The following is a 57,671-nucleotide window of genomic DNA, read 5'->3' as shown; positions in this document are numbered from 1 at the left end:
AAGAGATAAGATAGGAAGAGATTTTGCATTAAAAAAAATTAAGAGTCAAGATTTTTTAGAAATGCAAAAAAAATCAGATGTGATTTTTGATAATAGCACATCCTTAGAAAATTTAGAAAAAAAAGTAGAAATAGCTTTAAAAAATTTGGAGAATATATGAAAGCTTTAAAAAATATTTTTAAAATAATAGGAATAATAATATTAGCGTTTGTGATGGTTGTTATAATTAGTTTTTCAATAGTAGCCTATCAAACATCAAGACAAAAAATTGCCTACCAAGAAGAAATAGAAAAATATTCACAAAAATATAATGTAGACCCACTTTTGATTGCATCAATTATAAAAGTAGAAAGTGATTTTGACACAGAAGCTCACTCAAGTCAAAATGCTATGGGACTTATGCAATTATTAGATTCATCTGCAAAACATAGTGCAGAAATAATTGGAGAAGAATATTATCCAGACAAATTAAAAGAAGTAGATTATAATTTAAATCTTGGCGTGGGGTATTTCAAATATTTGAATGAATATTATAATAATGTCGACTTGGCTCTTGCAGCTTATAATGGAGGAATAGGAAATATAGACAAACTAATTGCAGACAAAAAAATAGACAAACACGACCCAGATCCAACAAAAATTCCTACAAAAGAAACTAGACAATATGTAATAAAAATAAATTCAAATTATGATTTGATGAAGGTATTTTACGATGATGGACTTCCAAGCAAGGAAGAATTAAAAGATAGAAAATCATTATCTATAAAAAATTATAAGAAATTTGTTAAAAAAATATTATTTGATGTATTATAATCATTGAATAATATTTTTAAATAAATTATAATGCTAGTATACGGATTAAATGAAAGGAGAGATTATGGCTCTAGAAAATTTAACATTTGCTAATGGAGTAAAAATTCCAGAGTATAAGGAATTAAGTGAAAAAAAAGACTTAATTGTTGCAAAAATTCCAAAAACTGTAACAATTCCACTTACTCAACACATTGGAGCTCCAAGTAAATGTTTAGTTAAGAAAAACGATGAAGTGAAAATTGGACAGCTTATCGGCGAAGCTGTAGGAAATTTTTCTTGTAATATTCACTCATCAGTTAATGGTAAAGTTTCAAGTGTAATCGATATCCAAACAGCATCTGGTAAAAACAGCAAAGCTGTTGTTATTGACACAGAAGGCTATGACCAAGAAATTAACTACGAAAGAAAAGACGTTACAAACTTGACTAAAGAAAAAATAGTTGAGGCGATGAAAGAAAATGGTCTTGTAGGTATGGGAGGAGCATCATTCCCAGCACATATTAAATATTCACCAAACAAACCAATTGATACTGTTATTATAAATGGTGCTGAGTGTGAACCTTACGTTACTTGCGATGATTTTATTTTGAAAACAAAACCTGAAGTAATAGTAGATGCTTTGGAATTACTTGTTAAAGCAGTAGATGCAAAAAAAGGAATTATTGCAATCGAAGATAACAAACCAGAAGCAATCGAAAAGGTTAAAAAGGCACTTGCAAATAAAAATTCATCAAAACTTGAAGTGGCAACCATGGTTACCAAGTATCCACAAGGTGATGAAAAAAGAATAATAAATGCAGTATTACATAGAGAAGTACCATCAGGTGGTCTTCCAATGGATGTTGGAGTTATAGTGTCAAACGTTTCTTCAGCAAACGCAGTTTATGAAGCAGTTTATTACGGAAAACCACTAATAGAAAGATATATGACAGTAACAGGTCATGGAATAAAAAATCCTTCAAATTTCCTAGTAAGAATTGGAACAAGTTTTGATCATATGATAGAAGAAGCTGGCGGACTTACAGAAGATGCTGGAAAAGTTATAAATGGTGGACCAATGATGGGAATTGCCCAACCAAATATAAATCAACCAGTAGAAAAAGCTAGTAACTGTATCTTAGTTTTAAACGAAGAAGAATCAAAAGCACCAATTACAAATCCTTGTATAAGATGTGCTAAGTGTGTAAATGTTTGTCCAGTTGGACTTATGCCATTATTAATTCACAAATTTTCATTAAAAGAAAAATTTGATAAGGCACAAGATCTTCATATACTTGATTGTATAGAATGTGGATCATGTTCATATATTTGTCCATCAAAAAGACCTTTGGTTGAAGCTATTAGGTTTGGAAAAAGACAAATTCGTCAAGCAGGAAAGTAGAGGAGAAATAAATGGAAGCAAAAAAATTATTAGTATCATCCTCTCCTCATATGAGAAGCGAGAGAACTGTTACTAAAGAAATGTTAGATGTAATAATTGCTCTTATTCCAACAGGACTTGCAGGAATATATTTCTTTGGAATGAAAGCACTTGTTTTAATGATTGCATCAGTAGCAAGTTGTGTTATTGCAGAATTTATATCTAACAAAGTTATGAAAAGACAATCATCAATAAATGATTTATCAGCAATAGTTACAGGTTTACTTTTAGCCTATAATATCCCAGTTACCATGCCAGTTTGGCAAACAGTAATAGGCGCAGCTTTTGCTATAGTTATTTGTAAGCAATTTTTTGGTGGAATAGGACAAAATATTGTAAACCCAGCTTTGGGAGCAAGAGCATTTTTACTTGCATCTTGGTCAAAAAATATGTCAAATTATGTTGCACCAGGAAAAGTTTCAGCAGTATCAGCTGCAACGGTTTTATCAGGAGGAGAAAAACCAGCTTTATTAGATATGTTTATAGGAAATATGGGTGGATGTATTGGAGAAGTTTCAACTATCGCTATATTAATTGGAGCAGCATATCTTGTAATTAGAAAAGTTATTTCACTAAGAATACCTGCAGTATACATATTAACAACAGCAATCCTATTGATGGTATTTAATAAATCTGTTGATGGAATAATCGAACAATTATTATCAGGTGGTCTAATGCTTGGAGCATTTTTCATGGCAACAGACTATACAACAAGTCCTGTAACAAAAAAAGGAGAAATAATATTTGCTTTTGGTTGCGGACTTATCACTTCACTAATAAGAGTATTCGGTGGATACCCAGAAGGTGTTTCATATTCAATTTTATTAATGAACTTATTAGTTCCTCTTATTGATAGTAAGACAATGCCTAAGGTATTTGGTGTAGCTAGTAAAGGGGCAAAAGATGAATAAAGCATTAAAATTAGGAATTAAACTATTAATAATTACAGCTGTATCAGCTTTAGTATTGGCCTTTACAAATTCAGTTACAGAACCAATTATAAAAAAAGCTGAACAAGAAAAATTAAATGAATCATTAAAAATTGCCTATCCAGAAGGAAAAGACTTTGAAGAAGTTAAGGGAAAATTTCCTGAAGCTGTAAAAGGAGTTTATAAAGCTGATGGAGGCAAAGGATATGTGTTTGATGTAAATTCTAAAGGTGGATATGGTGGAGACATCGAATTTATCGTTGGGGTTGATAGTGAAAATAAATTAACAGGTTTCAGTCCTTTAAAACATTCAGAATCTGCAGGATTTGGTCTTCAAATGGAAGAAGATTGGTTTAAAGAAGGAGTTAAAGGCGTAAGTGTTGACAAGAAAGTCGGTGCATCAGAAGCCGGATCTGAAAACGAAATTGTAGGAATTTCAGGAGCTACATATTCAACTAATACTATCCTTAATGGTATAAATACTGCTCGTGAAGTATTGAAAGATCTTAAGTAGGAGGTAAAGATATGGAAAGACAAACTGGAAAACCTATAGATGTTCAAAAAGAAAAAGAAAAAAGAAAGAAAAAATCTGTAAATTTGGGAAAAGTTTTTAAAGACGGAATATTTTCAAATAACCCAGTATTTGTACAAATGGTAGGAATGTGTTCTGTACTTGCTATTTCATCTTCACTTTCTAATGCGATTGGAATGGGAGCTGCAGTAATTTTTGTACTTACACTTTCAAACTTGGTAATTTCTGTTTTGAGAAATTTTATTCCAGATGAAGTAAGAATTCCAGCTTTTATAGTTGTAATTGCAAGTTTCGTAACTATGGTTCAAATGATTATAAAAGCATACTTGCCAGCACTTGATCAATCACTTGGAATTTTTATTCCACTTATAGTTGTAAACTGTATAATTCTTGCAAGAGCTGAAGGATTTGCTTCACAACAAGGTCCTATAGCATCAATTATTGATGGTATTGGTCAAGGTTTAGGTTATACAATAGCAATTTCTATTCTTGCAGCTATTAGAGAATTATTTGGAAATGGTACATTACTAGATAATAGAATAATTCCTGAAGATTATACAATTGGATTTTTAATTCAACCAGCATCTTCATTTATTATCCTAGGAATCATGTTTGCAGTAGCAGCAGCTATTTCAAACAAGAAGAAAAATAATAAGTAGGAGGAATTATGTCAGAATTATTTTCAATAATTATTGCATCAATATTTGTAAATAATTATGTTTTGGGACAATTTTTAGGAATTTGTCCAACACTTGGTGTAACAAGTAAAGTTGAAACTGCAAAAGGAATGGGAGCTGCAGTAATTTTCGTAGTAACCTTATCTTCAATTATTACTTGGGTTATCCAATATTATATATTAGATCCATTAAAAATTGGATATTTACAAACAGTTGTATTTATTTTAGTAATCGCTTCATTAGTGCAAACAGTAGAGATGATTATGAAAAAATCAATGCCAAATCTTTATGAGGCTCTTGGTGTTTATCTACCATTAATTACAACTAACTGTATAGTACTTGGTGTGGCTATTAAAAATATAAATGAAAGCTATAATTTATTAGAAACAACAATAAACGCAGCAGCAGCTGCAGTAGGTTTCTTAATTGCTTTAGTAATACTTGCTTCTATAAGAGAAAAAATCGAAGATAACGACTTGCCAGAAGCTTTCAAGGGTGGACCTATTACTTTGATTACTCTAGGTCTAATGTCAATTGCCTTTATGGGCTTTGCAGGATTAGCATAGAGGAGAAATGTGATGAATAATATATTAATTCCAACACTTGTATTAGCCATATTAGGATTTGTACTAGCTGGCTTATTAGGTGTTATTAGTAAAAAATTTGAGGTTGAAACAGACCCAATTGTTGAAAGAGTAAGAGATGCACTTCCTGGAGCAAACTGTGGAGCTTGCGGTTATCCTGGTTGTGATGGTTGTGCAAATGCAATTGCAAAGGGAGAAGCTCCTGTTTCTGCTTGTGTAATTGGTGGACAATCTGTAACAGATGCAGTTGCAAGTGCTATGGGAGTTGAGTCAGCTGGAGCTGGGGACAAGCAAGTTGCAGTTGTAAAATGTAATGGAACTTGCGAAAATGCAAAAGATTTATACGAATATGCAGGTCTTGAAGATTGTAGAGCACAAATTGCTTTATTTGGTGGAAAAAAAGCTTGTAATTATGGTTGCCTTGGTTGTGGCTCATGTGTTAAAGCTTGTGAATTTGATGCTATACATATGGTGGATGGAGTAAGTGTTGTAGATAAGGAAAAATGTGTGGCTTGTGGAGCTTGTGTTAAAACTTGTCCAAAAAATATTATTGAGCTTGTTCCTTATTCACAAAAAGCAATTGTAAAATGTTCTTCTCATGATAAAGGAAAAGATGTTAGAGGAAATTGTAAAGTTGGATGTATTGGTTGTTCAATTTGTGCAAGAACTTATCCAGAAGGATTTACAATGGATAATTTCTTATCAAAAGAAACAATATCTGATAATTTAGATCTAAATCTTTTAAAAGAAGCTGCAGAAAAATGTCCTGCAAAATGTATTGATGTTGAATAAAAAATAAGATAAAGATTTGACCATCGAAATAAATCGGTGGTCTTTTTTTATTTGGATTTTTTAAATTGACATTAATCTGTTTTAAATGATAAACTCTTATAAGAGGTAGATATGAAATTAAAAAAAGAGATATTATTGTAATTTTATTACTTTTATTATTAAGCTTGAGTATGGCTTTTTTTGTGCAAAAAATTAAGTCGGGAGAAGATGGAAATTATTTGAGAGTTGAGCTTAATGGGAAAGAATATGGTAAATATCCACTTAATAAAGATAAAAAATTTAAAATTAAAATTGACGATGATGAATTTAATATTGTTGAGATAAAAAATGGGCAAGTTAGTATGAAGGAAGCTAATTGTAGAGATTTGCTTTGTACTCACATGCCTAGTATAAAAAAAGTTGGAGAAACTATAGTTTGCCTTCCTCATAGATTGATTTTAGAAATTGTTTCTGAAAAAGAGGATAGCAATGAGGAAGAAATTGATAAGGTGGTTGGATGAATAATAAAACTTTAAAAGTATATGTAAATTTATCGCTTTTTGTCGCTTTATCTCTTGCTATTTCTTTGATTGAATCTATGGTTCCAATGCCTGTTCCAATTCCTGGTGCTAGGCTTGGTTTTTCGAATATAATAATATTAGTTGCTATTTATATTTATGATTATAAAAAGGCTTTAGCTGTAAGTATATTGAAATCTTTTTTGTTGGTTTTGATTACTGGATCAGTAATGAGTTTTTTCTATTCTTTTGTTGGAGCTATTTTTTCTACAACTGCTATGTATTTTTCACTTAAAAAGGTAGATGATGATTTTTCACTCATTGGAGTAAGTGAAATTGGTGCTTTTTTTCATAATTTAGGTCAAATTATTGTTGCAATATTTTTTATGCAAAATATAAAGATGTTTTATTATTTTCCAGTTTTAGTTTTTATAGGAATTTTTACTGGATTTTTTGTTGGTTTGAGTTCTAATTTTATAATTGAGCATTTAAAGAAACTTGGTGTTATAAATGAATAAAAAAATCAAAGATTTGGACCTTAGTCAAAGACCAAGGGAAAAGTTGAAAAATGAAGGATATGCAAGTTTGAGTGATGAGGAGCTGTTAGCAATTCTTATCGAAACGGGCTCTAAGAAGAAAAATGCTATTGAACTTGCTAGAGAAATTTTAAATACTTTTTCTAGCGAGGAGCTTTTGTCTATAAGTATTGAGCAATTAAATGGAATTGATGGGATAAAACTTGCCAAGGCTAGTAAAATTATTGCCGCTATCCAGCTTGGTAAAAGACTTACTGAGAAAATTGTTAATAAGGAAATCACAAGTATTAATTCTTGTGAGGATGTTTTTAATTTAATGAAAAATAAATTTATAGACACAAAAAAAGAACATTTCTATGCTATATTATTAGATACAAAAAATGTGATTATTAGCAAGGAGTTGATTTCTACTGGGGATCTTAACTCTTCTATTGTTAATCCTAGGGAATGTTTTATTTCGGCTGTAAAAAAGAGTGCAAATTCTGTGATTTTTGTACATAACCACCCAAGTGGAAATCCAAATCCTTCTTGTAATGATAAAGAGATTACTCAAAGATTGGTTAAAGCAGGAGAAATTTTGGATATAAAAGTATTAGATCATATTATTATTGGCAATAATAAATATTTTAGTTTTAGACAAGAAAATATTATATAGGAGAATAAAATGAATTTTAGAATTATGGCAGAAGACCTAGCAATTGATTTGGGTACCAGCTGTATTAAAGTTTTTAAGAAAAATGAAGGGGTTGTAATTTCTGAACCATCTGTTTTAGTTCTTGACCACCAAAATAAGGAAATAAAAGCTATTGGTCAACAAGCTAAGGAAATGATTGGAAAAACTCCTGATGAAATTATAGTACAAAGACCTATTGAAAAGGGTGTTATATCTGATTTTAATTTAACTGAGGCAATGTTAAATTATTTTTTCCAAAAAATAAATCCTGGGTTTTCGGTTGTTCAACCAAGAGTTGTTGTTTGCGTTCCTAGTGGTATTACTGACATTGAACAAAGAGCTGTCGAAGATGCTTCTTTGCATGCTGGAAGTAGGGATGTAATAATGGTTGATGAATCACTTGCGGCTTGTTTTGGAGTTGGACTTACTCCAGAAGATCCAAGAGGTATTTTGACTTTAAATCTTGGGGCTGGAACAAGTGAGATTTGCGTAATAAGCCTTAATGGAATTGTTGCTAGTAAAACTTTAAAAATGGGCGGAGATGACATCGATAAAAATATCCAAAATTTTTTGAGAGAAAAGAAAAAAATCGAAGTAGGTATAAATACAGCAGAGCTTATTAAAAAGGAATTGCTATCACTTAGACTTAAAGATAAGGATATAGGAATGGAAGTTGAAGGTAGAGATGTAAAAGATGCTCAACCTAAAAGAATAAAAGTTACAAGTGAAGAAATAGCACCTTGCATAAGCGAATTTGCTGATAGTCTAATAGAGATGATTTATTTGGTAATGGAAAAAACACCGCCAGAATTATCCAGTGATATTAAAAATGATGGATTTTTAATGACTGGAGGTATGGCAAATGTTAGAGGTCTTCGTGAATATATTGAAAAAATAATAAATTTAAAGGCGAAAATATCTGACAAGCCAGAATTAGATGCTATAAAAGGTGCAGGCTTAATTATGGAAAATCCAGATAGATTTTTAAAATATCAAAGTAGGTAAGTATGGCTTATAGAAGAAAGAAAAAAACAATAAACATTTTTTTATAACGGTTATTTTGTTAGTATTGTTGATATTTACATCAAGCCTTACTGATGATTTGGTAGAGGCTGGTAATAATATAACAAATACCATATTCAAGCCCGTAAACAAAGCTTCTTATTCAATAACTTCAGAAATAATTAAAGCTATAGAAGATACTATTGGTTCAAAGCAAACAAGAGCCGAAGTTGAAAAATTAAAGATAGAAAATCAAAATCTTTTAAAAGAAAATGCTAACTTAATGGAAGTTATTAATAGAAAAGATTTTTTGAAAGCTGAAAATGATGCTATAAAAAATCAAAAATATGAATACGTCAAAGCTCAAGTTATTAATTCTGATGTAAAAAGTATGCAAGAATCATTTTTTATAGACAAGGGTAAAAAAGACGGGATAAAAGTTAATGATGTAATTTTGCAAGCTATAGGAAATAGCGAGTATTCATCTGCTGTTATAGGAAAAGTTGTAAAGGTAAATTCAACAACAAGCAAGGTTGAAACAATCAAAAATTCATCAAATGACGTTTCATTTATTAATTCTAGAAGTGGAGATTATGGGGTTATTGATGATTATAAAAACAAAAAATTAGTGGTTATATGCTAGAAGTTTCTAGTGATGTTAAAAATTCTGATACATTAATTACAAGTGGTATAGGGGGAGTTTATCCTAAGGGTTTATATTTGGGAGAAATTTCTAATGTAATTATGAGCAAGGATTCTCTAAGAAAAAATGTAACTATTGATTCGCCAGCAGATTTTACCCATTTGTATAGGGTTTTGGTTCTTAGAAAGTAAGGTGGATATATGAATAAATTTAAAACATTTTTAATAGCTTTTATTTCTTTTATCCTACAAGTTAGCGTCTTTTCTAAGGTGGATATATTTGGAGCAAATATCAATATTATAGTTGCATTTGTAATATGTTTATCCTTAACACTTGGGTCTAAGAGTGCTTCTTATACGGGGCTTGTTATTGGTTTGTTGGAAGATCTTATGTTTTCAAAAATAATTGGTGTAAGAGCTTTATCATATTTTTTGATAGGTCATGTAGTTGGAGATGAAAAGTTTAGATTTAGTAGCGATAAAAAAACAGGTTTGATTTTAACTTTTGTTTTTACTATATTAAACTTTTTATTTGTAAGTTTAATAACATATATTTTTAATGGGGATATAGTTGTTATTAAAAATTATTTATTTGTACCAATTTTGGTAGAAGCTTTATTGAATACTTTAATGTATTTAATCTATCATATAATAATAAAAAAACTAATGTATATTCCAACATATAGGATATAGGGGTGTAAGTTTTGAGAAAACAAAAAGAAAATAGAATAACTATTTTGCAAATAGTTTTTGGTCTAATGTTTCTTGCTATTTTTGTAAAATTATTTATCCTTATGATAAATCAAGGAGAACATTACAGAGATTTATCAGATAATAGAAAAGTTCAAGAAGTTGATGAAATTGCAAGTAGAGGAGATATTTTAGACAGAAATGGAAATGTTCTTGCTACAACAGTTCCATCTTTTGCTGTGCAATTATATAAAGATAAACTTACAAGCTTGGATGATGAAGATAGGATAAAGGCTGTAAATTCTTTGGTAAATATTTTGGAAGAAGCAGGTGTAAATTACCAAAATGATTTTGATATTAGACTAAATTCATTCCAATACAAAAGTGAGGATGATTATTTCAAAGAAGAAAAATCACCAGAAGATAAAATTGTTGATATAATAGTTGAAAAAAAATTAACAAGAGAAATAGTAGGATCTTTTAGCAACAAAGATGGGATAAAATATGAAACAATAAAAACTGCCCTTCTTGCCTTGAAAAAAAGAGGAATAGACATTCCTATATTAGTTAAGCAAAAAAATAATAAACTTAATTTAGTATATAAGGAAAATGCAAAAGAAAAATTAAAAGCATTAGGTCATAGCACAAAAGATGATCCTCTTGACGTTGTTGTTAGTGCAATTGGCGACGATAAGTCTGTTATAAAAAATATACTTGAAAATAATCAAGCAAGATTATTAACTTATAATATTTTAAAAGAAAAAAATTTAGAATCTAATGTGATTTTAAAAGATTATAGTTTGATGGCAGATGAAAAGCTCATACAAAAAAAAGCTAGTTTAAATGATGGCTATCCAGAAATAAAATTAGATACAAAAGCTAGTGATGATTTTTATGAAATTGTAAAAAAATCTTCAATCAAAGAATTTTTAAAATCAGCAAGCTTAAATGAAGAAGATGGCTCTTACCTAATTCCAGCAGATATTTTGATAGAAAAATTGGAAAACAAAGGTATATATGCAAACTTTACAACAGAAGTAAAAACCGAAACAAAAGATAAAAAAAATATATATTCTGTTGATATAAAATTTAAAAATTCTCAAGCTGGAGATCCAGCAGAAGAATTGGCAAATCTTGCTGATAAACATAAATTATTGAAGGGCGTAATCTTAGATAAAGATTTAAAATATTTGGCACAAAATGCTAATGCTATAAATAACGTCTATCCATCAATCGATATTTCAGAAGATAAGCCTAGCAAATGGGATTATACTTTTAATGTTGCCAAAAAAGATTTCTTTGAATATTATGCAAGCAGAGATAAAAATGAAAGTCGAGATAAGGTTGTAAAAAAACTAAATAAAGCAAAAAGCGCAAAAGAAGTTCTTGATTATATAAAATCAGTATCAGATATAAAAAATGACAATGACTATGAGGCTTGTGGAATTTTGACAATCGATAGCATTATTAATAGGCAAGGCTCATTTGGTTTTAGACCAATTAATTTAGTTTATAATTTAGATGATTCGACTGTTCTAAGAATTGAAGAAAATATTGACAAATCAAAGGGAATTAGTGTGGCAACAATTCCTATAAGATCTTATCCAAATAGAAATTTGGCAAGCCACGTTTTAGGCTACATGGGACCAATTGCAACCGATGAAGAAGTGGAAAAATATGTAAAAAAAGATTCATATTTAAGAGATGAAATTGTCGGCAAAACTGGAATCGAAGAATCATATCAAGATACTCTCAGAGGAAAAAATGGAAAAAGTATTGTAACGGTTGATTCATCAGGAAATAGAATTGAAACATTATCAAAAACTCCATCAGAACCAGGAAATGATGTTTATCTTTCTATAGATGCTAATTTGCAAGCGCAAGCAGAAAAATCTCTTTCAAAAGTTCTAGAATCAATTAGAACAGGTAAAACCTATGAATCTGAATATGGGAATTTTAATACTAGCGAAATTGCTCCTTATTCAACAAATGGAGCAGTTGTTGTAAGTAATGTAAAAACTGGAGAAGTTCTTGCAATGGCTTCATATCCAAGTTATGATCCTAATTTATTTTCTACTGGAATTTCTTCTTCTGATTGGGAAAGCTTACAAGTAGATGATGGTTCATCTGTGCTAGCAGCAAGACCTATGTTAAATGTGGCAAGTCAGACTGCTGTTATGCCTGGATCTACTTTTAAATTAGTAACTTCTTTGGCGGCTTTGGAAAAAGGATTAAATCCACAAATGACAAATTATTGTAATGGTTTTATGGATATAGGAAGTAGGAGATTTTCTTGTTTAATTTGGTCAACAACTGGTACAACTCATGGAGAAGAAAATTTATATGATGCAATTAGAGATTCATGTAACTATTACTTTTATTGTTTGGCTTTGGGAGAAAATCCATCTACTGGCAAAAGCCTTGGATTTAAGCTTGAACTAAGTGATGTAAAAAAAGCTGCTAGTACTTTGGGATTAGATGAAACTTCTGGAATAGAAATAAATATTCCACAGGAATCAAGTGGAAATATACCATCTGTCGAAAAGAAATTAGAAGTTACAAAATCATTAATGAAGAAGTACCTTGATAAAAATATAAAAAAATATTTGAAAAAAAATGTTAAAAAAACAAAATCTGATATTGAAAATGATAAAAATGAACTTGTAAAATTAGCGGATAATCCAAATTCTATAAATAGAAAAAAATTAATTGAAATGATTGATAAAATGGGTTATGAACCATTAGAAATTAAAAAAGATGATAGGGCAGGTCTTGCTGATACTTTAAAATTTACTTATCTAAATCAAGCGAAATGGGATATAACAGATATGTTAAATATAGTTATAGGACAAGGGCAAAATTCATACACGCCACTACAAATGAATAGAGTTATGTCTACAATATCAAATGGTGGTTATTTAAATAAATATACATTAATAAAAGAAGTAACAAACCATAATTCGAAAGATATTTTATATCAAAATCAAGTAAAGCATAAGAAAATTTCTATTAAAGATGATAAATATTTGGAAGATATAAAATATGGTACCTTGTTAGTTGCTCAAAATAATGCTATTTTAAATAGAATGCCTCTTGAAGTTGGAGTAAAAACAGGAACAGCAGAAGTTGAAGGTAAAAATCCAGATGGAAGTGGTTACGACCCTTATGCATGGATGATTGGATTTGCTCCATACGATGATCCAGAAATTGCAATATCAATAATTTTAACTCAAGGGGCAACATCATTTAATGTTTCACCAATTTTTAGAGACATAGTTTGCAAATATTTTGATATAAAAATAAATCCAGATAAGCAAAATCTTCTCAATAAAGTAAAAACCGAAGGTAATAATCAAGAAAATACACAAGGAGAATAAAATGGACATATATTTAATAAATTCAAAAAATCAAAATGAATTAAAATTTATAAAAGATTTTTCAAAAATTTTATCTAAGGATAAGTCTGTTTTGATTCTATCATTTGAAAGAAACAAGGATTGTAATATTGAAGATTTATTTGATATGGGAGGAATGATCACATACGATATATGTGATTATTTCCTTGACCTTGTAGGTCTTGAAAAAATTATTAGAAAAACTTGTGAAAATATAGATTTTGCCATAGCTCCTTTAATAAATTCAAAATATAAAATAAAAAAAGAAGATATATCAAGTCTTTTGGGAAAAATAAATTATTATGATGTTCTTATTGTAAATGGTTTAGATAAAGAGTTAATAGATGATAAAAAAATAATTCAAATTACTGATGAAAGTGAAATTAATGAAGACTTTGATTCTGATTACTTTTTTATCGAAACTTATGACAAATATTTTGATATTAGGGAATATAGAGATGAAATTTTTGCTAAATCTTCAAAATTTTTAGGGTTAAAATCAAAAGATACATCTTATGAAAATATTATTTTAAATCTTTTGGATGATAAAAATGAAAATATCGAAAAAATTGGATTTTTTGAAAAATTAAAGAAGAAATTAGCGAAATGAAATCATATATTTTTGTAGATTATAAAGAAAAAGCCTTTGGTAAAATTGTCGATAACAAGCTTATTGAATTAAAATTTTATTCTCCTTACTTGTTCAATATTTATAGGGCAAAAGTAGTAAATAAAATTGATTCTATTAATGCTTATTTTTTGTTGTATGATGATGGCAAAAAGGCTTTTTTAAAATCAAATAAAAAATTCAAAATTGGAGATAGTGTAATTTGCCAGATTATTAAAGAAGAATTTGACGATAAATTAGCAACTATGAGTGCAAATTTTAGAATCGAAAATGAAGATTATTATTTGTATAGGTTCAAAAATAAGGGATTTCCAAAATTAAAAAAAGATAGAAAGAAAAACCATGAAAATTATAATAAATTACTTGAACTTAAAGAAAAATTAATAAATGAAGAAAATTTCACGCCTTCTCCAAAACTCTTGAAAACTTACAATGAATTTGACTTATATTGTGAAAAAAATAAAGATTTGGAACTTGTTGAACTAGATATAAAAAATAATAAAATAATTTCAGATTCAATAAAAAGCATTAAGGAAAAAAAGATTTATAAAGATGATTTATCAATAATAATCAATGATCTTGAAACGCTTTGCTTTATTGATGTGAATTCATCAAAGAAAAAATCAACTATGGACAAGGATGATTTTTATTATAAGGTTAATGAAGATTTGGTAGATTTTATTTTTTACAATTTAAATCTTAGAAATATTGGCGGAATGGTAGTTATAGATTTTTTAAAATCTAGTAAAAATGATCAATTGATTGATAAAATAAACGAAAATATAAAAAAATATTTTGACACTTACGAAATATATGGATTTACAAATATGGGACTATTTGAATTGTCAATAAAAAGAAGAGGAGAAAGTCTTTATAAAAAATTAAAAGAAAAAGAGCTTATCTAATCAATAAGCTCTAATTTTTTTCTATCAAAATTATTTACAATATTTTCTTTGAATTTTTTGTTTAATCTTTTTATTCTATATTCAATTTTCATAGCCTTACTTTTATCAGAAACTTCTTTATAAAAAACTAGTTTACAAGGTCTTCTTGCTCTTGTATATTTTGCGCCAATTCCCTTGTTGTGTTTTTCCAATCTATTTTGTAAATTATTTGTCCAACCAGTGTAAAGACTTCCATCAGAACATCTTAAAATATAAACAAAAGCATTTTTCATTTGAACAAATCACCCAACACATCACTTATAATATCATAAGAAAATCCCCTAGAAGCAAGAAATCTATATACCTTATTTTTATCATTTACACTTTCTTTTTTGTTAAGACCTGCATCATAAGCTTTTTCATACTCTTCATCATAGGAAATTTCATCCAAATAAGTATCAATTAAACTATCATCAATAAATTTTGCCTTTAGTTTGTATCTAATTTTACCCTTAGACCAATTATTTATCCTTGATTTATCATTTATATAAGATTTCACATAAGCTTTATCATCAATTAAATTATATTCAGTCAAAAAATCAATAACCCTAGAAATCGAATCATTATTGAATTTTTTTCTTTCAATTTTTTTTTCAAATCGAAAGAAGTCTTTGCACCGTAAGATAATTGTTTTAAAGCTTCATTTTTACATCTATTAAAGTCATTTTCCCTTAAAATTTCCTTATACAAATCAAAATCAATAACCGCTCCAATAGATAAAGCTAAATCATTAAAAAAATCATAAGAAATATAAAAAAATTCATTTGAAATGGTAATTTTTACCAAATTATATTTATCAGAATATTCAATATTTTCAACAATCATAATGATTCAACAGCATTCATAATAATAGGAATAACCATAGACAAAACAATTACAACAGCAAAAATTTTTAAAATCATTTTGCTATTAGATTTTTTCTTCATAAAATCACCTCTAAATCTATCTTTCTTAACAGTATTTTACTATAAGAGATATTTTTTGTAAAACTTTAAAATAAAAATAAATTTGCATTAAATTTTTATTAGTGGTATTATATATAAGTCGAAAGAGAAAGGCCCTTGTAAAATGTAAAAATATTTTGAATATTTTACACTTTGCTTGACAAGTGATTTGATTGGATGTATACTTGTATAGTAAGTTATTTATTTGGTGGGTATGGTCCAGTTGGTTAAGACACCTGGTTGTGGCCCAGGAGATCGAGAGTTCGAATCTCTCTACTCACCCCATACGCGGGATTGGCGGAATTGGCAGACGCGCTAGACTTAGGATCTAGTGAGATTTTCTCGTGAAGGTTCAACTCCTTTATCCCGCACCAAGAAATATAGACGTTAGCAATAACGTCTTTTTTTGTGCTTATTTTTAAAATCTTTAAATTTATTTTAGGTAATTGGTGGATAATATTTTTAAATTTGGGTATTAATATTCATAGTAAACTATTTAATAAATTTTTATTAGCTATAACTTTATCAATATAAAAAAATAGTATATAATTTTACTAATAGGAGGAAAAGTTTTGCGAGATATAAAAAGAGTAGTTTTAAAATTAAGTGGAGAAGCACTTGCAAAAGATAAGGGATTTGGTTTTGATGATGAAACTATTGATCTTATTTGCGAAAATATAAAAAAAGCTAGAGATAAGGGACTTGAAATTGCCATAGTTGTTGGCGGTGGAAATTTCTGGAGAGGCAGAAGTGGTCAACATATTGAACGAGCAACAAGTGATACTATTGGAATGCTTGGAACTGTTATGAATGGTCTTAGAGTTCAAGATACGCTTGAAAAAATGGGACTTGAAACAAGGCTTATGACTGCAATTAATATGCAAGAAGTTGCTGAGCCTTACATAAGAAGAAGGGCTGTAAGACACCTTGAAAAGGGAAGAATTGTAATTTTTGCAGCAGGCACTGGTCTACCATATTTCTCAACTGACACAACAGCATCTCTTAGGGCTTTGGAAATTAATGCTGATATGATTTTATTAGGCAAAAAAGGAACTGATGGAATTTATGACAAAGATCCTAATAAATTTGATGATGCAGTTAAATATGAAAAATTAACCTATAGTGAAATTTTACAAAAAAGATTAAAGATTATGGATTCTACAGCAACAAGTTTGTGTATGGATAATGATATGCCAATCCTAGCTTTTGGAATCGATAATCCAGAAAATTTAGTTAAAATAGTTGAAGGAAAAGAAATTGGTACAATTGTAAAGGAGAATTTTGATGTACGATAAGATTATTAAAGATACTGAAGCTTCGATGAAAAAAGCTTGTGAATCATTCGAAATTAGAATATCAAAAATTAGAGCAGGTAGGGCTAATGATTCTATATTGGATGGAATTACATTTTCATATTATGGAACTCAAACACCAATTAACCAAGCTGCAACCATATCTACACCAGAGCCAAGACTTTTAGTTATTAAACCTTGGGATAAATCTAATATTAAAGAAATTGAAAAGGCTATTAATAAATCTGATTTAGGAATAAATCCACAAAATGATGGAGAAGTAATTAGACTTCCATTCCCAGCTTTGACTGAGGAAAGAAGAAAAGAACTTACAAAGCAAGTTTCTGAATATTCTGAAGATAGCAAAATTCAAATTAGAAATATAAGAAGAGATTCAATGGATATAGCAAAAAAAGCTGAAAAATCTGCAGACTTAACAGAAGATGATTTATTTTCAATAGAAGAAGATATACAAAAAATTACAAAAAAATATATCGATAAAGTTGAAAAAACTGTTGAAAGCAAAAATAAAGAATTACTTGAAGTTTAATTGAATAAAATAAAATTTGATAAGCTGAAGGCTTTTTTAAACAAGGATATAGGAAAAGCTAGGATAAATTCCAATATTTTATCCTTATTTTTAAAGCAATTAAGTTTACTTATTGACTCATCGGTATCCTTATACGATAGTTTAATGATAATAATTGACCAAAGACTTGACAAGAAATTGAACAAGGCTTTGGTCAATGTATCATTAGCCCTAAAAAAGGGAGACGAAGCCTATGTGGCTTTTAAAAAAGAAGAAAAATCCTTTGGACCAATTGTTACAGCTTTTGTAAAAAGTGGAGATGCAAGTGGAAATCTTTCAAAGATTCTTGATGAGTTATCTACATATATGACCGAAGAAAGTAAAAACAAAAATCAAATAAGTGAAGCTTTGATTTATCCTATAATTTTATTAATTGTTACTATAGGAGTTGTTATAACTATTTTAACAAAGGTTATGCCTACTTTTATAGAAGTTTTTGAAGAAAATGCAAGAAGCTTACCAATAGCTACAAAAATTCTTTTAAATATTTCAGATTTTTTTAGTAAAAATGGCTTTTTTATTTTATTAATAATTTTTATTTTTGTTTTTACAATAATTTTACTAAGACGTAAAGATAAATACAGAAACAAAATTGATGAAAGCTTTTTTAAAAGTATGTTTTTTAAAAAATTTAGACTTTTAAATATAGAATACCAAATTTCTTCGCTTTTATATATCCTAAAAAAGGGCGATGTAGATATTATAGAAAGCATTGATATAATAAAAAATTCTTTCAAAAATCAATATTTAAAACAAATTCTAACAAATGTAGAGGAGAGCTTAAAACTAGGAAATAATTTATCAAGTTCTCTAGATAAGGAAAATGTTTTTACGAAATTATTTATAGCTATGATAAAGGTAGGCGAAGACAGTGGAGATATGACAAAATCTCTCAAAAAATCCTCTAATTATTATGCTAATGAATATATTTATAGACTAAAAAGAATATCAAGATTAGCAGAACCTTTTTTGATACTTTTTATGGCTTTAGTAGTTGGATTTGTAGTTTTTTCTATTGCCATACCAATGTTTGATTCGGTTAATGCCATTAATTTTTAAGGAGAAGTTAATGTTTAAAAAATTTAAAAATAAAAAAAGAGGATTTACTCTTATTGAATTAATTATTGTAATTGCAATTATAGCCATACTTGCAGCAATAGCTATACCAAAATATCAAAAATCAAAAAAACAAGCGGCAATAACTGCTCATAATGCGAATGTGTCAATGTTAAAAACTGCAGCTAGCGTAAAATTAAATGAATTAAATGTAAATGATGGCGAAGTAACTTGGACAAAAGAAAGTGAAGATGCACTTAAATATGTAGAAAAATGGCCTGAGATTCCAAAAGGAATTGGACTAGATGCAAGTGAATATAAGGTAACAATTAATCCTAAAAATTCAACAATTACAATTGTGCCAGATACACTTGATCTAAAAGAGAAAAATAAATGATTAATATAATTTATTTTTTCTTGGGAGCAATATTCGGTTCATTTGCACATTTATTGTGTGATAGAACTCTTAGAGGAGAAAATATTGCCTATCCACCAAGTCATTGTTCATTTTGTAACAATAAAATATTAAAAAGAGATCTTATACCTATTTTTTCTTACATAAATTTAAAAGCAAGGTGTAGATTTTGCCAAAAAAAGATCCCATTTTCATATATTCTTTATGAAATAATAGGGGGTCTTTTATTTATATTTGCTATGAAAGAAAAAACTTTTATGGAAGGAAGTTTGATTTTTTTATCTCTAATTTTTTCTTTTGTAATAGCTATGATTGATTTAAAAAGCATGGAAATATATATGGGATATGTTTATATTTTAGCTTTTATTGGATTAATATATAGAATTTTTTATTTGGGATTTGATTTTGAATTTTTTAAAATTATTTTAATTTTTACTTTCCTATATTTTTTAATCTATTTCATATCTAAGAAAAATATAGGAGATGGAGATTATTTTTTCTATTTAGCCTTATTTTTATTTTTAAAAAATGAAAGAATTTTATATTTAATTTTAGGCTCTATTTGGATTGGAGCGATTTTTGCAATTATAATAGCTATCAAGAAAAAATCAATGAAAATAATGATTCCATTTTGTATTTATATATTTATTGCTTATATTATAAGTCTTTTGTGAGGTGTTTATGAAAAAAAGAGCCTTTACCTTAATTGAATTAATAGTTACACTTGCTATAATTTCTTTGATTTCAAGTGTGATTTTAATAAAATCGGGTTTGATACCAAAACTTCAAGAAAGAAAAGAAATTGAAAACTTGCAAGCTGACATAAATTATTGCAGAGAAAAATCTCTAGTTACAGGTTATAAATATAAAATTAATATAGATATTAATAATTACGCAATAAAAAGAGCTGATGATAATGAAATGGTAAAAGAAGTTTATTTTAAATATATAAAAGCAAACACAAAAAATACTTTTGTATTTAGACCAACAGGAAGTGTAGAGGGAGCAAGTACGATTTATTTTTCTTCTTCTAACAAAAAATATTCTATTATAGTATCGCCGATTGCTGGAAGGATAAGATATGAATAAAACTAGAAAAGGATTTACCTTGATTGAAATAATTATTGCTCTAGCTCTTATAAGCATAATAAGCATTTACCTGCTTCCATCACTTTTTTCAATTTATGAAAATTCCAGAAAAATAAAAGACGATTCTAAAATTTTATTTACAATGCAAGAAGTATTAGAAAAATCAAAAAATAGAGATGAAGGAGAATATGAAGACTTAGAAAATGGCTTTAAAATTAATACAAGTATTGAATCATACAATGAAAATTTGAAATATATAGAAGTAAGATGTGATAAATATAATTTGGAAGTGGTGGTAAAAAAATGAGAAAAAAAGGCTTTACCCTCTTAGAATTAATTTGTGCAATAGCTATTGGTTCAATCCTTATAGTTTTAATAAATAATATTGTAAAAACAAATCTTTCAATTAGTAAAAAAGCCTATGAGGATGAAATTGACTATAAAAATTCAACAAATTGTATTTTATATATAGAAAATGTTATAAGAAAATCAGATAAAATAATTGACTTTAAAAATGAAAATAATTTCAAATTATTAATTAGTGAAGGCAAAAATAAGTCTACATATAGATTTGAACAAAATGGGAAAAAATTATACGTTTATATCAATAATTTAAATTCAAATAGCCAGAGAGAAATAAAAATCCCAATAGGATATTGTAGTGATTCGAATATATCTTATGACAAAAATGATGATTCATTTTCAATAGATATTGATTTTTATGAAAAAGAAGGAAATTCAAATTACAAAACCTATATAAGGAGGCTTGAATGAAAAAAAGAGGTTTTTTATCCATTTATGTTTTGATAATTTTACTTCTTTTATCAATAAGCCTAACCTTCATATACGAGCAGGCGATAAATAACAATGATTCGAATAAGGATTTGTACAATAGGAAAAAAGCTATATACCAATTAGAATCACTTTATTCCATAATTGTAGATGATAAAAAAACTTTGTTGGAAGATGTTGAGATAGTAAATGAAAATGATGACAATTTGTGGCATCCATTTTATTTTTATTATTTTGATGAAAAAGAAGAAGTAAAAATTCAAAAACAAAATAAAAAAGAATTTGTATTAAGAAGTGTAAAAAAAATTGGAAATTCAAAGGCTATATTAGAAATGGTTTTGGATTTAAGAAATAAGTATGCGCTAAGAGAAAATAAAAAAATAATACTTGATGAAAATTTCGACGAATTTTACAAAAATTTAAAATTCAAACAAAATAAATTTGAAGAATTTGAAAATTTAAAATTAGAAAATGATTTAGAAAAGAGATTTTTAAAAATTGGTGGACAATTAATTGTAAAAAGAGAGAAAGAAAAGATTACATCAAGCGAAATTTCAAATGATGATAATTTAGAGAAAAATCAGAGCAATTTATCAAATGAAGAAAAAAATTTTTCCAATAAAATTAAGACACCTAGACGAATTAGTGGTATAGTAATTATTGGTAAAGATTTGATTTTGGAAAATGATTTAGTTTTGGATGGTTTGCTTATAATAAAAGGCGGTATTATTTCAAAAAATAATAGCAAACTTATTATAGATGGGCAATTAATATCAAAAAATGATTACACTAATATAGTTGATTATTCATACAATAAAGAAAAATCACTAGATTATATTGATGATATAGAAAATCCAAAATTTATTGAAATTAAATCAAAAAAAGTATTTTAATGGAGGAATAAATGAAAATATTAGTTATCAATTGTGGCTCTTCATCTTTAAAATATCAATTATTTGATATGGACAATGAAGAAGTTTTAGTAAAGGGTCTTGTAGAAAGAATTGGAATAGATGGCTCAAGACTTAAACAAGAAAAAGGCGACGACGAATATATAATTGAAGAAGATATGAAAGACCATACTGAAGCAGTTAAACACGTATTTGATGCTATAACTGATAAAGAAAATGGTGTGATTTCAGATTTATCTGAAATAGATGCAGTTGGCCATAGATTTGTTCATGGTGGAGAAAAAATTACAAAATCTGTTGTAATTGATGACGAAGTTAAAGAAGCTGTAAAAGAATATTCAAAATTTGCACCATTACACAATCCAGCAAATATGATGGGACTTGAAGCTTGTGAAAAACTTCTACCAAATGTAAAAAATGTGGCAGTATTTGATACAGCATTCCACCAATCAATGCCAGAAGAAAATTTCCTTTATGGAATTGATTATAAATACTACGAAGACCAAGCTGTTAGAAAATATGGATTCCATGGAACAAGCCATGATTTCATCACACAAAAAACAGCAAAAGTTTTAGAAAAAGATCAAAAAGATTTAAATATGATTTCATGCCATTTAGGAAATGGATCTTCAATATGTGCAGTTAAAGAAGGAAAATCATTTGATACAACAATGGGACTTACACCACTTGAAGGACTTGTAATGGGAACAAGAAGTGGAGATTTAGATCCAACAGTTGTAACATTTTTGATGAATGAATATGGATATGATACAAAAAAAATGGACAATGTCCTAAATAAAGAATCAGGAGTTCTTGGAGTTTCTGGAGTATCATCAGACTTTAGAGATCTTGAAAATGCTGCAAATGATGGAAATAAAAGAGCAGATATTGCTTTAAAAATGTTTGCTAACAGAGCAAAAAGATATGTAGCAGGATATATGGCAGAAATCGGAAAAACTGATGCAATTGTATTTACTGGTGGAATCGGAGAAAATTCTGCAACAATGAGAGCTGACATAATGAAAGGCTTTGAACAATTTGGAATCAAAATCGATCCAGAAAAAAATAATGTTCGTGGCGGTTGTCATTTAATCTCAACTGACGATTCAAAAGTAAAAGTTTTTGTAATAGCAACAAACGAAGAATTAATGATTGCAAGAGACACTAAAAAACTAGTATAGCTTGACAATTTTAACATTTACTTATATAATGTTTAAGATTGCTAAAACTCATAACTAGGAGGTGTTAGAATGGCAGTACCTAAGAGAAGAACATCAAAAACAAGAAAAAATAAAAGAAGAGCTTCAGCTTACAGATTAAATAAATCAACTTATGTAGAGTGTCCAAATTGTCATGAACCAATGTTACCACATAGAGTTTGTCCAAGCTGTGGTTATCATAAAGGCAAAGAAGTTCTTGAGTTAAATTAAGATAGTGGTAACACTATCTTTTTTTAATATCAAAAATAAGGGGAAATTATGAAGATAATTATAGATACTTATGGAGTAGATGACGGAATAAAGATTCCAATAGAAGGTGCAATTAGTGCTTTAAAAGAAAAAGATTTTGTGCCAGTTTTTTCTGGAGATAAAGAAAAAATAGAAAAAATTATTGATGGAAGAATAAAATCCTACGAAATAATAGATGCTAAAGACAAAATTGAAAATAATGAAGATCCAGTAAAGGCCATAAGAAGAAAAAAAGATTCTACAATGGTTAAAGCTTTCGAAAAATTAAATGAAGATGGTTACGATGGATTAGTTTCTGCAGGCTCAACAGGAGCAATTCTTGCAAGCGGATTATTTATTTCTGGAAGAATTAAAGGAATAAAAAGAGCTTGCATAGCAACAAGCCTACCAACTTATGAAAATACAACTTTATTATTGGATACTGGGGCAAATATGGATTGCAAAGCAGAATTTTTAAAAGAATTTGCAATAATGGGAAGTGTTTTTGCAAAAAATGTACTTCATATAGAAAATCCTACAGTTTCACTTTTAAATGTTGGAATCGAAGAACACAAGGGAAACAAATTAGCAAAAGAAACTTACAAATTATTGGAAGAATCTTCAATAAATTTCAAAGGAAATATTGAAGCAAGAGATTTGTTTACTGGCAAGACTAATATAGTAATAGCTGATGGATTTGACGGAAATATTGCTATAAAAACTGCAGAAGGTGTAATTAGTCTTTTCAGTAAGGAAATTAAAGATGCAATTTACAAATCATTTTCAACAAAAATTGGAGGTGCCTTGATAAAAAATTCTTTAAAAGAAAATTTATCAAAATATAACTCAGATTCTATAGGAGGAGCTCCACTTTTGGGAGTAAACCAATATGTTTATAAGGCTCACGGCAATTCTAATGAAAAAGCATTTAGCTCAGCTATTTTAGGTCTAATCGATTATGTAAATACAAATACAATAGAAAAAATAAAAGGAGAATTAGAATGATAAGAGAAGAATTAATTGAATTAGTAAAAGAAAATTTAGATATTAATGAAGATGAAATTGATTTTGAAAAAGAAATCACAGCTTATGACATAGATTCAATCGATATGCTTGATTTTATTATGGCAATTGAAGATAAGTATGACATAGAATTTTCTGATGACGAATTAGATGAAATCGAAAAATTTTCAGATGTAATATCTTTAATAGAAAGCAAAAATTAATGAAATTAAGTAAAGAAAGATTAGAAGAAATTGAAAAACTTGAAGAGAGTATAGGCTACATTTTTAAAAATAAAAATCTTATTGATGTAGCCCTTACTCACTCTTCTTATATTAATGAGAGCAAGGATGAAAATAAATCATCAAACGAAAGATTGGAATTTTTGGGAGATAGCATTCTTGATTTAATTGTAAGCGAAGAACTTTACAAAAATCACAAAACATATCCAGAAGGAAAATTAACAAAAATAAGATCAAGGATAGTTTGTACTTCATCTTTTTCAAAAGCAAGCGAAAAATTTAATTTATCTTCATATTTGTTGTTTGGAAAAGGAGAAGAAAGTCATAATGGTAGAGAAAAAAATCTGTAAAAGCAGATACTTTTGAGGCTTTTTGTGCTGCTATTTATCTTGATGCAGGGTATGATTTTCTAAAAGATTTTTTAATGAAAAATTATTATGAAATTGTAAAAGAACTTCTAGAAAATGACTTGCTTTTTATTGATTACAAAACAAAATTACAAGAATATTTTAACAAGACAAACAGAATAATTTTAAAATATAAACTTGTAAAAGAAGAAGGACCAGAGCATAATAAAACATTTTATATGGAAGTTTCAGCCAAAAATAAAAAACTTAGCACTGGCAAGGGAAAAAATAAAAAAGAAGCTGAACAAATGGCAGCAAGAATCGCTTATAAGAAGTTGACAAATGAGTAAAAAAGAATATATAATACCAATTTTTATACCATTTTTGGGTTGTCCCCACGATTGTGCTTTTTGCAATCAAGTCAAAATTACAAATTATAAGGACAATATAAATAAAGAAAATACTATAAGGCAAATTAATCAATACTTATCATATTTTCCAAAAAATGAAAATCTTAAAGAAATTGCATTTTTTGGTGGCTCATTTACAGGTCTTGATGAAAAAGTAATGATTTCTTATCTTGAAATTGCACTTAATTATAAAAAGAAGGGAATTATTGATAGAATCAGATTATCCACAAGACCTGATTATATAAATAATTCTATTCTTGATATATTAAAAAAATATGAAGTTGATGTAATTGAACTTGGAATACAATCGCTTGATAATGAAATATTAAATGCAAATGAGAGAGGTCATAGTAAAGAAGATTCAATTATGGCAAGCAAATTAATAAAAGATTATGGTTTCAAATTAGGTCATCAAATCATGCCTGGTCTTTATAAGGATTCTTTTGATAAAGCTATCAAAACAGGATTAGAGTCTATAAAAATGAATCCTGATATGGTAAGAATATATCCAACTTTGGTTATAAAAGATACAAAACTTGAAAAATTATATAAAGAAGGTTTATATAAAGCTCTTAGCTTGGATGAAGCTATTGAAATATCTAGTAGGCTTTATATGATTTATTCATACAAAAAAATTCCAGTAATAAGAATAGGACTTCAACCAACAGAAAATATAAATGAAAAAAAAGATGTTGTTGCAGGGCCTTTTCATCCTTCAATTAGACAATTGGTTGAAACAAATATTCACAAAATTTATTTGGAAGAATTAATAAATAAATATAGGCTAAAAGATAAGATAAAAATTCATATATCAAACAGAGAAATTTCAATAATAGCTGGAAATAAAAAAGCAAACAAAAATTATTTTTACAAAAAATATGGCTTGATTATAAATTTTGAAAATGATGAAAATAATTTTATAGAGTATGAGGATAAAAAAATCTCCTATGATATTGAAAATTTTATGAGAGAATTTGTAGAAAAAACTTACGGTGGTGATTTATATTAGATTAGAAAGTGTTGAACTTAAAGGATTTAAGTCCTTTGCTAATAGGACAAAAATAAAATTTGATAATCAAATAACTGCTGTAGTTGGTCCAAATGGTTCTGGGAAATCAAATATAGCAGATGCCATAAAATGGGTTTTAGGTGAACAATCAGTAAAATCTTTGAGAGGAAAGAAGATGGATGATGTAATCTTTCAAGGAGCTGATGATAAAAAACCTATGAATATGGCGGAAGTAAATCTTTCATTTAATAATAAAGATAGGGCTTTGTCTAGTGACTATGATCTTGTAAAAATTTCTAGAAGAATTTTTAGAAATGGCGACAATGAATATAGGTTAAATGGAAAAAGAGTAAGACTTAAAGATATAAAAGAATTATTTTTGGATACAGGTATTGGGAAAGAAGGATATTCTGTAATAGGTCAAGGAAGAATTGATGAAATTTTAAATTCATCAAATCAAGAAAGAAGAAATATTTTTGAAGAAGCAAGTGGAATTGCAACTCACAAATATAGAAGAGAAGAATCCCTAAAAAAACTATCTAAGGTTGATGAAGATCTTGAGATAATCCAAAGAGAATGGGACTACAAAAATAAGGATAAAAATAAGCTTGAAATTGAAGCGAAAAATTTTGAAAAATATACTGAAATTGAAAGCTTGCTTAATGAAAAAGCATATTTATTTTATGCAAATAAATCAAAGTCTTTAAACGAAAAAAATAAAGATTTAATTGAACAAATTAAAATTTTAAAAAATAATCAAGAAGAAAAAACTAGAGAATTTGATAAAATAAATGAATCATTATTGCCGATAGCAGAAAATATCAGAGATTTAGAAAATAAATATAAAAATCTTAACCAAAGTATTTTAGATAATGAAAAAAATATTGATAAGTACACTAATAAGATAAATCTTGATAGGCAAAAATTGTCTTATAATAAAAAAGATTTAGAAAGAAATAACAGTGATTTTAAATCTTATGATGAGAAATTTAAAAATTATGAGCTTTCACTAAAAAACCAAAAAGATAAGCTTGAAAATACGAAAAATGTAATAAGGAATTTAGAAGAAAAAAATAGAAAATTATCTGAGAAAAAAGATGAAAGTATTGCTTTATTATCTTCAATACAAAAAGAAATTGAAAGATTAAAAAAAGAAGGCGAAGATTTAAATAAATTAATATATGACTATGATATAGATCAAAAAACAAGAACAATTCTTGAAAAACAAAGATTTGAAAATAACAAGATAATCAATGAAAAAATTCAAGAATTAAATTCTGATTTGTCAAATATTAGCAAAGATTTAAATGAATTGGAAAAAGAAAAAGAAAATCTTTCAAAATATATTGAAGAAAAAATACAAATCTTGAAAAAATAAAAGAAAAAATTTTAAATGAAATAAATAAAAAAGATGATTTGGAAAAAGCAATTAACCAAAACAAGCTTTCTTGCAAAGAAGAAATATCAAATTATAAGATACAAAAGTCTTTGATGGAAAGAAATGAAGGGTATTTTTATTCTGTTTCAGATTTTTTGAAAAAACCAAAAATACAGAGATTGAAAAATTATATATAAATACCCTAGCAAATCTTATAACTGTAAAATCAGGTTATGAAGAGATAATTGAAAATCTTATAGGTCAAGGGCTTCAAAATATTGTAACATGGTCAAAAAAAGATACTAGGGAGATAATTAATTTTGTAAATAAAAATAAGCTTGGCAGAATTACATTTTTACCTTTGGATTCAATAAAACAAAATAAAAAAGCTAGAGTTGAAGAAAAAGAAGTTATAGCTATGGCTTATGATTTGGTTAGTTTTGATTCAAAACTTGAAAATATTATTAATCATTTTCTTTCTAATACAGTTGTTGTAAAAAATATAGACGATGCTGTAAGCTTATCAAATAAAATTAAGGGGTATAGGATAATTTCTTTAAATCTTGATTTAATTAATACTTGGGGTTCAATGGTTGCCGGAGTTAATAAGGCTAGAAAATCAAATATTAATATCCTAAATAGAAATAAAAAAATAAATGAAATTAAATCTAGGATAAATAAGTTAAGAAACGAGAGAAATGACTTATTAGAAAATTATAATTCTTTAAATATAGAATTAGAAGAAAATCAAAGATTAAGGCAAAAAAAAGAAGATGAATTAGTAAAAGCTAATGAGAATTTAATAGATATAAGGTCTATTTTTGACAAAAAAAATTATCAAAAGCAAAGTCTAATTCAAAGAATTGACGAGTTAAAAGAATCTTTGAAAGAATCAAAAGAAGAAGAAAATTTTAAAGATATAGAAAAAATCAAATTAAAACTTTCAAATGTAAAAAAAGAAGATGAGATTTTAAAGGAAAAATCTATTGAAAATAGCAAACTAATAAATGATTTATCCAACGAAATATTTAAAAACAAAAATAGTATTGAAATAAATACAAGAGATTTAAATATTTTAGAAAATAGGATAAGTGAAGATGAAAATAGTCTTTTGAATTTGAAACAAAATATAGAATTTAATCAAAAGATGAAAAAATCTTTAGAAGAAAGTTTGATAAATTTAGAAAAAGAAATAAGTGCTTGTGAAAATAAAGTTGTAGATACAAAAGAAAGAGTAAAAGAAGACGAGAAAAATAAAATAAAGATTTCTATGGAAATTGATGAGAAGAAAAACTCTAATCATAAGTTATTATCTCTATCTAAAAATATAGAAAATGAATTAAATGAATATTCTATGAAAATAGTGAAGTTTAATTACAAACTTGAAGCTATAAGCAAGGATTTGAAAAATTTAGAAGATGAAATTAGACCATTTATTTCAAAATCTCTAGAAGAATTAAAAGAAAATAATTACGAAAATTCTTCAAAGCAAATTAAAAAGGAAGAATTATTTAATCTTCAAAAAAAATTGACTCAAGTCGGATTTTTTGATGAAAATTCAAAAGAAAATTTTGAAAAAGCATACAAAGAATTTGAATTTTTAGATAAGCAAAAAATTGACCTTGAAAAGTCCAAAAAAGATATTGAAAAAATGATAAAAAAGCTTGAAGAAGATATGAAAGATGAATTTATCAAAAATTTCAATATAATTGATGAAAAATTTCAAAGGATATTTAAGGAATTGTTTATGGGAGGAAAGGCAAAGCTAAGCCTTGATTCAAATGATTTATTAGATGCGGGGATTGATATATCCGCTTGCCCTCCAGGAAAAAGTACAAAAAATATAAGCCTATTATCTGGTGGAGAAAAATCACTAACGGCTGTAGCTTTATTATTTGCAATATTTGAAACAAATCCTGCTCCATTTTCTTTATTAGATGAGATTGATGCGGCTATGGACGAATCAAATATAAAAAGATATATAGATTATTTAAAATCCTTATCTGACAAAACACAATTTATAATGATAACTCACAGACAAACTACCATGCAATTGGCAGAAAAAATTCATGGAGTCACAATTGGCGATGGTGGAATTTCAAAAATTTATTCAATAGATTTTGATGATGAAAAATAGAAGGAGAAAAAATGGCAATTAGAAATATAAGACAAGTTGGAGATCCTATTTTAAGAAAAACTTCAAAAGAAGTAAAAGAAGTTAATGATAGAATTAAAATTTTATTAGATGATATGGCAGAAACAATGTATAAGGCTGATGGAGTTGGACTTGCAGCACCACAAGTAGGACTTTTAAAAAGAGTTATAGTTGTGGATGTTAGAGATGAAGACGGTTTGATTAAACTTGTAAATCCAGAAATTATTGAAAAAGATGGAGAACAAGTTGGAGTTGAAGGATGTCTTTCGGTTCCAAATTTCAATGCAAATGTAAAAAGACCTGCCCATGTTGTTGTAAAATATTTAGACGAAAATGGAGATGAGAAAAAAATAGAAGCTGAAGGCCTAAAAGCTGTAGCTCTTTGCCATGAAATTGATCATTTAAATGGGATTTTATTTATAGATAATTATGAAGAGGAAGTTAAATTTGACGAATAAAATAAATATATGTTTTATGGGAAGTCCAAAGTTTTCACTAGAAACTTTGGATATTCTTAATAAAAACGAAAATATAAACCTAAGTTTAGTTGTAAGTGGAAAAGATAAAAAAAGAAATAGAAATAAATTTAAGCCAACAGTAGTTAAGCAATATGCTTTGGATAATAATATTGAAGTTGTTACTCCAGATAGTGTAAACACAGATGAATTTATAAATTTATTAAAAGAAAAAAATATTGATTATATAGTAGTAGTTGCTTTTGGTCAGTTGATAAAAGAAAAATTATTAGAAGAATATAAAAATAAAATAATCAACTTGCATCCATCATCTCTACCAAAATACAGAGGCTCTAGTCCAGTACAATTTAGCCTATTAAATGGTGACAAAAAAACTCATGCATCAGCTATGCTTATAGAAAAAGGAATGGATTCTGGAGATATTTTAAATCAAAAAGAAGTTGAAATAAAGGCTGAAGATGATTTTACATCTTTAAGTGAAAAACTATCAAAAATTGGAAGTGAAGTTATACTTGAGTCTGTATTAAATTATGATGAGTTTATGAAAAATAGAATAAAGCAAGATAATGACAAGGCAACTTTTACAAAAAAAATTACAAAAGAAATGGGAAAGATTGATTTTAATCAATCAAAAGAAGAAATAATAAATAAAATTAGAGCTTTTGTAGAATTTCCAAAAGCATATTTCTCATATAAAAATGAAAATGTAAAAATTTTAAAAGCAAGCCCAGTTGAAATTGAAAATCCAAAAATATCTTTTGTATATAAGGCTAACAAAAATGACAAAATTATTATTGGCTGTAAAAATGGTGGGATAATAATTGAAAAAATTCAATTTCCAGGCAAAAAAGCTATGGACACAAAATCTTTTTTACTTGGAAATGATTTTGAAGAAGGAATTTATTTAGGATAATATGGAAGATTTTAAATTAATATTAGATGGTCTTTATAGAATTTCCTACAAAAACGAAAAATCTACAGATATTATTAATGAAATAGCAAAAAAAGTAGAAGACATTTCCTATATAACAAAAAATATATATGGAGTTTTGGAAAATAAGTTATATCTTGAGTACATTTTGGCAAAATTGTCAAAAATAAAAGTGAAAAAATTGGACAAAAAAGTAAAACTTATTTTGTTAATTGGAATTTATAATATTCATTTTTTAGATAGAAAAAATTATGCAATAGTAAATGAATTAGTAAATCTTACCAAAAAAGTTTCTTTTAAATCAAAATCTTTTGTAAATGCTATTTTAAGATCATATATAAGAGATGAAAAAAATTTATCAAAAATAAATATAGAAAATGATGAAGAATTTAATTCGATAAAATATTCCATGCCTTTGTGGATTATAAAATATTTAAATGATTCATACGGGAAAGATTATACTCAAAAATTTTTAGATTCTTTAAATAAGGAAAGAAAATTATCTATAAGGATAAATAAAACAAAAATCACAAGAGAAAAATTAAAAAATCTTTTGGAAGATAAGGGATATATTGTAGAAGACTCTTTGATTTCGACTTTAAGCCTTGTAATTAAAAATCCTAAGTCTTTAGCAAGCACAGAAGAATTTAAAAAAGGATTTTTTACAATCCAATCAGAAGCTTCTATAAAAGTTTGTGAGATTCTTAATCCTAAAAAAAATTCAAATATTTTAGATATATGTGCAGCTCCAGGAACAAAGACATCTTTATTAGCTGAGCTTTGCGACAATTCATCAAAAATAATTGCGAATGATATTTCTTTTAATAAATTATCAAAAATAAATGAAAATATTAAAAGGTTGGGACTAAAAAATATAGAAATTACAAATTTTGATGCTAGTATTTTAAAGGAAGAATACAAAGAAAAATTTGATTATATTTTATGCGATTTGCCATGTTCTGGTCTTGGGGTTATGGATAGAAAACCAGAGATAAGATATAATAGGACTATGGAAGATGTTATTAGTCTTTCAAAACTTCAAAAAAATATTTTGGATAAGGCTTTTTTATATTTAAAAACAGGTGGGATTTTGGTATTTTCTACTTGTACAATTGGAAGTATTGAAAATAAAGATAATTTCAATTATTTATCTAAGAAAAAAAGGCTTAAAAATATAAAAATTAATGGAAAAGATTACTTGGAATTTAATAGTTTTGAAGATGAAACTGATGGATTTTTCTTTACGAAATTTGAAAAGATATGATTATGAAACAAACAATAAATGACAAAACTATCAAAGAATTAGAAGAAATTTTTTTAAATTTAGGATTTCAAAAATTTAGGGTAAAACAAGTTTTTAGGCAAATTCATGTAAATAAAATAAATGATTTTTCTAAAATGACTGATTTGTCAAAAGATATGAGGGAAAAATTAGATCAAATTTTCTATTTTCCAAAGATTAAAATTTTAAAAGAATTTAAATCTAACTTAGACAAAACAAAAAAATATTTATTTGAACTTGATGATAAAAATATTATTGAAGCTGTTTTTATGGAATACAATAATAGAAATACGATTTGTATTTCGTCACAAGTAGGATGCAAAATGGGATGCAAATTTTGTGCATCTACTAAAAATGGTCTTGAAAGATCTTTATTAGCATCTGAAATAATAGAAGAAATTTATCTTTTAGAAAGAGAAAATTCAGATATTAATAATATTGTTGTCATGGGAATAGGAGAGCCTTTAGACAATTTTTCAAATATAGAAAAATTTATTAAAATAATTACAGATGACAATGGAAGAAATTTATCTCACAGAGCAATAACAATTTCTACTGTGGGACTTGTTGATAAAATTTATAAGCTTGCAGATTTGGGATATGATATTAATTTGGCTGTTTCCCTACATTATGCTTTTGATAAAAAAAGAATGGAATATATGCCAAGTGCAAAAAAATATAAAATAAAAGATATTGTTAAAGCTTGTGATTATTATTTTGAAAAAACAAAAAGAAGAATTTCTTATGAATATGTTGTCATAGATGGGGTAAATAATTTAAAAGAAGACATTGATAAATTGGAGAAACTTTTTAAAGGTAAAAATATTCATATAAATCTTATTCCTTTAAATCCAATAGAAGAATTTAAATATTCAAAAACTAAGTCTAATGTAATGGATCAATTTCAAAAAAAATTATCAACTAGGGGTTTAAATGCAACTATAAGAAGATCAATGGGCTCAGATATTGATGCATCATGTGGACAACTTAGAAATAACTATGCGAGGTAGAAATGAAATTTAGTACTATTTCAAATATCGGCAAAGTAAGGAGCGAAAATCAGGATTATTATGGAAATCTTGATTTGGAAAATTATAGTTTTTTTATTGTAGCCGATGGTATGGGTGGATATAATGGAGGAGAAATTGCTTCAAAACTTGCAGCAAAATATTATTTAGAATATATAAAAAATTCTAATATTAAAGATTTTTCTTCTATTATTGACTTGCAAGAAGAAGCTTTACAAAGTGCAAATGATAAAATTTTTTCTTTATCAAAATCATACGAAGAATATGCAAATATGGGAACAACTGTAGTTTGTGTTTGCATAGATTATGAAAAAAAATCTTATCATATAACACACATTGGTGATTCTCGATGCTACATATATTCAGATAAAAAATTACAACTTATAACTAGAGATCATTCTTTGGTAAATGATCTTATAGATTCAGGCTCTCTTACAGAAGATGAAGCAGAAAATTTTGCAAATAAGTCTACTATAACAAGAGCAGTTGGAGTAGGAAGTAAAATCAGACCAGATTCTAGGTCTTTGGATATGAAAGATAGTGATATAATGCTTATGGTTACTGATGGTTTGACAAATGAAGTTAGTGATGTAGAAATAGAAGCTATTATTGCCAATAATTCTACTGCTGATAAAATTTCATCAAGCCTAGTTGATTTGGCGATTAAAAATGGTGGACATGATAATATCACTGTAACTACAATTTTGATTTGAGGTAAGTATGGACAATATTATTTTAGGTAATAGGTATAAATTGCAAGATCTTATTGGTGTAGGAGGAATGGCAAAAGTTTATAAGGCGACTGATAGACTTCTACAAAGAGATGTAGCAATAAAAATTTTAAAAGATCAATATGCTGAAGATGAAGAATTTGTAAAGAAATTTTCTAATGAAGCTTTATCAGCAGCAAGACTTACACATGTAAATATTGTGAGTGTTTATGATATAGGCGAAGATTTAATTGAAGGCAAAAAAATTCATTATATAGTAATGGAATATGTTGATGGAGAAACGCTAAAAGATAAAATTGATAGGGAAAAAAATCTATCTAATCATGATATAGTGGATTATTCAATTCAAATTGCACAAGCACTTAATCAAGCTCATTCATCAAATATTATTCACAGAGATATAAAACCACAAAATATTTTGATGGATAAATATGGCTTATTAAAAGTTACAGATTTTGGGATAGCTAGAGTTTCTACAAATGCAACTATCACTTACACATCATCAATTTTGGGTACAGTTCATTATATTTCTCCAGAACAAGCCAAGGGCAAATTTGTTGATGAAAAATCAGATTTATATTCTCTTGGTGTTGTTATGTATGAAATGGCAACTGGTAAAGTTCCATTTGATGCGGATAATTCAGTTGGAATTGCAGTTATGCATATCCAAGATGAACCAGAAAGCCCAATCAAATTAAATGAAAATTTATCTCCAAGATTAAATGACATAATAATGAAACTTCTTCAAAAAGATCCACAAGAAAGATTTAAAAGTGCTAAAGAATTAATTAGGGCATTAGAAGATAATTCTTATGATATAGGATATTTCAAAAAAGAAGATACAGCAAAAATTCAAAAACCAAAAGATGAAATAGAAGAAACATCTTTTATTCCTGTAGTTGAAAATAAAAAGAAAAAACAAAAACCTAAAAAAGAAGAAAATGAAGCTGTATATGTAACACCAACTGATGATTCGGATAAAAAATCTGAAAAAAAATCAAATAAAAGAAAGATTTTGCCATTTGTTTTGATGCTACTTGCTGTTATTGTGGCTGGATATTTTTATGCAAAATCAAAAGATTCAGACATGGTACAAGTGCCTACAGTTATAAATTTAAGTGAAGAAGAAGCTGTAGAAATTTTGGAAGAAAAAAATCTAAAGGCAAATGTATCTCGCTATGCAAATAGTTCTAATTACGAAAAAGGCAAGGTAATGGAACAAGATCCTAGTCCAAAAACAAAAGTTAAGAAAAACACAACTATAAATCTTGTTATAAGCCAAGGAAAAGAAGTTAAAGTTCCAAATCTTTCTGGCTTAACTTTAGATCAAGCTGAAGAAAAATTAAAAGAACATGATCTAGAATTAGGAAAAACAAATACAGAATATAGCGATAAGGTTGAAAAAGATAAAATTATTGAGCAAGATCCTGAAAAAAATGAAAAAGTTCAAGCAGGTAGTGAAGTTGATGTTACAATAAGTTTGGGAAAAGAAGAACCTGAAGTTAAAAATGTAAAAGTTCCTTATTTTATAGGCTCTTACGAAAAAGACGCAATCAATGTTGCAAAAGATGCAAATCTTACAGTAGAAAATATTTCTTATGAATATTCGGATGATTATAAAAAAGGAATTGTAATTGAACAATCTATTTCTGCTGGCACTCAAGTTGCTGAAGGCTCTAAAATTGATTTTGTTGTTTCAAATGGAAAAGATCCAAATAAAGATGACAGCAATGAAGAAAATCAAAATAAGCAAAAGCAAGTAAATGTAAAATTTACAATAAAAGGACCTCAAGATAAAGATAGTTTTAATGTAAAAGTTTATAAAATATCTGATAGTAACCAAAGAACAGATCTTTTATATAATGAAAATCATAGTTCATCAGAGCTTGATTCTAGTGGAAATATTAATTTAGATTTTAAATCTGTTGTAGGCACTAAAGTTGAGATTTTAGTAGATGATAAGTCTCAAGGAGTTTATGAAGTAAACAGATGATTGGTAAAATAATAAAATCACAAAAAGAAATATATTATGTTCTAACTGAACTTGACACTTTTATGTGCAAGGCTAGGGGAGTTTTTAGAAAAAAAAATATAAAACCTCTAGTTGGAGATAATGTAGAATTTGATGTTACAGAAAATTCTAAAGGCTATATTACAAAAATTTTAGATAGAAAAAATGAAATTAAAAGACCAAATATAGCAAATATTGACCAAATTTTATATTTTATTACTATAAAAAATCCTAGCCTTAATCTTTTTAATATTGATAAGTACCTAGCTATGTGTGAACATATAAATATTGATGTAGTAATAATAGTTTCCAAAAAAGATTTGGCAGATGATAAAGATTTAGAATTTATAAAAATGTATGAGAAAATAGGTTATAAATTGGTTTTTATTGACAATTATAATGATTTTCCTAAAAATGAAATTTTAAAAATTTTGGATGGAAAAACTTCTGCTGTTTCTGGATCATCTGGTGTCGGCAAATCTACTTTTTTAAATAATCTTGTAGAAGATGAAATAGAAATCGGCACGATTTCAGAAAAATCTAAGAGAGGGAAAAATACAACTAGACATATTGAGATTTTTAATTTAGGAAAAAATACAAATATTTTTGATACACCTGGCTTTGATAGTTTTGATATTGATTTTATTGATGATGAAAAAGATTTAAAATATTGTTTTAAAGAATTTGATAATAATTCTTGTAAATTTAATAATTGTAATCATATCAATGAACCAAAGTGTAAAGTTAAAGATGATCTTTTAAAAGGATTTGTTGAAAAAACTAGGTATGAAAATTATTTGTTGTTGTTTGAAGAAATAAAAAAAAGGAGACAAACATGGTAGAGATAGCCCCATCACTTTTATCAGCAAATTTTTCTAATTTGCAAAAAGATTTAGACGAATTGAAAAAATCTAATATTAAATATCTTCATATTGATGTAATGGATGGGAAATTTGTCCCAAATATTTCTTTTGGTTTTCCTATAATAAAAGCGATTAGAAAAGATAATGATTTTGTTTTTGATACTCACTTGATGATTGAAGAGCCTATAAGATATATTGAAAATTTTAAAAAATGTGGATCTGATATAGTTACAATTCATTATGAGGCTTGCTCTAATTTGGATGAAACTATTGAAAAAATTAAATCTTTTGGTATGAAAGTTGGTCTTACTTTTAAACCAAAAACTGATATAAATAAAATCATTCCATATTTAGAAAAAATTGATTTGTGTCTTATTATGAGCGTTGAACCAGGTTTTGGCGGTCAATCTTTTATGGAAGATTCTTTAGAAAAAATTAAAAAAATCAGAGCACTTATCGATGAAAAAAATTTATCTTGCCTTATTGAAGTCGATGGGGGAATTAAAGATTTTAATTTGAAAAAAGTAATTGATGCAGGTGTTGATTTGGTTGTAAGTGGTTCTGATATTTTTTCTAATAATGAAAATTCAATTTCTAGACAAGTTGAAAAATATAAAAAAATAATAAATGAATAAAAAAATAAAAATAAAAAATCTCTTTTGAAATTATTATTCTATAATTTCGAAAGAGATTTTTTTAATGAAAAAATAGTGCTTATAGCACTATAAAATTCTTATTAAGCTTTTTCTACTTTTCCGCTTTTTATACATTTAGTACAAACGTTGATTGTTTTTACGCTTCCATTAACTTTAGCTCTTAATTTATGAACGTTTGGTTTAAAGTTTCTATTTAGTCTTCTATGTGAGAAAGTAACTTTGTTACCAAATTTTGTACCTTTTCCACAGATATCACATTCTCTTGCCATACTTTACACCTCCAATGTCTTAGAAATATCTTAGTTATTATATCAAATTTATATCAAATTTTCAAATATAATCGCTACTTGCTATTATATAGAAAAACAGACAAAAAATCAAATAAGAGTATAATAAAAATAGATTTTAGTAAGTAGTTAGACAAGGAGGCTTTATGGATTATAAGTCATTGTATGAAAATAAAGATTTTGGAATTATTAAATTTGATGAACAATTAAAAAATTATACAAATTTTGGCATTGGTGGCAAAGCAGATGTCTTGGTGGAAGTAAAAGAAGAATACCAACTTGTAGATTTGATTAAATTTAATCAAAAAAATAATATAGAAACAACAATCATTGGTAATGGGACAAATATTTTGGTTACTGATAAAGGAATTAGGGGTTGTGTTATTATTATTTCTAAAAATTATGATAAAATTTCTCTTGATGGAAATTTGTTGAGAGTAAGTGCGGGATGTCTTTTATCAAAAGCTAGCAAATTTTCTTTTGAGAATTCTCTAACTGGCATGGAAGAAGTTTCTGGAATTCCTGGAAGCCTTGGTGGAGCTGTTGCTATGAATGCAGGAGCTTATGGCGTTGAGATGAAAGATATAATTAAAAGTGTAAGATTGGTTTCTAAAACTGGGGAAATTTTAGAAGTTTCTAATGAGGATATGGATTTTTCTTATAGACATTCTAAGGTTTTTGATGATGATTTGGTTGTTTCTGAGGCGGTTTTTGAATTGAAAAAAGATGATAAAGAAAAAATCTATGAAAAATATGAGGATTTTACAAATAGAAGGGTTACAAAACAACCTCTTGATAAAAAATCTGCAGGCTCTACTTTCAAAAGACCTGTAGGCTCTTTCGCATCAAAATTAATTGATGAATGTGGTTTGAAAGGCTATAGAAAAGGCGATTGTCAAGTTAGCGAAAAACATTGTGGATTTTTAATTAATAATGGCAATGCAAGTTATGAGGAAATGATCAATTTTATTGAGGAAGTTGCAAGTATTGTTTTTGAAAAAACTGGTTTTAAACTTGAAAGGGAAGTTAAAGTCATAGGAGAAAAATAGTGAAGGTAAAAATAATAACAGGACTTAGTGGCTCTGGAAAATCGACAGCTCTTAGAATTTTTGAAGATCTTGATTATTATGCTATGGATAATGTTCCTGCAACACTTTTGGAAAGTTTTATAAAATTAAATAAACAGCAGGAAAAACCAATAGACAAGCTTGCTTGTGTTGTTGATTTTAGGTCTATAAAAGTTGATAAAAATTTGGTAGAAAATCTGGAAAATCTCAAAAAAATAAACGAAGATACTAAAATAATTTATCTTACAAGTCAAGATGAAACAATTTTAAAAAGATATAATGAACTAAGACGTCCTCATCCTTTGGGTTCTTTTGGAGATGTAAAAGATGGTCTTATGAAGGAAAAAAGGGAATTGAAAAAAATTAAGGAAATGGCAGATATTATAATTGATACAAGCTCTTATAATAACAAGGATTTAAAAAAAGTTCTCCTTAATTTTTCTAAAAATAAAGAAAATTTCATTATAAATTTATTTTCTTTTGGATATAAAAATGGTCTAAGCCTTGATGTTGATGTAGTATTTGATTTGAGATTTTTACCAAATCCTTTTTATATAAAAGATTTAAAGCACCTAAATGGAACTGACGAAAAACTACAAGAATATCTTGATGGCTTTGAAATTGCAAATGACTTTAAAAATTTGGTGTATGATAATTTGTTAAAGCTTATTCCCTATTTTATTAAAGAGGGCAAAAACTCAATTTCTATTGGATTTGGTTGCACAGGTGGTCAACACAGGTCAGTTTATATGTGTGAGAAAATTTATGAAAAACTCAAGGATAGTGATTATATAGTTGTGAGAAAACACAGGGATAGGGAAAAATGGAAAAAATAAAATATTTAAAAATTTTACCATTTGAAAATATAAAAAATGCTAGAAACTTGGGAGGCTATCCAACCATTAATGGGGAAATTACTTCTTGGAAATCTTTTATTAGAAGTGCAAATCTTGATTCTTGCACAAAAAAAGATTTGGATTTATTGAAAGATTTAAATGTATCAACAATAATTGATTTAAGACGTGATGACGAAATCAAATATCATTATGAAAAAATCAAAATTTTAAAAGAAAAATTTTCTCATTACAATGTATCGCTTTCTCCAAGGCCAATGCGCCAAGAAGAAATCCAAAGATTAATTGAAAAAAAAGATACAATAGGAAAATCTTATATTACATTAATTGATAATTTTCCTGCTATTAAAAAGATTTTTGAAATAATGGCAAATGCTGATGGAAGTGTACTTTTTCATTGCCAAGAAGGTAAAGATAGAACTGGAATTATTTCTATGATTTTATTTGGACTTGTAGGAGTTTTTAGGACAGATATTATGGCTGACTATGAAATTTCTTCTGCTAATTTGGGTTATGTAGACATGTATGGGCAAAATGAAAACGAATCAGTTTTTAGGATAACTTCTCCATACAACATAAAAGAAGCCATGGAATATATACAAAGAAAATATGGAACTTATGATGCATACTTAGAATATGCAGGTGTTGAAAAGAAAATTATAGAAAAAATTAAAGAAAAAATGATTGAATAGAGAGTGATTATATGTCTTTTTCAAAAAGATGTAAAAAAGAAATATTAAAAAAAGAGCCTGATTATAAAGAGATTGATATGGAATTATTAGCCTACTTTTATTTTCAAGGCTCTATTAGGATAGTGAATAATTCTTACCAAATTTTATTTAAGGCAAGCGAGAACATAGAAGCAAGGTATATTTACAAGATTATAAAAGAAAAATATAACTATTCTCCAGCTATGGAAATCCAAAATAAAAGAAAATTTTCAAAAGATAGGTCTTATGTTGTTTTGGTAGAAGATAGTGAAGTGGCAGATAAAATTTTAGCACTTGCAGATTCTTATAGCTTATATGAATTTGAAAAATTCTTTGAAAATATCAAAAGTAGAAATGAAAAAAAGATTATTTTAAAATTGGCATTTTTGCTTAAAGGCTCAATTAATGATCCCTATAGGGGCTATAATCTTGAAATAAATGTTCAACAAAAAGAAGAAGCACTTTTGATAGGAAAAATCATGGAAGAATTTTCTATAAATCCAAAATTAAATTTGAGAAATGATTCTTATTGTGTTTACATAAAAGATTCTGATAAAATTTCTGATTTTTTGGCTTTAATTGGAGCAAATAAATCACTTTTTGATTTAGAAAATGTAAGGGCAATGAAGTCTATTAGAAATGACATAAATAGGCAAACAAATTTCGACAAGGCAAATATTGATAGGACTGTAAAAGCAGCCTTTAGGCAAGTTGATGCAATAAATAAATTGAAAGAAAAAAATATTTTAGAAAATCAAGCAGAAGATTTGCAAAAAATTGCCGAATTAAGGCTTGCCTATCCTTATATTTCTCTTGAAGAATTGGGCAAAATGATGACGCCAGCCCTTTCAAAAGCTAAGGTTAATTACAGACTCCAAAAACTTATAAAACTTGCAGAAAGTGAGGAATAATGACAAATAATTTCACCCACCTCCACCTTCATACAGAATATTCACTTTTAGATGGTTTTACAAAAATTGATAAATTAATGGAAAAGCTAAAAGAATTTGGAATGGATTCTTGTGCAATAACAGACCATGGGAATATGTACGGGGTAATTGAATTTTACAAAAAATGCCAAGCAAATAATATCAAACCAATAATTGGTTGTGAAGTTTACATTTGTGAAAATGATTATAAAATAAAAACTCCCCAAAATAAAAGATATTACCATCTTATCCTTTTGGCAAAAAATAATAATGGCTATAAAAATCTTTTAAAAATCGTATCAAAAGCTTACACACAAGGATATTATTATAAGCCAAGAATAGATTTTGAAGTTTTAAAAGAATACAAAGAAGACTTGATAGGTCTTTCAGCTTGCTTAAATGGAGAAATCAATCAAAGAATTTTAGAAAATGATATAAAAAAAGCATATTCTACAGCCGAAAAATATCTTGATTTATTTGGCAAAGAAAATTTTTATTTGGAAGTACAATATCATGGTTTAAAAGAACAAAAAAAAGTTAATGAAGTATTACTTCAAATTCATAAGGATTTGGATATAGAACTGGTATGCACAAATGATGTCCATTATGTTGAAAAAAATGATGCCTTTTATCAAGATGTTTTATCATGTATCCAAACAGGTTCTTTATTAGAAGATGAGAATAGGATGAAAATGCCTGTTGATGAATTTTATCTAAAAGATTCTCAAATGATGGAAGAAATTTTTAAAGAATTTCCAAGAGCTTTTGAAAATACACAAAAAATTTCTGCTATGTGCAATGTTAGCCTAGAATTTCATAATCCTCACCTACCATATTTTACAAAACTTCCAAAAGATACAACAAATCTTGAATATCTAAAAATTCTAGTAAAAGAAGGTCTTATAAAAAAATACAAAAATTTAGATGAAAAAATTATAAAAAGAGCAAAAAAAGAAATCGACGTAATAAATAATATGGGTTATGTAGATTATTTTTTGATAGTTTGGGATTTTGTAAAATATGCCAAAGATAATAAGATTGCAGTAGGACCTGGTAGGGGATCAGCAGCAGGTTCAATTGTATCTTATGCTCTTGATATTACACAAATTGATCCTTTAAAATATGATTTGCTTTTTGAAAGATTTTTAAATCCAGAAAGAGTTTCAATGCCTGATATTGATATAGATTTTTGCTATGAAAATAGGGATAAGGTAGTTGAATATGTATATGAACTTTATGGACGAGATCATGTTTCGCAAATAGTAACTTTTGGTAGGATGCAAGCAAGAAATGCCATAAGAGATGTGGGAAGGGTTATGAATATTTCCTACAATAAGGTTGATAAAATAGCAAAATTAATTCCTCAAGCAATAGGAATGACAATTGATAAGGCTCTTGATTCTACTGAAAAGTTAGCTTACGAATATCAAAATGATGTTGAAACAAAAAGAATGATAGATACTGCAAGAAATATCGAAGCCTTACCAAGGCATACATCAATCCATGCAGCAGGAGTTGTTATAAGCAAGGAAATTTTAACAGATATTGTTCCTCTAGCTTTATCAAACGATCAGATAGTTACCCAATTTAATATGACAGAAATTGAAGAATTGGGTTTGTTAAAGATGGATTTTTTGGGACTTAGAAATCTTACAGTAATTCAAGATACAATAAAGGATATAAAGAAAAATAAAAATATAGATATTGATCTTGGAGCAATTGATGAAAATGATCCGAAAGTTATAAGTCAATTTACCAAGGCTGAAACAGTTGGGATTTTTCAATTTGAATCAGCTGGTATGAGAAATTTTCTTAAAAATTTAAAACCAACAAGATTTGATGATTTGGTTGCGGCAAATTCACTTTTTAGGCCAGGACCAATGGATCAAATTCCAAATTATATAAAAAATAAAATAAATCCAGAAAATATATCCTACATAGATCAAGCCCTAAAACCAATTCTTGAAGTAACTTATGGCATAATTGTCTACCAAGAGCAAGTTATGCAAATTGTACAAAAACTTGCTGGATTTTCACTTGGGGAAGCTGACAATCTAAGACGAGCTATGAGCAAAAAGAAAATGAGCGTGATGGAGGCAAATAGGGAAATATTTGTTCACGGAAAGAAAAATCAAAGTGGAGAATATGAAGTGATAGGTTGTGTAAATAATGGTATTTCAGAAATTAATGCCAATAAGATATACGACGAAATGATTTCTTTTGCAAAATACGCCTTTAACAAATCTCACTCAGCAGCTTATTCCTTAGTAGCTATTCAAACTGCATTTTTGAAATATTATTTTAAAGAAGAATACATGGCAAATCTATTGACTTCAATTATGGGCAACTCTTCTAAAGTTTATTTATATATTTCAGAGGCAAAAAGACTTGGAATAAAAATTGTTCCACCAAATATAAATAAATCAAAAAGAAGATTTGTAGCAAGTGAAAATGAAATAGTATTTGGTCTTTCAGCTATAAAAAATGTTGGAGAAAATTTAATAGATTTGATTGTTAATTTAAGAAAAGAGAAAAAATTTAAAAGCTTTAAAGATTTTCTAGAAAGAATTGAGGCAAATGATCCAACAGTTTTAAATAAAAAAGCTTTGGAATCTCTAATAAAAGCAGGAGTATTTGACTGCCTAGGATACAAAAGATCAGAGCTTATGGCAGTCCACGAAACAGCTCTCCAATCAATTCATGATAATGAAAAAGTAAATTTAAAAGGTCAAATGAATTTACTAGATTTTGACCAAAACAAAGAAGAAATAATTGATGACATAAAATTTCCACCAGTTAATGAATATAAAAATAAGCAAAAATTAAAATTAGAAAAGGAAGTTTTAGGTTTTTATATTTCAGATCATCCCTTAAATTCTTTAGGAAATAATTTAAAAAATTATGTAAATTTCACGACGGAAATTTTAAGTGAGCTAAGACCGGTAGATTTAGATAAATTTGATAATAAAAATGTAAGGATGGCAGGAATTATTACAAATAAATCTGAAACTATGACAAAAAAAAGCACTTTGATGGCCTTTTGTTCTTTGGAAGATATGTCTGGATCAATAGAAATGATAATTTTTCCAAATATTTATAAAGATGTAAAAAATATAATTGAAAATGATACACTTGTGATGGTTAGTGGAAATCTACAATCTAGTGATGATGAGTTGAAATTGATTGTATCAAATATAAAAGAAATTGATGAAAATTCTTTTAAAAATTTGTATATAAAAATGGAATATGTAAGGTATAATAAAATACGAAAAGATCTAATGAGTAACCATGGTAGCACACCAGTGATAATTTATTTTTCTGACAAAAAAAAGACAGTCAAACTTGATAAAAGCTTGTGGATTGACCAAAATTCAGATATAATAAATTATCTGAAGTTGAAACTTGGGAAGGATAATGTTAAATTAATTTAAAGGAGAAACAATGAAAACAATAGGTATACTTACTAGTGGTGGCGATGCACCGGGAATGAATTCAGCGATTAGAGCTGCAGTAAGAACAGCCCTAAACAATGGAATGAGAGTAAAAGGAATAAGAAATGGATATGACGGGTTGATGAAAGGAGATATTTATGAAATGAATGTTTCATCAGTTGCCGATATTATCCATAAAGGTGGTACAATTCTTGGAACTGCAAGATCAACTGAATTTAAAAATGCAGAAGGTCAAAAAAGAGGAGCTCAAATCCTTAAAGATTATGGAATCGAAGGACTAATCGTAATTGGTGGAGATGGTTCTTTTAAAGGAGCAAAGGCTCTTAGTGATTTGGGAATAAAAACCATAGGAATTCCAGGAACAATTGATAATGATATGGGCTATACAGATTTTACAATAGGATTTTTTACTGCAATCGAAACAGTAACTGATGCTATTGGGAAATTAAGAGATACTTCATCATCTCACGGAAGAGCAGTTGTGATAGAAGTTATGGGACGTAATTGTGGAGATTTAGCTTTATTTTCAGGACTTGCAGGTGGAGCAGAATCAATCATAGTTCCAGAACACAAATTCTCAATTGATGAAATAGTTGAGAAAGTAAATCACGGAAGAAAAAGAGGAAAATTACACCATCTTATAGTTCTTGCCGAAGGAGTTGGCAATCCATATACTGTAGCAAAAGAAGTTGAAGAAAGAAGTGGAGTTGAAACAAAAGTTACAGTTTTAGGCCACGTTCAAAGAGGAGGCTCTCCATCTTCAGCTGATAGATTATTAGGTTCTATTATGGGAGCAACAGCAGCAGAATTATTAAACGAAGAAAAAACAAATATAGCTTTAGGCTATACAAATGGAAAAATAAATCAAGTTAGCATAGATGAAGCAGTATCAATGAATTCTGATTTTAATGAAGATCTTTATAGACTTGCTAACAAATTATCTAAATAGGAATAAGTGGAGGATAAGTTATGAAACCAGATATATTAAAGAAAACCAAAATTGTATGTACAATAGGACCAGCTTCACAATCTCCAGAAGTTTTGGAGCAATTGATTAAAAATGGAATGAATGTAGCAAGATTAAATTTCTCACATGGATCTCATGAAGAACATCTTGAAAAAATTAAAACTATAAAAAGAATAAGAAGAAAATTAAATGTTCCTTTGGGACTTATGCTTGATACAAAAGGTCCAGAAATTAGAATTGGAAAATTTGAAGAAAAGGAATATTTCTTGAAACCAGATGATATTTTTACACTAACAACTAGAAATATTGTTGGAAATAAAGATATTGTATCAGTTTCATACGAAGGCTTACCACAAGATGTAGAAAAAGGCTCAATAATTTCAGTAGATGATGGTTTAATTCAACTTGAAGTAATTGAAATTAAAGATGGAACAGAAATAGTTTGTAGAGTACAAAATAATGGAGTAATTTCTAATAACAAAGGAGTAAATCTTCCGGGAAGAGTTACAAACCTACCATCAATAACACCAAAAGATGTAGATGATATTAAATTCGGAATTGAAAACGGCATTGACATGATAGCAGCATCTTTTGTTAGAAAAAAAGAAGACATTTATGATATAAGAAAAGTCCTTGAAGATCATGGCGGAGAAGATATTTTGATTATATCAAAAATAGAATCTCAAGAAGGTGTAGATAATGCTGATGAAATAATCGAAGCGAGCGATGGAATTATGGTTGCAAGAGGAGATTTAGGAGTAGAAATTAGAACAGAGCTTATTCCTCTTGTACAAAAAGAAATTATTAGAAAATGTAATAAGGCTGCAAAACCAGTAATTACAGCTACACAAATGCTAGATTCAATGCAAAGAAATCCAAGACCTACAAGAGCAGAAACAACCGACGTTGCAAATGCAATTATAGATGGAACAGATTGTGTAATGCTTTCAGGAGAAACAGCAGCAGGAAAATATCCAGTTGAAGCTGTTAAAACTATGAGAGATATTTGTATTACAACAGAATTATCAGACGATTTCGAAGAAAATATTTATCAAACAGAAATAGATAGAAAAATCACAACAACAAACGCAATTTCAAAATCAACTTGTACAATAGCAAGTCAATTGAGAGCAAAAGCTATAATTACTTGTACAGCATCAGGAAATACAGCAAAGGCAGTTTCTAAATTTAGACCAAGAACAAATATAATTGCATGTACAATAGATGAAAAAGTTGCAAGAAGATTGTCAGTGTCATGGGGAGTATATCCAATAATTGTAGATACAGCTTATGAAACAGACGAACTAATTGAAAGAGCAATAGTTGGAGCATTAAAAGAAAATTACGTACAAGAAGGAGATTTGACTGTACTTACAGCAGGAATTCCACTAGGAGTTTCAGGAACATCAAACCTAATAAAAGTTCACGTAATTGGAGATATAATTGCAAACGGAACAGGCGTTGGAAACAAATCCGTTTCAGCAAAAGTTGTAGTTGGTTCAACAAAAGAAGAGCTTGAAGGAAAATTTGAAGATGGCGATATAATTGTTGCAAAATATACCGACAAAGATATAAACGAATTTATGGAAAGATCTTCAGGAGTTATTGCAGAAAACGGAGGACTAACAAGCCACACAGCAGTTGTAGCAATCCACTTTGGAATTCCAGCAATACTTGGAGTAAAAAACATTACAAACCTATTAGAAGACGGAGATACAATAACACTTGATCCACTTGGAGGAATAATCTACAAGGGAGAAGCAAAGGTATTATAATGGAAATAAAAAATATCAAAATAATTGATATTCTACAAGACGGTAGGGCAGTTGCAAAAACACAAAGCAAAACTGCCTTCATAGAAGGCGCAATTTACGGAGAAATTTGCAATATAAAAGTAAATAATGAAAAAAAGAATTTCTTTGAAGCAGAAAAAACAAAAACTTTAGAGAAATCCCCCTACCTTAGAAAACCACCATGTCCATATTATTATGAATGTGGTGGTTGTTCTATTATGGATATAAATTATAAAACTCAAATAAAATTAAAGAAAAATTTAATAAAAAATGCCCTATTAAAATCAGCAAAAATAAAAATAGACGATATAGAAATACTAGAAGGAGAAGAATTTGGATATAGAAATAAAATTAGGTTACAAATAAATAAGAATGGAAAACTTGCCTATAACAAAAAATATTCCAATGACCTTGTAGAAATAAAAGATTGCCTTTTAGCAAAAGATTTAATAAGAGAAAATCTAGAAAAAATAGAAAAAATCACAAAAGATATTACAAAAAAATATCCAAATAGCCTAGAAGAAATCACAATAAGAGCAAACGAAAAAGAAATACTTTTAAATATAAAAATAAAAGACGAAAAAATTATCCCATATATAAAAAATCAATACAAAGATTCAACTTACAACATTAACCTAATAAATAAAAAAGAAAAAATAAATATTTCAGGCAAAGATTATCTCATATATAATCTATTAGGAAAAAAATTCAAAATATCTATGAACGATTTTTACCAAGTAAATGATTATATGACAGAAAAATTATACAAAACGGCCAAAGATTTCTTGGGAGAAAATCAAAAAGTCCTAGACTTATTTTGTGGCTCAGCAACAAGCTCAATCGCCATAAACGATGATCATGTTGTAGGAATAGAAATAAACAAAAACGCCATAAAAGATGCAAAAGAAAATGCAAAAGAAAATGATCTAAAAGATTATAAATTCATAGCAAAAAACGCAAACTATATAGACGATAAATTTATAAAAAAAGAAAAAATAGACGCCATAGTTCTAGACCCACCAAGAGCAGGATTAGATAAAGAAATAATAAAAACCATAGCAAAAACAAAAATAAAAAAAATAGTCTACATCTCCTGTAACCCCCAAACACTAGCAAGGGATATAAAAAGATTCCAAGAAAATGGATATAACTTAGAAAAAATCAAGGGGTGTGATATGTTTTCAGAGACTATGCACGTTGAAGCAGCAATTCTGATGACGTATTGTGGTTTGGACAAGGAATAATAGGAGTCAACCACAACATGTAGTGGTTTGAGTACGAAAATTGGGTCAAAAACAGGCTAAAAAATACCGTTTTTTGACCCTTTTAAATAGGGCATTTGACAGATGACATTTGATGTTTCGGGATTAAAAATCCATAGGGTGAGGTAGATTAGCACAGAACTTTATTGAATAGAGAAATTAAAAGTGATATAATCAGTTGCATAAGGAGGAGTTAAATATGTGTACATGTATTGCAGTAGTAGATATTACTTTATCTCATTTATAATGAAAAAAATTAAAGGAGGTAAAGGTATGGGTATGTTTTCTATATTTGTTATTGAGAGATTTCATTATCAACCAAACCAAAAATAATTGGTTATAATGAGCTCTTAAGATTAGTTCATTATAACCGGCAAGGAGAAGGTTATAATGAAACAGAAAAACCCGAAAAATACGCAAAATTTCATTACATCTAAAAAGCATGTAAAGGAAATATTAAAATATACGAATATCAATAAACAAGATAAAATAATAGAAATTGGGTCAGGAAAAGGACATTTTACCAAGGAACTTGTGGAAATGAGTCAACGGGTGAATGCTATAGAGATTGATGAAGGTTTATGTCATGCCACGAAAAAAGCAGTTGAACCTTTTCAGAATATAAAAGTTATTCATGAGGATATTTTGAAGTTTAGCTTTCCTAAAAATACAGACTATAAAATATTTGGTAATATTCCCTACAATATTAGTACTGATATTGTAAAAAAGATTGCTTTTGATAGTCAAGCGAAATATAGCTACCTTATTGTAGAGAGGGGATTTGCTAAAAGGTTGCAAAATACCCAACGAGCTTTAGGTTTGCTGTTAATGGTGGAAATGGATATAAAAATTCTTAAAAAAGTGCCACGAGCATATTTTCACCCTAAGCCTAATGTAGATTCTGTATTGATTGTACTTGAAAGGCATAAACCATTTATTTTAAAGAAGGACTACAAAAAGTATAGATTTTTCGTTTATAAATGGGTAAACAGGGAATATCATGTTCTTTTTACTAAAAATCAATTAAGACAGGTGCTGAAGCATGCGAATGTTACTGATCTTGATAAATTATCCAATGAACAATTTTTGTCTGTTTTCAATAGTTACAAATTATTTCAATAAATTAAAAATAATTAAGCGTTCTCTAACTTTAAGAGAACGCTTAATCTTATTACATTGAAAAATGCATTCTATTATTTTCAATTATTATGATATAACATAACTATCATTTTACTTATTTGCATATTTGCACGAAAATATAGTTATCGACGACTATTCTGATAATAGCAACTAATATAGTCAATGATAACTCAAAATTTATTGATATAGTAGGTATATGTGCAACTAATTAGGGAAGATTTTAGCTTGCCATTTCTGAAACAGCTAAAACAAGTATTGCGTAAAGAATGCGCCAGTCTTCCCATGGACTTAAAATGCTTGCTTGGGGCACACATAAAACCCCTTGAACAATCTATTGACAGAGTTGAAGGACTGTCGGAGATTCTAAGACGAAGTAATCCTAAAATGGCCCTATGCCATACAGATATTCATAATTGGAACTTGATGCAACGGGATGAGCAGTTAGTTCTAATTGACTGGGAAGGCTTGAAATTGGCTCCAGTAAAAGCTGATCTCATGTTTTTTGTTGATAAGCCATATTATGATGTATTTATGAACATATACCTGAAATTACACAAAGATTTTTTAATCAATACGGATGCTTTGTTATTCTATCATATTAGACGTAAACTAGAAGATATATGGGAGTTTATTGAACAACTTTTATATGACAATCAAGAGGATAAGGAAAGAAATGAAACTATAAAAGTTCTTGATGGTGAACTGAATAACTTAGTGTTTTGAAAAAAGAATAACGTATTATTAAGCTAAATAATATTGGAGAAGAAAATGAATAAACAAGAATTATATCAAATTGCTTTCAGTATAATTAATCATAAAAAGTTACGGAACTTTGGAACTTCAGGGCATGTTGCGTGCGCGTTGGAGACAAATAGCGGTAACATCTTTACAGGAATATGCATTGACTTGCCCTGTTCTATTGGCTTATGCGCTGAACAGTCAGCTATTGCTGAAATGGTAAAGAACAATGAAACTGCAATCAAAAGGATTATCGCTGTATTTGAAGATGGGAGTATACTTCCACCATGTGGAAGGTGCAGAGAGTTTATTGCACAGATAGATAATCAAAATATAGAGACCCAAATTGTATTACCTGAAATGGAAGAAGTGTTGCTGAAAGATTTATTACTAGAAAGGTGGGATGGCAAATGGAACTGAAAAAGATAACTAGCAGGGTCTTTTATTATCCACATCAACCAGAAACTGATAGGCCTATGTTGGCATACTTAAATGGAGATAAAATTGCACTTGCCATTGATGCAGGAAATTCAGCAGACCATGTTGATGAATTTTATAAATCCCTAGAAATCGAGGACCTAAAGAAGCCAGATTTTACTGTCATCACTCATTGGCACTGGGACCATACCTTTGGAATGCATAAAATTCACGGATTGTCCATTGCACACCATAAAACCAACGAGTTTTTGAAACAGGAAAGAGCCAAACTATCTGACAGTGCATATATAAAATTTTTGATAAATGATGATGAGTGCCTAGCTAGAGAATATGTAGATAATAAAAGAATTATTGCCGTTCTATCGGATATCCAATTTGAAAAAGAGCTTACCCTTAATCTCGGTGGAATAACCGCAATGATTTTTCATACGGTTTCACCCCATTCGGAAGATACGGTGCTTATCTATATTCCTGAGGAAAAAATATTGTTCTTGGGAGATTCAACAAGCGAGGATTTCTACAATGATGGGTATATGGATAAAGAAAAATTAATGTCATTAACAAATTTGATAGAAAGTTTCGACTGTAAGTATTGTATTTTAAGTCATGCAGAGCCTCTAACTAAATCAGATTTATTAGATTACTTAAAATCCATTCTAAAATAATAATCCATGAGGTGTATTGATATGTTCCCGTCTACCGATAGCCCCAAAAACGCAGTGGATATGTTCCCGAGAACGGACACACTCAAATGACATTCATTCTATCCTCTCAAGCCATGTGGAGACTATAGCGTTGATACAAAAGATATAAATTTAGAAATCCTGCATTTTAAGCAGTTTTATAAGCATTTTGTCTTCGATAAAGATGAAGAAGGATACGTCAAAAAGACTCAAAAAAACTATATGGATGTAAGAGTAGTTTTGAGACTAGTATGAGGAAACACAAAAAATATAATTAACCCATTTTGTACTTTCTATAAGAGTAGCGTAAAAGGCTGCTCTTTTTTTGTTAAAGGGAGCAAGGATTCGTTACATCCTTTTCAAAATATGAAACATTCACAAGCCAACTTTACATATTCGCTTTTATAACATATAATAAAAGCGTAAACGAGAGGAGGCGGACTATGAATACACTTAAAGAATTTATCCAAGAAAATTTAGTAATAACCAACAAAGAAGCAGAAGAACTTGGATATACTAGGCATAATTTATCAGAATTAACAAAAATCGGACAATTAGAAAGATTAAGACCAGGACTGTATCAATTAAAAGGAAAGGTAATAGACGATTTTGTTTTAATATCATCCAATAGCAATCGAATTATATTTTCTCATCAAACAGCCCTATACCTCCACGACCTATCAGATAGGACCCCAAATGTATTTCATATATCTGTACCCCAAGGCTACAATGCCAGCCATATCAAAAAGAGGTACGAAGATCTACAAGTTCACTATGTAAAAAAAGACCTATACGAAATTGGAAAGACAGAAATAAAATCACCACAAGGCAACCTTATTCCAGTTTACGATATAGATCGAACAATTTGCGATATCATAATCGAAAGAGAAAAAATAGATAAACAGATTTTTACAGAAGCCTTAAAAAGATACTTTAAATCAACAAATAAAAATCTAAGACGACTCATAAAATACAGTAGACTATTTAAAATAGAAGATGAAATTAGAAAATACATGGAGGTATTATCGTGATTAATATCGAGAGTATAAAGGGCAAGATAAGAAGTCTTGCAGAGAAGAAAAATCTAAAGTCGCAAGAAGTTCTGCAAATATATTTCTTTGAAAGATTTTTAGAAAGGCTATCTAAATCAAAGTACAAAAATAATTTTGTAATAAAGGGAGGATTCTTAATATCTTCCTTAATTGGTATTGAAAATAGAACAACTATGGACATGGACACAACCATAAAAGGCATAGCCCTAAAAGAAGAGAAAATAAAAGACATTGTAGAAGAAATTATAAATATCAATGTAGAAGATGGAATAAGATTTGAAATAAAAGACATCTCTTATATAAGAGAAGAAGATGAGTACGAAAACTTTAGAATTTCACTAATAGCAAATGTTGGGAAAACTAAAAACCCAATGAAACTAGACTTAACAACAGGAGATGCAATAACACCAAGGGAAATAGAATATACCTATCCCTGTATCTTTAGCAAAGAAAATATAAAAATAATGGCATATCCATTAGAAACAATTTTAGCTGAAAAATATGAAACCATAATCAGAAGAAATATAACAACAACACGAATGAGAGACTTTTACGACATATACACTCTCTACAAATTGAAAAAAGATGAGATAAACTATGAAATTTTAAAAGAAGCAGTAGAAAGAACTTCCGACAAAAGAGGAAGTCATGAGATAATGCAAGACTATGAGGAAATAATTGAGGACATAAAAGAAGATTCATACCTAAGATCCTTGTGGGAAGTATATCTCAGTGAAAATAAGTATATTGGGGATTTGAGCTTTGATAAGGTTGTTGGTGTAGTTACAATTTTATCAAATAGGGTTAGCGAGATGTAATATTCCAGACACTGTCTGGGAAATTACATAAATATTTTAAATATCCGATTGTCCTATGTAAAATTATTTTATGGCCTGCTATTTAATATTATTTTTTTGTTAATTTAAATAAAAATGGAGGGTTAAATGTTTAATAAAAAAAATAAATTTAAAATTGATGATGTTGAAATTTTAGAATCAGTCATGTCGAGTCACAATTTTAACGTTGTAAGAAATAATAAACCATTATCATTTAGAGGTGTAATGAGTATATTTGCGTTAATTGTAGTGGGACTAGTTATTCTGATTATTTTTTCTGAAAATTTTACGGATAATCAAATAACTATCTTGGGAATTATGGGCGCAACGTTTATATCTTTTTTTGCAGTTTTTTACACAATTAATAAAGAAGGTAGGGATAGATATATATTAGCAAAAAAATCTGCAGCAATATTGTCTCAAATTCTAAAATCAGTAAATAACCAAATATCAAGAATAGAAAATGGTATGTTTTATCCTATTATTTATCCGAAAAATTGGCTTGATTATTATGAAAGTTGTTCGTTTTATTTAGAATATGATTACATAGAGTATCTTTTAAGAGAATTCGAAATTATAGATAAAATAAATTGCTGTATTAAAAAAAATGATAAAGAAGAACTTTTAGAAGTGATTAAATATAGAAGACAAATTCTTACTGATTGGAATACAGACTATGATATTCTCATTACAAGTCTTAACTTATCTAGTTTTTCAATAGGTATGAATGAGATTATATCCTGGAGATTTGAAAAATCGTACAAAGATTTTGAAAAATTTTTCATTGAAAACTATTCTGATAAAGTAAAAGAGTTGACTATAGAATATTTAAAAAAGAACAATAATGCCTGTGATGTCAATTTAGCTTTATACTATGTTACGGATAAAATAAGAGAAAACACTGAACTAAAAGATAGCAGTTACGAGTTTGAAGTTATAGAAAATAAAAAAATGTTAAATACAATTTTTAAGGTTTATTTATCTCTTCAAGAAGATGATTTATTTTATTTGTGTTGGGGAGAGCTTCATTTGAATGAATAATAAGAAATATTGATTCAAAATAGCCTAATCAAAATCAATGGTGAAGTAGATAGAATTGACAACAAAATAATGAAATATCAACAAAGTATGAAGTAAACAAGATTCAGAAAAAAGCCTATGTATCACACGTGGAGACTGTAGTATTGATGTCAAGAATCGAAGGGAAATATCTTAAATAGAGGGACAATACTATTTTTTGTAATCTGAATAATTCAAGTTATTAAAAATAGTAGATATTGAAAAATAGATTATTAATTAATAAGTACATAGGTAGTTAGTGAGTATAACATTATTGAGGTGATTCCTATTAAATATGTGATAAATAATATTGAATTTGTTATTTCTACATGTATATCAGTGCTAGCTATAATTGTTTCAGCAGTTGTTGCTAAAAATATACTAAAAAAAGAATTGAAAGAAAATAGAAAATTAGAACTTGAATTAAAAAATGCTGAAATTTTACAACAAGTAAGAAATCATAAAAACACATTAGTAATAAGACAAATAGATAACATGATAGAAATTTCTTTTGAAATAATTGATTATTTGAATAAAATCGAAAATTTAAAGTTGTCAAATAAACTTTTTTATTTATTAGAAGATATTTCAAAAATTTCAACTATGATCAAAAGATACGATTTGTTTAGGGAATTTGTTGCTGATTATAGATTAAATACTATTAATAAATACGAATACCTTATTAAAAAAATAAACACGAAGAAGCATAGGTTTAAATTGTTAGAAAGTACTATTGAGTTTAATAAAGTAAAGATATCTATTGAACTTCCAGATTTTGAAGAATTAATGGATGATATAATACAAGATACTGAAATTTGCCAAAATATACTTTTAGAAACAAATAAGTTGGAGGAAAATCCTTTAACCACCGATGATGATCGAATAAATTACATGAATAGAAAAATTGAAAGTGAATCAAAAAAAATATTTTTTTCAGAAAGAAATAGTTATGAGATCTTATATGATCAAATGTCATACGCAATAAGTTCATTATATAAATTGCAACCAGTGATATCTGAATTTATTATTGATTTTGAGGAAGACTAAAAATATATATGAGCATTATTAATGTAAAGGTTTAGGAAATATTAGTGGATGGAAGCAGTTATTTTTTTATCATCAAGACTATTATATTAAATTGTGAAATGAAAACTTTTGAAATTAAATTCTTTAAAATTTATGGATAATTTATTTAAACATTCGATTTCAAGCATATGGACAACTTAATTTTAAGTGATGCTAACGTAATAATAAAATAAATGAAAGACATTTGTAATAAGTATTTGTAATAGTAATCAATCAACCGATATTCTATAACGGCGAATTAAAAGAAATAATAAAAGAGAATATAGAAAAAGCCATCACAAGTGATGGAAGTAGTGGAATAGAGGAAATAGACAATGAAATGCTAAAATTTCAAGAGGAGCTTTTAAAAGTCGCTAATGCACAGAAAGACTACGCTGAACTTGCAGACAGGGTGGAAGAGTTAAGAAAAGAAAAAGAGAATATTCTCCTAACTATGGCAGAAGAGAAAAATGGACAAAGCAGGCTAAAAAACAAGGGAAAGATATTGAAAACTGTTTGAAATTATTGAGAAAATTACAAAAGATGAAGCCCTTGATGAAAGATATAGAGATCATTCTTTAGCTGGAATTTACAAGGGTACTCGAGAATGTCATATAGAGCACGATTTTTTGCTGATATATGAAAAAATAGAAGATGTTTTAGTATTATCTTTAGTAAGAACTGGCTCACACTCTGATTTGTTTAAGTAAAACAATATGAATGAGAGACTTCTATGACCTATACCTTGAAAATAAGTATATCGGTGATTTGACCTCTAATAAGATTATTGAAGTAGTGATAATTATTTCAAATAGAATTAATGAGATGTAATTTAACAGATACTGTTTGGAATAGTATAGACAAGAAAATATTAAGTATGAGAAGTAGAATTAATCTACTTCTTTTTTTGTTTCAAAATATGCTATAGAATATGATCTTTCATATTTTTATAAATTGAAGGGCAGTAGATGGATGGCATTTGAATGATGATACTAAGACTTTTTCATCAGTTTTTTCACTCTTAGTAATGTAATCTATTGCCAAATTTAGAGTTGATTTTATAGGATGTATTTTTGTAATTGCCATACTAATCACCAGAACTTTCTTTTGATTTATTTAGAAGTAGGGAATGGATCTGCCATATTTCTTTTGACAATTTTTCTATCTGTTTATTCATTGATTTGATTTCATTCTTGTAAATAACACCAGTTGCATTAGTAGCTTTTGCAATCTGGTTTATATTATTTGTTGCATTTGAAAGTAGCCATTGTAAGTTTCTAAATGGTTCTAAATCTACTACATAAATTTCTTTTTCTAATACGCATTTCCTAAGAAAGTGGGACATAGTTTTGCAGTTTGCAAGTTTCATTTTCTTTTCAAAAACTTCTTTTTCTTCCTTAGTTAGTTTTATTTCTATTCTTTCATTTCTAAATCTATTTGCCATTTTATTCTCCTTTATAAAATATATTTCGGGGTCTAAGGTTCTCCCTAACAAGGTAAAAATTAAAAAAAATGGAGCATTCCGTAG

General features: G+C 27.9%; 68 protein-coding genes, 2 tRNA genes and 1 pseudogene (1 of these 71 cut by a window edge). 65 read left to right on the top strand and 6 right to left on the bottom strand.

What is annotated here, in order from left to right; translation table 11 throughout:
• The 18 genes from coaE to HGAG_RS03795 form a co-directional block, all read left to right on the top strand.
• On the top strand, positions 1 to 160 hold the end of the coding sequence (coaE, locus tag HGAG_RS03875) for a dephospho-CoA kinase (RefSeq protein WP_019118001.1). The gene continues 431 nt to the left of window position 1, outside the view; only the last 160 of its 591 coding nucleotides appear in the window; its start codon lies off the left edge, out of view; the stop codon is at positions 158 to 160.
• Positions 157 to 813 carry a lytic transglycosylase domain-containing protein gene (locus tag HGAG_RS03870; RefSeq protein WP_019118000.1) on the top strand — a complete coding sequence of 219 codons (657 nt, stop codon included), beginning with the start codon at positions 157 to 159 and terminating at the stop codon, positions 811 to 813. The genes coaE and HGAG_RS03870 overlap by 4 nt, the downstream gene beginning before the upstream one ends.
• Before the next feature lie 64 nt (positions 814 to 877).
• The gene (gene rsxC, locus HGAG_RS03865) at positions 878 to 2,194 is read left to right on the top strand and encodes an electron transport complex subunit RsxC (protein ID WP_019117999.1); all 1,317 of its coding nucleotides are present in this window, start codon (positions 878 to 880) and stop codon (positions 2,192 to 2,194) included.
• A gap of 11 nt (positions 2,195 to 2,205) precedes the next feature.
• On the top strand, positions 2,206 to 3,144 hold the full coding sequence (locus HGAG_RS03860; protein WP_019117998.1) for an RnfABCDGE type electron transport complex subunit D: 939 nt from the start codon (positions 2,206 to 2,208) through the stop codon (positions 3,142 to 3,144).
• Positions 3,137 to 3,676: an RnfABCDGE type electron transport complex subunit G gene (locus tag HGAG_RS03855; RefSeq protein WP_019117997.1), complete on the top strand. Its 540-nt coding sequence runs from the start codon at positions 3,137 to 3,139 to the stop codon at positions 3,674 to 3,676. Before HGAG_RS03860 ends, HGAG_RS03855 begins: the two co-directional genes overlap by 8 nt.
• Before the next feature lie 11 nt (positions 3,677 to 3,687).
• Entirely contained in the window at positions 3,688 to 4,353 is a 666-nt protein-coding gene (gene rsxE, locus HGAG_RS03850) for an electron transport complex subunit RsxE (protein WP_019117996.1), read from the top strand.
• 8 nt (positions 4,354 to 4,361) lie between these two features.
• Positions 4,362 to 4,937 (top strand): electron transport complex subunit RsxA, encoded by a 576-nt coding sequence (gene rsxA, locus HGAG_RS03845; protein WP_004838526.1) that lies wholly within the window; start codon positions 4,362 to 4,364, stop codon positions 4,935 to 4,937.
• Between the two features lie 12 nt (positions 4,938 to 4,949).
• Complete coding sequence (locus tag HGAG_RS03840) at positions 4,950 to 5,747, top strand: RnfABCDGE type electron transport complex subunit B (RefSeq protein ID WP_019117995.1); 798 nt, start codon at positions 4,950 to 4,952, stop codon at positions 5,745 to 5,747.
• Positions 5,748 to 5,845: 98 nt separating this feature from the next.
• On the top strand, positions 5,846 to 6,247 hold the full coding sequence (locus HGAG_RS03835) for a NusG domain II-containing protein (RefSeq protein WP_280101254.1): 402 nt from the start codon (positions 5,846 to 5,848) through the stop codon (positions 6,245 to 6,247).
• A complete protein-coding gene (locus HGAG_RS03830; protein ID WP_019117993.1) occupies positions 6,244 to 6,762 on the top strand; it encodes a Gx transporter family protein in 519 nt (172 codons plus the stop codon). The genes HGAG_RS03835 and HGAG_RS03830 overlap by 4 nt, the downstream gene beginning before the upstream one ends.
• The gene (gene radC, locus HGAG_RS03825; RefSeq protein ID WP_019117992.1) at positions 6,755 to 7,435 is read left to right on the top strand and encodes a RadC family protein; all 681 of its coding nucleotides are present in this window, start codon (positions 6,755 to 6,757) and stop codon (positions 7,433 to 7,435) included. The genes HGAG_RS03830 and radC overlap by 8 nt, the downstream gene beginning before the upstream one ends.
• A gap of 9 nt (positions 7,436 to 7,444) precedes the next feature.
• Positions 7,445 to 8,458, top strand: a complete 1,014-nt coding sequence (gene mreB / locus HGAG_RS03820; protein WP_004838531.1) for a rod shape-determining protein — start codon at positions 7,445 to 7,447, stop codon at positions 8,456 to 8,458.
• Between the two features lie 55 nt (positions 8,459 to 8,513).
• A complete protein-coding gene (gene mreC, locus HGAG_RS12300; RefSeq protein ID WP_280101245.1) occupies positions 8,514 to 9,098 on the top strand; it encodes a rod shape-determining protein MreC in 585 nt (194 codons plus the stop codon).
• Complete coding sequence (locus HGAG_RS12295; RefSeq protein WP_280101244.1) at positions 9,092 to 9,289, top strand: rod shape-determining protein MreC; 198 nt, start codon at positions 9,092 to 9,094, stop codon at positions 9,287 to 9,289. Before mreC ends, HGAG_RS12295 begins: the two co-directional genes overlap by 7 nt.
• A 9-nt stretch (positions 9,290 to 9,298) precedes the next feature.
• Complete coding sequence (gene mreD / locus HGAG_RS03810) at positions 9,299 to 9,790, top strand: rod shape-determining protein MreD (protein ID WP_019117991.1); 492 nt, start codon at positions 9,299 to 9,301, stop codon at positions 9,788 to 9,790.
• An 11-nt stretch (positions 9,791 to 9,801) separates the two neighbouring features.
• On the top strand, positions 9,802 to 13,164 hold the full coding sequence (locus tag HGAG_RS03805; protein WP_019117990.1) for a penicillin-binding transpeptidase domain-containing protein: 3,363 nt from the start codon (positions 9,802 to 9,804) through the stop codon (positions 13,162 to 13,164).
• A 1-nt stretch (position 13,165) separates the two neighbouring features.
• Positions 13,166 to 13,792, top strand: coding sequence for a hypothetical protein (locus HGAG_RS03800; RefSeq protein ID WP_019117989.1), 627 nt, complete (start codon positions 13,166 to 13,168; stop codon positions 13,790 to 13,792).
• Positions 13,789 to 14,715 (top strand): ribonuclease E/G, encoded by a 927-nt coding sequence (locus HGAG_RS03795; protein WP_019117988.1) that lies wholly within the window; start codon positions 13,789 to 13,791, stop codon positions 14,713 to 14,715. The genes HGAG_RS03800 and HGAG_RS03795 overlap by 4 nt, the downstream gene beginning before the upstream one ends.
• Here the strand turns inward: HGAG_RS03795 and HGAG_RS03790 are convergent.
• From HGAG_RS03790 to HGAG_RS11955, 3 genes are read right to left on the bottom strand one after another with little or no spacing between them, the layout of a single operon-like run.
• On the bottom strand, positions 14,712 to 14,987 hold the full coding sequence (locus tag HGAG_RS03790; protein WP_019117987.1) for a GIY-YIG nuclease family protein: 276 nt from the start codon (positions 14,985 to 14,987) through the stop codon (positions 14,712 to 14,714). The two genes, HGAG_RS03795 and HGAG_RS03790, sit on opposite strands and share 4 nt — an antisense overlap.
• Positions 14,984 to 15,289: a regulatory protein RecX gene (locus tag HGAG_RS11960; protein WP_244263809.1), complete on the bottom strand. Its 306-nt coding sequence runs from the start codon at positions 15,287 to 15,289 to the stop codon at positions 14,984 to 14,986. The genes HGAG_RS03790 and HGAG_RS11960 overlap by 4 nt, the downstream gene beginning before the upstream one ends.
• On the bottom strand, positions 15,286 to 15,579 hold the full coding sequence (locus HGAG_RS11955) for a regulatory protein RecX (RefSeq protein WP_244263808.1): 294 nt from the start codon (positions 15,577 to 15,579) through the stop codon (positions 15,286 to 15,288). The genes HGAG_RS11960 and HGAG_RS11955 overlap by 4 nt, the downstream gene beginning before the upstream one ends.
• Positions 15,580 to 15,906: 327 nt before the next feature.
• On the opposite strand from HGAG_RS11955, the gene HGAG_RS03775 reads away from it, so the two are divergent.
• The 28 genes from HGAG_RS03775 (at position 15,907) to rpe (ending at position 37,790) form a co-directional block, all read left to right on the top strand.
• Positions 15,907 to 15,983 (top strand) — tRNA-His (locus HGAG_RS03775).
• Between the two features lie 3 nt (positions 15,984 to 15,986).
• Positions 15,987 to 16,072: transfer RNA gene (locus tag HGAG_RS03770), tRNA-Leu, on the top strand.
• 198 nt (positions 16,073 to 16,270) lie between these two features.
• Positions 16,271 to 16,993, top strand: a complete 723-nt coding sequence (gene pyrH / locus HGAG_RS03765) for a UMP kinase (RefSeq protein ID WP_019117985.1) — start codon at positions 16,271 to 16,273, stop codon at positions 16,991 to 16,993.
• On the top strand, positions 16,983 to 17,540 hold the full coding sequence (gene frr, locus HGAG_RS03760) for a ribosome recycling factor (RefSeq protein ID WP_004838543.1): 558 nt from the start codon (positions 16,983 to 16,985) through the stop codon (positions 17,538 to 17,540). The genes pyrH and frr overlap by 11 nt, the downstream gene beginning before the upstream one ends.
• On the top strand, positions 17,541 to 18,638 hold the full coding sequence (locus tag HGAG_RS03755) for a type II secretion system F family protein (protein WP_019117984.1): 1,098 nt from the start codon (positions 17,541 to 17,543) through the stop codon (positions 18,636 to 18,638). It abuts the gene before it with no gap.
• A gap of 10 nt (positions 18,639 to 18,648) precedes the next feature.
• On the top strand, positions 18,649 to 19,032 hold the full coding sequence (locus tag HGAG_RS03750) for a prepilin-type N-terminal cleavage/methylation domain-containing protein (RefSeq protein WP_019117983.1): 384 nt from the start codon (positions 18,649 to 18,651) through the stop codon (positions 19,030 to 19,032).
• A complete protein-coding gene (locus tag HGAG_RS03745; RefSeq protein WP_019117982.1) occupies positions 19,029 to 19,724 on the top strand; it encodes a prepilin peptidase in 696 nt (231 codons plus the stop codon). The genes HGAG_RS03750 and HGAG_RS03745 overlap by 4 nt, the downstream gene beginning before the upstream one ends.
• Positions 19,725 to 19,731: 7 nt before the next feature.
• Complete coding sequence (locus tag HGAG_RS03740; RefSeq protein WP_019117981.1) at positions 19,732 to 20,139, top strand: type II secretion system protein; 408 nt, start codon at positions 19,732 to 19,734, stop codon at positions 20,137 to 20,139.
• Complete coding sequence (gene comGE, locus HGAG_RS03735) at positions 20,132 to 20,446, top strand: competence type IV pilus minor pilin ComGE (protein ID WP_019117980.1); 315 nt, start codon at positions 20,132 to 20,134, stop codon at positions 20,444 to 20,446. Before HGAG_RS03740 ends, comGE begins: the two co-directional genes overlap by 8 nt.
• Complete coding sequence (locus tag HGAG_RS03730; protein ID WP_019117979.1) at positions 20,443 to 20,913, top strand: prepilin-type N-terminal cleavage/methylation domain-containing protein; 471 nt, start codon at positions 20,443 to 20,445, stop codon at positions 20,911 to 20,913. Before comGE ends, HGAG_RS03730 begins: the two co-directional genes overlap by 4 nt.
• On the top strand, positions 20,910 to 21,824 hold the full coding sequence (locus HGAG_RS03725) for a hypothetical protein (RefSeq protein WP_019117978.1): 915 nt from the start codon (positions 20,910 to 20,912) through the stop codon (positions 21,822 to 21,824). The genes HGAG_RS03730 and HGAG_RS03725 overlap by 4 nt, the downstream gene beginning before the upstream one ends.
• An 11-nt stretch (positions 21,825 to 21,835) precedes the next feature.
• Entirely contained in the window at positions 21,836 to 23,023 is a 1,188-nt protein-coding gene (locus HGAG_RS03720; RefSeq protein WP_004838551.1) for an acetate/propionate family kinase, read from the top strand.
• 69 nt (positions 23,024 to 23,092) lie between these two features.
• On the top strand, positions 23,093 to 23,272 hold the full coding sequence (gene rpmF, locus HGAG_RS03715; protein WP_004838552.1) for a 50S ribosomal protein L32: 180 nt from the start codon (positions 23,093 to 23,095) through the stop codon (positions 23,270 to 23,272).
• 48 nt (positions 23,273 to 23,320) lie between these two features.
• Positions 23,321 to 24,295, top strand: a complete 975-nt coding sequence (plsX, locus tag HGAG_RS03710) for a phosphate acyltransferase PlsX (RefSeq protein WP_019117977.1) — start codon at positions 23,321 to 23,323, stop codon at positions 24,293 to 24,295.
• On the top strand, positions 24,292 to 24,516 hold the full coding sequence (locus HGAG_RS03705; RefSeq protein WP_004838554.1) for an acyl carrier protein: 225 nt from the start codon (positions 24,292 to 24,294) through the stop codon (positions 24,514 to 24,516). The genes plsX and HGAG_RS03705 overlap by 4 nt, the downstream gene beginning before the upstream one ends.
• On the top strand, positions 24,516 to 24,884 hold the full coding sequence (locus HGAG_RS11950; RefSeq protein ID WP_244263807.1) for a ribonuclease III family protein: 369 nt from the start codon (positions 24,516 to 24,518) through the stop codon (positions 24,882 to 24,884). Before HGAG_RS03705 ends, HGAG_RS11950 begins: the two co-directional genes overlap by 1 nt.
• A 74-nt stretch (positions 24,885 to 24,958) precedes the next feature.
• A complete protein-coding gene (locus HGAG_RS11945; RefSeq protein WP_244263806.1) occupies positions 24,959 to 25,231 on the top strand; it encodes a putative dsRNA-binding protein in 273 nt (90 codons plus the stop codon).
• A complete protein-coding gene (locus tag HGAG_RS03695; RefSeq protein WP_019117976.1) occupies positions 25,224 to 26,300 on the top strand; it encodes an elongator complex protein 3 in 1,077 nt (358 codons plus the stop codon). Before HGAG_RS11945 ends, HGAG_RS03695 begins: the two co-directional genes overlap by 8 nt.
• Positions 26,287 to 27,678: an AAA family ATPase gene (locus HGAG_RS11600; RefSeq protein ID WP_019117975.1), complete on the top strand. Its 1,392-nt coding sequence runs from the start codon at positions 26,287 to 26,289 to the stop codon at positions 27,676 to 27,678. The genes HGAG_RS03695 and HGAG_RS11600 overlap by 14 nt, the downstream gene beginning before the upstream one ends.
• 178 nt (positions 27,679 to 27,856) lie before the next feature.
• The gene (locus HGAG_RS11595) at positions 27,857 to 29,815 is read left to right on the top strand and encodes a coiled-coil domain-containing protein (protein ID WP_341871711.1); all 1,959 of its coding nucleotides are present in this window, start codon (positions 27,857 to 27,859) and stop codon (positions 29,813 to 29,815) included.
• 11 nt (positions 29,816 to 29,826) lie between these two features.
• Entirely contained in the window at positions 29,827 to 30,291 is a 465-nt protein-coding gene (gene def / locus HGAG_RS03680) for a peptide deformylase (RefSeq protein WP_004838558.1), read from the top strand.
• Complete coding sequence (gene fmt, locus HGAG_RS03675; RefSeq protein ID WP_051008242.1) at positions 30,263 to 31,222, top strand: methionyl-tRNA formyltransferase; 960 nt, start codon at positions 30,263 to 30,265, stop codon at positions 31,220 to 31,222. The genes def and fmt overlap by 29 nt, the downstream gene beginning before the upstream one ends.
• Before the next feature lies 1 nt (position 31,223).
• Positions 31,224 to 32,504, top strand: a complete 1,281-nt coding sequence (rsmB, locus tag HGAG_RS03670) for a 16S rRNA (cytosine(967)-C(5))-methyltransferase RsmB (RefSeq protein WP_019117971.1) — start codon at positions 31,224 to 31,226, stop codon at positions 32,502 to 32,504.
• Complete coding sequence (gene rlmN / locus HGAG_RS03665; protein ID WP_026074041.1) at positions 32,501 to 33,532, top strand: dual-specificity RNA methyltransferase RlmN; 1,032 nt, start codon at positions 32,501 to 32,503, stop codon at positions 33,530 to 33,532. Before rsmB ends, rlmN begins: the two co-directional genes overlap by 4 nt.
• A gap of 2 nt (positions 33,533 to 33,534) precedes the next feature.
• A complete protein-coding gene (locus HGAG_RS03660) occupies positions 33,535 to 34,263 on the top strand; it encodes a Stp1/IreP family PP2C-type Ser/Thr phosphatase (protein WP_019117969.1) in 729 nt (242 codons plus the stop codon).
• A 7-nt stretch (positions 34,264 to 34,270) separates the two neighbouring features.
• Positions 34,271 to 36,274: a Stk1 family PASTA domain-containing Ser/Thr kinase gene (gene pknB, locus HGAG_RS03655; RefSeq protein ID WP_019117968.1), complete on the top strand. Its 2,004-nt coding sequence runs from the start codon at positions 34,271 to 34,273 to the stop codon at positions 36,272 to 36,274.
• The gene (gene rsgA, locus HGAG_RS03650) at positions 36,271 to 37,134 is read left to right on the top strand and encodes a ribosome small subunit-dependent GTPase A (protein WP_019117967.1); all 864 of its coding nucleotides are present in this window, start codon (positions 36,271 to 36,273) and stop codon (positions 37,132 to 37,134) included. Before pknB ends, rsgA begins: the two co-directional genes overlap by 4 nt.
• Positions 37,128 to 37,790, top strand: coding sequence for a ribulose-phosphate 3-epimerase (rpe, locus tag HGAG_RS03645; protein ID WP_019117966.1), 663 nt, complete (start codon positions 37,128 to 37,130; stop codon positions 37,788 to 37,790). The genes rsgA and rpe overlap by 7 nt, the downstream gene beginning before the upstream one ends.
• A gap of 101 nt (positions 37,791 to 37,891) precedes the next feature.
• On the opposite strand, the gene rpmB is transcribed toward rpe, so the two are convergent.
• Positions 37,892 to 38,080: a 50S ribosomal protein L28 gene (gene rpmB / locus HGAG_RS03640; protein ID WP_004838566.1), complete on the bottom strand. Its 189-nt coding sequence runs from the start codon at positions 38,078 to 38,080 to the stop codon at positions 37,892 to 37,894.
• 164 nt (positions 38,081 to 38,244) lie between these two features.
• Between rpmB and murB the strand changes: the two genes are divergently transcribed.
• The 19 genes from murB (at position 38,245) to HGAG_RS11280 (ending at position 56,853) form a co-directional block, all read left to right on the top strand.
• On the top strand, positions 38,245 to 39,147 hold the full coding sequence (gene murB, locus HGAG_RS03635; RefSeq protein WP_019117965.1) for a UDP-N-acetylmuramate dehydrogenase: 903 nt from the start codon (positions 38,245 to 38,247) through the stop codon (positions 39,145 to 39,147).
• The gene (rapZ, locus tag HGAG_RS03630; protein WP_019117964.1) at positions 39,147 to 40,001 is read left to right on the top strand and encodes an RNase adapter RapZ; all 855 of its coding nucleotides are present in this window, start codon (positions 39,147 to 39,149) and stop codon (positions 39,999 to 40,001) included. Before murB ends, rapZ begins: the two co-directional genes overlap by 1 nt.
• On the top strand, positions 39,989 to 40,711 hold the full coding sequence (locus HGAG_RS03625; protein WP_019117963.1) for a tyrosine-protein phosphatase: 723 nt from the start codon (positions 39,989 to 39,991) through the stop codon (positions 40,709 to 40,711). Before rapZ ends, HGAG_RS03625 begins: the two co-directional genes overlap by 13 nt.
• An 11-nt stretch (positions 40,712 to 40,722) precedes the next feature.
• Positions 40,723 to 41,640 (top strand): DNA-binding protein WhiA, encoded by a 918-nt coding sequence (whiA, locus tag HGAG_RS03620; protein WP_019117962.1) that lies wholly within the window; start codon positions 40,723 to 40,725, stop codon positions 41,638 to 41,640.
• Entirely contained in the window at positions 41,640 to 45,089 is a 3,450-nt protein-coding gene (locus HGAG_RS03615) for a DNA polymerase III subunit alpha (RefSeq protein WP_019117961.1), read from the top strand. Before whiA ends, HGAG_RS03615 begins: the two co-directional genes overlap by 1 nt.
• Before the next feature lie 10 nt (positions 45,090 to 45,099).
• Positions 45,100 to 46,059 carry a 6-phosphofructokinase gene (gene pfkA, locus HGAG_RS03610; protein ID WP_004838572.1) on the top strand — a complete coding sequence of 320 codons (960 nt, stop codon included), beginning with the start codon at positions 45,100 to 45,102 and terminating at the stop codon, positions 46,057 to 46,059.
• A gap of 20 nt (positions 46,060 to 46,079) precedes the next feature.
• Positions 46,080 to 47,852: a pyruvate kinase gene (gene pyk / locus HGAG_RS03605; RefSeq protein ID WP_019117960.1), complete on the top strand. Its 1,773-nt coding sequence runs from the start codon at positions 46,080 to 46,082 to the stop codon at positions 47,850 to 47,852.
• Positions 47,852 to 49,114 (top strand): 23S rRNA (uracil(1939)-C(5))-methyltransferase RlmD, encoded by a 1,263-nt coding sequence (gene rlmD, locus HGAG_RS03600; protein WP_019117959.1) that lies wholly within the window; start codon positions 47,852 to 47,854, stop codon positions 49,112 to 49,114. Before pyk ends, rlmD begins: the two co-directional genes overlap by 1 nt.
• A gap of 225 nt (positions 49,115 to 49,339) precedes the next feature.
• Positions 49,340 to 49,465 carry an erythromycin resistance leader peptide gene (locus tag HGAG_RS12490; protein WP_017771940.1) on the top strand — a complete coding sequence of 42 codons (126 nt, stop codon included), beginning with the start codon at positions 49,340 to 49,342 and terminating at the stop codon, positions 49,463 to 49,465.
• A gap of 57 nt (positions 49,466 to 49,522) precedes the next feature.
• Complete coding sequence (gene erm(A) / locus HGAG_RS03590) at positions 49,523 to 50,254, top strand: 23S rRNA (adenine(2058)-N(6))-methyltransferase Erm(A) (protein WP_000810833.1); 732 nt, start codon at positions 49,523 to 49,525, stop codon at positions 50,252 to 50,254.
• Positions 50,255 to 50,470: 216 nt separating this feature from the next.
• Positions 50,471 to 50,995: a phosphotransferase gene (locus HGAG_RS03585; RefSeq protein WP_001176020.1), complete on the top strand. Its 525-nt coding sequence runs from the start codon at positions 50,471 to 50,473 to the stop codon at positions 50,993 to 50,995.
• A 45-nt stretch (positions 50,996 to 51,040) separates the two neighbouring features.
• On the top strand, positions 51,041 to 51,430 hold the full coding sequence (locus HGAG_RS03580; protein ID WP_019117958.1) for a cytidine deaminase family protein: 390 nt from the start codon (positions 51,041 to 51,043) through the stop codon (positions 51,428 to 51,430).
• A 56-nt stretch (positions 51,431 to 51,486) separates the two neighbouring features.
• Entirely contained in the window at positions 51,487 to 52,113 is a 627-nt protein-coding gene (locus tag HGAG_RS03575; RefSeq protein ID WP_244263805.1) for an MBL fold metallo-hydrolase, read from the top strand.
• 461 nt (positions 52,114 to 52,574) lie between these two features.
• Positions 52,575 to 53,162, top strand: coding sequence for a type IV toxin-antitoxin system AbiEi family antitoxin domain-containing protein (locus HGAG_RS03570; protein WP_019117957.1), 588 nt, complete (start codon positions 52,575 to 52,577; stop codon positions 53,160 to 53,162).
• Complete coding sequence (locus HGAG_RS03565; protein WP_019117956.1) at positions 53,159 to 54,001, top strand: nucleotidyl transferase AbiEii/AbiGii toxin family protein; 843 nt, start codon at positions 53,159 to 53,161, stop codon at positions 53,999 to 54,001. Before HGAG_RS03570 ends, HGAG_RS03565 begins: the two co-directional genes overlap by 4 nt.
• A gap of 126 nt (positions 54,002 to 54,127) precedes the next feature.
• Positions 54,128 to 55,060, top strand: coding sequence for a hypothetical protein (locus HGAG_RS03560; protein WP_019117955.1), 933 nt, complete (start codon positions 54,128 to 54,130; stop codon positions 55,058 to 55,060).
• Positions 55,061 to 55,375: 315 nt separating this feature from the next.
• On the top strand, positions 55,376 to 56,125 hold the full coding sequence (locus HGAG_RS03555) for a hypothetical protein (RefSeq protein WP_019117954.1): 750 nt from the start codon (positions 55,376 to 55,378) through the stop codon (positions 56,123 to 56,125).
• Positions 56,126 to 56,483: 358 nt separating this feature from the next.
• Positions 56,484 to 56,663 (top strand): hypothetical protein, encoded by a 180-nt coding sequence (locus HGAG_RS12485; protein ID WP_019117953.1) that lies wholly within the window; start codon positions 56,484 to 56,486, stop codon positions 56,661 to 56,663.
• A complete protein-coding gene (locus HGAG_RS11280; protein ID WP_083857213.1) occupies positions 56,656 to 56,853 on the top strand; it encodes a type II toxin-antitoxin system YafQ family toxin in 198 nt (65 codons plus the stop codon). The genes HGAG_RS12485 and HGAG_RS11280 overlap by 8 nt, the downstream gene beginning before the upstream one ends.
• A 235-nt stretch (positions 56,854 to 57,088) precedes the next feature.
• On the opposite strand, the pseudogene HGAG_RS11275 reads toward HGAG_RS11280, so the two are convergent.
• Positions 57,089 to 57,229 (bottom strand): annotated as a pseudogene (locus tag HGAG_RS11275) (relaxase); the annotation flags it as partial.
• A gap of 1 nt (position 57,230) precedes the next feature.
• Positions 57,231 to 57,587, bottom strand: a complete 357-nt coding sequence (locus HGAG_RS03540; RefSeq protein WP_019117951.1) for a plasmid mobilization protein — start codon at positions 57,585 to 57,587, stop codon at positions 57,231 to 57,233.
• Positions 57,588 to 57,671: the final 84 nt, after the last annotated feature.

This window comes from Anaerococcus obesiensis ph10, assembly GCF_000311745.1.
Classification (GTDB): domain Bacteria; phylum Bacillota; class Clostridia; order Tissierellales; family Peptoniphilaceae; genus Anaerococcus; species Anaerococcus vaginalis.
The sequence above is the reverse complement of the archived record's forward strand: the minus strand, read 5'-3'. Positions and strand labels throughout refer to the sequence as shown.

Coding starts and splice junctions, on each gene's coding strand:
- radC (WP_019117992.1), top strand. CDS start 6,755: ATGAATAAAAAAATCAAAGATTTGGACCTTAGTCAAAGACCAAGGGAA.
- rsxC (WP_019117999.1), top strand. CDS start 878: ATGGCTCTAGAAAATTTAACATTTGCTAATGGAGTAAAAATTCCAGAG.
- HGAG_RS12490 (WP_017771940.1), top strand. CDS start 49,340: ATGTATTGCAGTAGTAGATATTACTTTATCTCATTTATAATGAAAAAA.
- HGAG_RS03740 (WP_019117981.1), top strand. CDS start 19,732: ATGAAAAAAAGAGCCTTTACCTTAATTGAATTAATAGTTACACTTGCT.
- whiA (WP_019117962.1), top strand. CDS start 40,723: ATGTCTTTTTCAAAAAGATGTAAAAAAGAAATATTAAAAAAAGAGCCT.
- HGAG_RS03625 (WP_019117963.1), top strand. CDS start 39,989: ATGGAAAAAATAAAATATTTAAAAATTTTACCATTTGAAAATATAAAA.
- HGAG_RS03575 (WP_244263805.1), top strand. CDS start 51,487: ATGTTGGCATACTTAAATGGAGATAAAATTGCACTTGCCATTGATGCA.
- HGAG_RS03730 (WP_019117979.1), top strand. CDS start 20,443: ATGAGAAAAAAAGGCTTTACCCTCTTAGAATTAATTTGTGCAATAGCT.
- HGAG_RS03725 (WP_019117978.1), top strand. CDS start 20,910: ATGAAAAAAAGAGGTTTTTTATCCATTTATGTTTTGATAATTTTACTT.
- HGAG_RS03795 (WP_019117988.1), top strand. CDS start 13,789: ATGAAATCATATATTTTTGTAGATTATAAAGAAAAAGCCTTTGGTAAA.
- HGAG_RS11950 (WP_244263807.1), top strand. CDS start 24,516: ATGAAATTAAGTAAAGAAAGATTAGAAGAAATTGAAAAACTTGAAGAG.
- HGAG_RS11945 (WP_244263806.1), top strand. CDS start 24,959: ATGAAAAATTATTATGAAATTGTAAAAGAACTTCTAGAAAATGACTTG.
- rlmD (WP_019117959.1), top strand. CDS start 47,852: ATGGAAATAAAAAATATCAAAATAATTGATATTCTACAAGACGGTAGG.
- HGAG_RS03705 (WP_004838554.1), top strand. CDS start 24,292: ATGATAAGAGAAGAATTAATTGAATTAGTAAAAGAAAATTTAGATATT.
- rsxE (WP_019117996.1), top strand. CDS start 3,688: ATGGAAAGACAAACTGGAAAACCTATAGATGTTCAAAAAGAAAAAGAA.
- HGAG_RS03720 (WP_004838551.1), top strand. CDS start 21,836: ATGAAAATATTAGTTATCAATTGTGGCTCTTCATCTTTAAAATATCAA.
- HGAG_RS03695 (WP_019117976.1), top strand. CDS start 25,224: ATGAGTAAAAAAGAATATATAATACCAATTTTTATACCATTTTTGGGT.
- HGAG_RS03840 (WP_019117995.1), top strand. CDS start 4,950: ATGAATAATATATTAATTCCAACACTTGTATTAGCCATATTAGGATTT.
- HGAG_RS03800 (WP_019117989.1), top strand. CDS start 13,166: ATGGACATATATTTAATAAATTCAAAAAATCAAAATGAATTAAAATTT.
- HGAG_RS03615 (WP_019117961.1), top strand. CDS start 41,640: ATGACAAATAATTTCACCCACCTCCACCTTCATACAGAATATTCACTT.
- pknB (WP_019117968.1), top strand. CDS start 34,271: ATGGACAATATTATTTTAGGTAATAGGTATAAATTGCAAGATCTTATT.
- HGAG_RS03870 (WP_019118000.1), top strand. CDS start 157: ATGAAAGCTTTAAAAAATATTTTTAAAATAATAGGAATAATAATATTA.
- HGAG_RS03580 (WP_019117958.1), top strand. CDS start 51,041: ATGAATAAACAAGAATTATATCAAATTGCTTTCAGTATAATTAATCAT.
- rsxA (WP_004838526.1), top strand. CDS start 4,362: ATGTCAGAATTATTTTCAATAATTATTGCATCAATATTTGTAAATAAT.
- HGAG_RS03790 (WP_019117987.1), bottom strand. CDS start 14,987: ATGAAAAATGCTTTTGTTTATATTTTAAGATGTTCTGATGGAAGTCTT.
- HGAG_RS03745 (WP_019117982.1), top strand. CDS start 19,029: ATGATTAATATAATTTATTTTTTCTTGGGAGCAATATTCGGTTCATTT.
- rpe (WP_019117966.1), top strand. CDS start 37,128: ATGGTAGAGATAGCCCCATCACTTTTATCAGCAAATTTTTCTAATTTG.
- HGAG_RS03750 (WP_019117983.1), top strand. CDS start 18,649: ATGTTTAAAAAATTTAAAAATAAAAAAAGAGGATTTACTCTTATTGAA.
- HGAG_RS03660 (WP_019117969.1), top strand. CDS start 33,535: ATGAAATTTAGTACTATTTCAAATATCGGCAAAGTAAGGAGCGAAAAT.
- pyk (WP_019117960.1), top strand. CDS start 46,080: ATGAAACCAGATATATTAAAGAAAACCAAAATTGTATGTACAATAGGA.
- comGE (WP_019117980.1), top strand. CDS start 20,132: ATGAATAAAACTAGAAAAGGATTTACCTTGATTGAAATAATTATTGCT.
- rpmF (WP_004838552.1), top strand. CDS start 23,093: ATGGCAGTACCTAAGAGAAGAACATCAAAAACAAGAAAAAATAAAAGA.
- rsgA (WP_019117967.1), top strand. CDS start 36,271: ATGATTGGTAAAATAATAAAATCACAAAAAGAAATATATTATGTTCTA.
- pfkA (WP_004838572.1), top strand. CDS start 45,100: ATGAAAACAATAGGTATACTTACTAGTGGTGGCGATGCACCGGGAATG.
- plsX (WP_019117977.1), top strand. CDS start 23,321: ATGAAGATAATTATAGATACTTATGGAGTAGATGACGGAATAAAGATT.
- HGAG_RS03570 (WP_019117957.1), top strand. CDS start 52,575: ATGAATACACTTAAAGAATTTATCCAAGAAAATTTAGTAATAACCAAC.
- HGAG_RS11955 (WP_244263808.1), bottom strand. CDS start 15,579: ATGATTGTTGAAAATATTGAATATTCTGATAAATATAATTTGGTAAAA.
- HGAG_RS12295 (WP_280101244.1), top strand. CDS start 9,092: ATGCTAGAAGTTTCTAGTGATGTTAAAAATTCTGATACATTAATTACA.
- HGAG_RS03855 (WP_019117997.1), top strand. CDS start 3,137: ATGAATAAAGCATTAAAATTAGGAATTAAACTATTAATAATTACAGCT.
- def (WP_004838558.1), top strand. CDS start 29,827: ATGGCAATTAGAAATATAAGACAAGTTGGAGATCCTATTTTAAGAAAA.
- rsmB (WP_019117971.1), top strand. CDS start 31,224: ATGGAAGATTTTAAATTAATATTAGATGGTCTTTATAGAATTTCCTAC.
- HGAG_RS03560 (WP_019117955.1), top strand. CDS start 54,128: ATGTTTAATAAAAAAAATAAATTTAAAATTGATGATGTTGAAATTTTA.
- mreD (WP_019117991.1), top strand. CDS start 9,299: ATGAATAAATTTAAAACATTTTTAATAGCTTTTATTTCTTTTATCCTA.
- HGAG_RS03540 (WP_019117951.1), bottom strand. CDS start 57,587: ATGGCAAATAGATTTAGAAATGAAAGAATAGAAATAAAACTAACTAAG.
- HGAG_RS03860 (WP_019117998.1), top strand. CDS start 2,206: ATGGAAGCAAAAAAATTATTAGTATCATCCTCTCCTCATATGAGAAGC.
- mreB (WP_004838531.1), top strand. CDS start 7,445: ATGAATTTTAGAATTATGGCAGAAGACCTAGCAATTGATTTGGGTACC.
- HGAG_RS12485 (WP_019117953.1), top strand. CDS start 56,484: ATGCTAAAATTTCAAGAGGAGCTTTTAAAAGTCGCTAATGCACAGAAA.
- rpmB (WP_004838566.1), bottom strand. CDS start 38,080: ATGGCAAGAGAATGTGATATCTGTGGAAAAGGTACAAAATTTGGTAAC.
- murB (WP_019117965.1), top strand. CDS start 38,245: ATGGATTATAAGTCATTGTATGAAAATAAAGATTTTGGAATTATTAAA.
- fmt (WP_051008242.1), top strand. CDS start 30,263: ATGAAGAGGAAGTTAAATTTGACGAATAAAATAAATATATGTTTTATG.
- rlmN (WP_026074041.1), top strand. CDS start 32,501: ATGATTATGAAACAAACAATAAATGACAAAACTATCAAAGAATTAGAA.
- HGAG_RS03830 (WP_019117993.1), top strand. CDS start 6,244: ATGAATAATAAAACTTTAAAAGTATATGTAAATTTATCGCTTTTTGTC.
- frr (WP_004838543.1), top strand. CDS start 16,983: ATGTACGATAAGATTATTAAAGATACTGAAGCTTCGATGAAAAAAGCT.